At 70.8% G+C, this 56,429-nt stretch carries 57 protein-coding genes (2 of these 57 running past the window's edge); 43 read left to right on the top strand and 14 right to left on the bottom strand.

Annotation, left to right across the window (positions count from 1 at the left end):
- The 5 genes from ACIPVB_RS01570 to rpsN all read left to right on the top strand — a co-directional run.
- On the top strand, nt 1-884 hold the 3' portion of the coding sequence (locus tag ACIPVB_RS01570; protein ID WP_400366370.1) for a hypothetical protein. It extends 523 nt beyond the left edge of the window; 884 of the gene's 1,407 nt are visible here — the last part of the coding sequence; its start codon lies beyond the left edge, outside the window; the stop codon is at nt 882-884.
- Complete coding sequence (locus tag ACIPVB_RS01565) at nt 881-1,672, top strand: DNA-3-methyladenine glycosylase (protein ID WP_400368171.1); 792 nt, start codon at nt 881-883, stop codon at nt 1,670-1,672. The genes ACIPVB_RS01570 and ACIPVB_RS01565 overlap by 4 nt, the downstream gene beginning before the upstream one ends.
- A 143-nt stretch (nt 1,673-1,815) precedes the next feature.
- Nucleotides 1,816-2,052, top strand: a complete 237-nt coding sequence (gene rpmB, locus ACIPVB_RS01560) for a 50S ribosomal protein L28 (protein ID WP_055832508.1) — start codon at nt 1,816-1,818, stop codon at nt 2,050-2,052.
- Nucleotides 2,052-2,222, top strand: a complete 171-nt coding sequence (gene rpmG, locus ACIPVB_RS01555) for a 50S ribosomal protein L33 (RefSeq protein ID WP_013584775.1) — start codon at nt 2,052-2,054, stop codon at nt 2,220-2,222. The genes rpmB and rpmG overlap by 1 nt, the downstream gene beginning before the upstream one ends.
- A gap of 4 nt (nt 2,223-2,226) precedes the next feature.
- Nucleotides 2,227-2,532, top strand: a complete 306-nt coding sequence (gene rpsN, locus ACIPVB_RS01550) for a 30S ribosomal protein S14 (protein ID WP_022878196.1) — start codon at nt 2,227-2,229, stop codon at nt 2,530-2,532.
- 61 nt (nt 2,533-2,593) lie between these two features.
- On the opposite strand, the gene ACIPVB_RS01545 is transcribed toward rpsN, so the two are convergent.
- Entirely contained in the window at nt 2,594-4,120 is a 1,527-nt protein-coding gene (locus ACIPVB_RS01545; protein WP_400366367.1) for a LuxR C-terminal-related transcriptional regulator, read from the bottom strand.
- Complete coding sequence (locus tag ACIPVB_RS01540; protein ID WP_400366365.1) at nt 4,117-5,577, bottom strand: helix-turn-helix transcriptional regulator; 1,461 nt, start codon at nt 5,575-5,577, stop codon at nt 4,117-4,119. Before ACIPVB_RS01540 ends, ACIPVB_RS01545 begins: the two co-directional genes overlap by 4 nt.
- A 361-nt stretch (nt 5,578-5,938) precedes the next feature.
- On the opposite strand from ACIPVB_RS01540, the gene ACIPVB_RS01535 reads away from it, so the two are divergent.
- Together ACIPVB_RS01535 and ACIPVB_RS01530 are read left to right on the top strand one after the other, a co-directional pair.
- Complete coding sequence (locus tag ACIPVB_RS01535; RefSeq protein WP_013584778.1) at nt 5,939-6,226, top strand: HU family DNA-binding protein; 288 nt, start codon at nt 5,939-5,941, stop codon at nt 6,224-6,226.
- 76 nt (nt 6,227-6,302) lie between these two features.
- Nucleotides 6,303-8,285, top strand: coding sequence for a cytochrome c oxidase assembly protein (locus ACIPVB_RS01530; protein WP_400366363.1), 1,983 nt, complete (start codon nt 6,303-6,305; stop codon nt 8,283-8,285).
- A gap of 285 nt (nt 8,286-8,570) precedes the next feature.
- Here the strand turns inward: ACIPVB_RS01530 and ACIPVB_RS01525 are convergent, their stop codons facing one another.
- A complete protein-coding gene (locus tag ACIPVB_RS01525; RefSeq protein WP_400366362.1) occupies nt 8,571-9,650 on the bottom strand; it encodes a hypothetical protein in 1,080 nt (359 codons plus the stop codon).
- A gap of 41 nt (nt 9,651-9,691) precedes the next feature.
- On the bottom strand, nt 9,692-10,525 hold the full coding sequence (locus ACIPVB_RS01520; protein WP_400366360.1) for an NAD(P)/FAD-dependent oxidoreductase: 834 nt from the start codon (nt 10,523-10,525) through the stop codon (nt 9,692-9,694).
- A 50-nt stretch (nt 10,526-10,575) separates the two neighbouring features.
- Between ACIPVB_RS01520 and ACIPVB_RS01515 the strand changes: the two genes are divergently transcribed.
- Both ACIPVB_RS01515 and ACIPVB_RS01510 read left to right on the top strand, forming a co-directional pair.
- A complete protein-coding gene (locus tag ACIPVB_RS01515) occupies nt 10,576-11,061 on the top strand; it encodes a MerR family transcriptional regulator (protein ID WP_400366358.1) in 486 nt (161 codons plus the stop codon).
- Nucleotides 11,062-11,070: 9 nt separating this feature from the next.
- Nucleotides 11,071-12,450 carry an ATP-dependent RecD-like DNA helicase gene (locus ACIPVB_RS01510; RefSeq protein WP_400366356.1) on the top strand — a complete coding sequence of 460 codons (1,380 nt, stop codon included), beginning with the start codon at nt 11,071-11,073 and terminating at the stop codon, nt 12,448-12,450.
- Between the two features lie 15 nt (nt 12,451-12,465).
- Here ACIPVB_RS01510 and ACIPVB_RS01505 read toward each other — a convergent pair whose 3' ends face one another.
- Nucleotides 12,466-13,119: a heme oxygenase (biliverdin-producing) gene (locus tag ACIPVB_RS01505; RefSeq protein ID WP_400366354.1), complete on the bottom strand. Its 654-nt coding sequence runs from the start codon at nt 13,117-13,119 to the stop codon at nt 12,466-12,468.
- Between the two features lie 185 nt (nt 13,120-13,304).
- Here ACIPVB_RS01505 and ACIPVB_RS01500 point away from each other — a divergent pair, with 185 nt between their 5' ends.
- The 5 genes from ACIPVB_RS01500 (at nt 13,305) to ACIPVB_RS01480 (ending at nt 18,551) form a co-directional block, all read left to right on the top strand.
- Nucleotides 13,305-14,576 (top strand): serine hydrolase domain-containing protein, encoded by a 1,272-nt coding sequence (locus ACIPVB_RS01500; RefSeq protein WP_400366352.1) that lies wholly within the window; start codon nt 13,305-13,307, stop codon nt 14,574-14,576.
- A gap of 7 nt (nt 14,577-14,583) precedes the next feature.
- Nucleotides 14,584-15,492, top strand: coding sequence for an EamA family transporter (locus ACIPVB_RS01495; RefSeq protein WP_400366350.1), 909 nt, complete (start codon nt 14,584-14,586; stop codon nt 15,490-15,492).
- Nucleotides 15,493-15,572: 80 nt separating this feature from the next.
- Nucleotides 15,573-15,899 carry a DUF3140 domain-containing protein gene (locus tag ACIPVB_RS01490; protein WP_400366348.1) on the top strand — a complete coding sequence of 109 codons (327 nt, stop codon included), beginning with the start codon at nt 15,573-15,575 and terminating at the stop codon, nt 15,897-15,899.
- A gap of 63 nt (nt 15,900-15,962) precedes the next feature.
- Nucleotides 15,963-16,961 (top strand): magnesium/cobalt transporter CorA, encoded by a 999-nt coding sequence (corA, locus tag ACIPVB_RS01485; protein WP_400366346.1) that lies wholly within the window; start codon nt 15,963-15,965, stop codon nt 16,959-16,961.
- Between the two features lie 138 nt (nt 16,962-17,099).
- Nucleotides 17,100-18,551, top strand: a complete 1,452-nt coding sequence (locus tag ACIPVB_RS01480) for an amino acid permease (protein ID WP_400368169.1) — start codon at nt 17,100-17,102, stop codon at nt 18,549-18,551.
- A 468-nt stretch (nt 18,552-19,019) separates the two neighbouring features.
- Here ACIPVB_RS01480 and ACIPVB_RS01475 read toward each other — a convergent pair whose 3' ends face one another.
- Both ACIPVB_RS01475 and ACIPVB_RS01470 read right to left on the bottom strand, forming a co-directional pair.
- Nucleotides 19,020-20,201: a 4-hydroxybenzoate 3-monooxygenase gene (locus ACIPVB_RS01475; RefSeq protein ID WP_400366345.1), complete on the bottom strand. Its 1,182-nt coding sequence runs from the start codon at nt 20,199-20,201 to the stop codon at nt 19,020-19,022.
- 520 nt (nt 20,202-20,721) lie between these two features.
- On the bottom strand, nt 20,722-21,474 hold the full coding sequence (locus tag ACIPVB_RS01470; RefSeq protein ID WP_400366344.1) for an IclR family transcriptional regulator: 753 nt from the start codon (nt 21,472-21,474) through the stop codon (nt 20,722-20,724).
- 90 nt (nt 21,475-21,564) lie between these two features.
- Here ACIPVB_RS01470 and pcaH point away from each other — a divergent pair, with 90 nt between their 5' ends.
- The 10 genes from pcaH (at nt 21,565) to ACIPVB_RS01420 (ending at nt 30,944) form a co-directional block, all read left to right on the top strand.
- The gene (gene pcaH / locus ACIPVB_RS01465) at nt 21,565-22,374 is read left to right on the top strand and encodes a protocatechuate 3,4-dioxygenase subunit beta (RefSeq protein ID WP_400366342.1); all 810 of its coding nucleotides are present in this window, start codon (nt 21,565-21,567) and stop codon (nt 22,372-22,374) included.
- Between the two features lies 1 nt (nt 22,375).
- Nucleotides 22,376-22,987, top strand: coding sequence for a protocatechuate 3,4-dioxygenase subunit alpha (pcaG, locus tag ACIPVB_RS01460; protein WP_400366341.1), 612 nt, complete (start codon nt 22,376-22,378; stop codon nt 22,985-22,987).
- The gene (locus tag ACIPVB_RS01455; protein WP_400366340.1) at nt 22,977-24,365 is read left to right on the top strand and encodes a lyase family protein; all 1,389 of its coding nucleotides are present in this window, start codon (nt 22,977-22,979) and stop codon (nt 24,363-24,365) included. Before pcaG ends, ACIPVB_RS01455 begins: the two co-directional genes overlap by 11 nt.
- A complete protein-coding gene (locus ACIPVB_RS01450) occupies nt 24,362-25,144 on the top strand; it encodes an alpha/beta fold hydrolase (RefSeq protein WP_400366338.1) in 783 nt (260 codons plus the stop codon). Before ACIPVB_RS01455 ends, ACIPVB_RS01450 begins: the two co-directional genes overlap by 4 nt.
- A complete protein-coding gene (gene pcaC, locus ACIPVB_RS01445; protein ID WP_400366336.1) occupies nt 25,144-25,530 on the top strand; it encodes a 4-carboxymuconolactone decarboxylase in 387 nt (128 codons plus the stop codon). Before ACIPVB_RS01450 ends, pcaC begins: the two co-directional genes overlap by 1 nt.
- Nucleotides 25,527-26,270: a 3-oxoacid CoA-transferase subunit A gene (locus tag ACIPVB_RS01440; RefSeq protein ID WP_400366334.1), complete on the top strand. Its 744-nt coding sequence runs from the start codon at nt 25,527-25,529 to the stop codon at nt 26,268-26,270. The genes pcaC and ACIPVB_RS01440 overlap by 4 nt, the downstream gene beginning before the upstream one ends.
- Nucleotides 26,267-26,905, top strand: coding sequence for a 3-oxoacid CoA-transferase subunit B (locus ACIPVB_RS01435; RefSeq protein WP_400366332.1), 639 nt, complete (start codon nt 26,267-26,269; stop codon nt 26,903-26,905). Before ACIPVB_RS01440 ends, ACIPVB_RS01435 begins: the two co-directional genes overlap by 4 nt.
- A gap of 3 nt (nt 26,906-26,908) precedes the next feature.
- A complete protein-coding gene (locus ACIPVB_RS01430; protein ID WP_400366330.1) occupies nt 26,909-28,075 on the top strand; it encodes a thiolase family protein in 1,167 nt (388 codons plus the stop codon).
- A gap of 81 nt (nt 28,076-28,156) precedes the next feature.
- Nucleotides 28,157-29,458 carry a DUF6379 domain-containing protein gene (locus ACIPVB_RS01425; protein WP_400366328.1) on the top strand — a complete coding sequence of 434 codons (1,302 nt, stop codon included), beginning with the start codon at nt 28,157-28,159 and terminating at the stop codon, nt 29,456-29,458.
- Between the two features lie 10 nt (nt 29,459-29,468).
- Entirely contained in the window at nt 29,469-30,944 is a 1,476-nt protein-coding gene (locus ACIPVB_RS01420) for a DUF6379 domain-containing protein (RefSeq protein WP_400366326.1), read from the top strand.
- A gap of 96 nt (nt 30,945-31,040) precedes the next feature.
- Here ACIPVB_RS01420 and ACIPVB_RS01415 read toward each other — a convergent pair whose 3' ends face one another.
- From ACIPVB_RS01415 to ACIPVB_RS01400, 4 genes are all read right to left on the bottom strand, one after another.
- A complete protein-coding gene (locus ACIPVB_RS01415) occupies nt 31,041-31,664 on the bottom strand; it encodes a TetR/AcrR family transcriptional regulator (protein ID WP_400366324.1) in 624 nt (207 codons plus the stop codon).
- A 50-nt stretch (nt 31,665-31,714) separates the two neighbouring features.
- The gene (locus ACIPVB_RS01410; protein WP_400366323.1) at nt 31,715-33,151 is read right to left on the bottom strand and encodes a hypothetical protein; all 1,437 of its coding nucleotides are present in this window, start codon (nt 33,149-33,151) and stop codon (nt 31,715-31,717) included.
- 18 nt (nt 33,152-33,169) lie between these two features.
- The gene (locus ACIPVB_RS01405; RefSeq protein ID WP_400366322.1) at nt 33,170-34,333 is read right to left on the bottom strand and encodes an FAD-dependent monooxygenase; all 1,164 of its coding nucleotides are present in this window, start codon (nt 34,331-34,333) and stop codon (nt 33,170-33,172) included.
- A gap of 175 nt (nt 34,334-34,508) precedes the next feature.
- A complete protein-coding gene (locus ACIPVB_RS01400) occupies nt 34,509-35,447 on the bottom strand; it encodes a LysR family transcriptional regulator (protein ID WP_400368168.1) in 939 nt (312 codons plus the stop codon).
- 224 nt (nt 35,448-35,671) lie between these two features.
- On the opposite strand from ACIPVB_RS01400, the gene ACIPVB_RS01395 reads away from it, so the two are divergent.
- The 13 genes from ACIPVB_RS01395 to ACIPVB_RS01335 all read left to right on the top strand — a co-directional run bounded on the left by ACIPVB_RS01395 (nt 35,672) and on the right by ACIPVB_RS01335 (nt 48,252).
- Nucleotides 35,672-36,964: an ABC transporter substrate-binding protein gene (locus ACIPVB_RS01395; RefSeq protein ID WP_400366320.1), complete on the top strand. Its 1,293-nt coding sequence runs from the start codon at nt 35,672-35,674 to the stop codon at nt 36,962-36,964.
- A gap of 69 nt (nt 36,965-37,033) precedes the next feature.
- A complete protein-coding gene (locus ACIPVB_RS01390) occupies nt 37,034-38,005 on the top strand; it encodes a carbohydrate ABC transporter permease (protein ID WP_400366318.1) in 972 nt (323 codons plus the stop codon).
- Nucleotide 38,006: 1 nt separating this feature from the next.
- The gene (locus tag ACIPVB_RS01385) at nt 38,007-38,843 is read left to right on the top strand and encodes a carbohydrate ABC transporter permease (RefSeq protein ID WP_400366316.1); all 837 of its coding nucleotides are present in this window, start codon (nt 38,007-38,009) and stop codon (nt 38,841-38,843) included.
- A 73-nt stretch (nt 38,844-38,916) separates the two neighbouring features.
- Nucleotides 38,917-39,711, top strand: a complete 795-nt coding sequence (locus tag ACIPVB_RS01380; protein WP_400366314.1) for a TIM barrel protein — start codon at nt 38,917-38,919, stop codon at nt 39,709-39,711.
- Nucleotides 39,708-41,255 (top strand): GMC oxidoreductase, encoded by a 1,548-nt coding sequence (locus ACIPVB_RS01375; protein WP_400366312.1) that lies wholly within the window; start codon nt 39,708-39,710, stop codon nt 41,253-41,255. Before ACIPVB_RS01380 ends, ACIPVB_RS01375 begins: the two co-directional genes overlap by 4 nt.
- Nucleotides 41,256-41,344: 89 nt before the next feature.
- Nucleotides 41,345-41,752, top strand: a complete 408-nt coding sequence (locus ACIPVB_RS01370; RefSeq protein WP_400366311.1) for a DUF6379 domain-containing protein — start codon at nt 41,345-41,347, stop codon at nt 41,750-41,752.
- A complete protein-coding gene (locus ACIPVB_RS01365; protein ID WP_400366309.1) occupies nt 41,749-42,858 on the top strand; it encodes a sugar phosphate isomerase/epimerase family protein in 1,110 nt (369 codons plus the stop codon). Before ACIPVB_RS01370 ends, ACIPVB_RS01365 begins: the two co-directional genes overlap by 4 nt.
- 13 nt (nt 42,859-42,871) lie before the next feature.
- A complete protein-coding gene (locus ACIPVB_RS01360) occupies nt 42,872-43,906 on the top strand; it encodes a sugar phosphate isomerase/epimerase family protein (protein WP_400366307.1) in 1,035 nt (344 codons plus the stop codon).
- 25 nt (nt 43,907-43,931) lie between these two features.
- Nucleotides 43,932-44,714, top strand: coding sequence for a nuclear transport factor 2 family protein (locus ACIPVB_RS01355; protein ID WP_400366305.1), 783 nt, complete (start codon nt 43,932-43,934; stop codon nt 44,712-44,714).
- A gap of 8 nt (nt 44,715-44,722) precedes the next feature.
- Nucleotides 44,723-45,139, top strand: a complete 417-nt coding sequence (locus ACIPVB_RS01350; RefSeq protein WP_400366303.1) for a DUF6379 domain-containing protein — start codon at nt 44,723-44,725, stop codon at nt 45,137-45,139.
- A gap of 20 nt (nt 45,140-45,159) precedes the next feature.
- Complete coding sequence (locus ACIPVB_RS01345; RefSeq protein ID WP_400368167.1) at nt 45,160-46,320, top strand: Gfo/Idh/MocA family protein; 1,161 nt, start codon at nt 45,160-45,162, stop codon at nt 46,318-46,320.
- A 51-nt stretch (nt 46,321-46,371) separates the two neighbouring features.
- A complete protein-coding gene (locus tag ACIPVB_RS01340) occupies nt 46,372-47,376 on the top strand; it encodes a sugar phosphate isomerase/epimerase family protein (RefSeq protein ID WP_400366301.1) in 1,005 nt (334 codons plus the stop codon).
- Nucleotides 47,377-47,379: 3 nt separating this feature from the next.
- Nucleotides 47,380-48,252, top strand: a complete 873-nt coding sequence (locus ACIPVB_RS01335) for a ThuA domain-containing protein (protein ID WP_400366299.1) — start codon at nt 47,380-47,382, stop codon at nt 48,250-48,252.
- 127 nt (nt 48,253-48,379) lie between these two features.
- Here ACIPVB_RS01335 and ACIPVB_RS01330 read toward each other — a convergent pair whose 3' ends face one another.
- From ACIPVB_RS01330 to ACIPVB_RS01320, 3 genes are all read right to left on the bottom strand, one after another.
- The gene (locus tag ACIPVB_RS01330; protein WP_400366297.1) at nt 48,380-49,357 is read right to left on the bottom strand and encodes a restriction endonuclease subunit R; all 978 of its coding nucleotides are present in this window, start codon (nt 49,355-49,357) and stop codon (nt 48,380-48,382) included.
- Nucleotides 49,354-49,767: a hypothetical protein gene (locus ACIPVB_RS01325; protein WP_400366294.1), complete on the bottom strand. Its 414-nt coding sequence runs from the start codon at nt 49,765-49,767 to the stop codon at nt 49,354-49,356. The genes ACIPVB_RS01330 and ACIPVB_RS01325 overlap by 4 nt, the downstream gene beginning before the upstream one ends.
- Nucleotides 49,768-49,850: 83 nt before the next feature.
- Nucleotides 49,851-51,119 (bottom strand): ROK family protein, encoded by a 1,269-nt coding sequence (locus tag ACIPVB_RS01320; protein WP_400366291.1) that lies wholly within the window; start codon nt 51,117-51,119, stop codon nt 49,851-49,853.
- 109 nt (nt 51,120-51,228) lie between these two features.
- On the opposite strand from ACIPVB_RS01320, the gene ACIPVB_RS01315 reads away from it, so the two are divergent.
- The 6 genes from ACIPVB_RS01315 to ACIPVB_RS01290 form a co-directional block, all read left to right on the top strand.
- A complete protein-coding gene (locus ACIPVB_RS01315) occupies nt 51,229-52,272 on the top strand; it encodes a Gfo/Idh/MocA family protein (protein ID WP_400366288.1) in 1,044 nt (347 codons plus the stop codon).
- Between the two features lie 8 nt (nt 52,273-52,280).
- The gene (locus ACIPVB_RS01310) at nt 52,281-52,997 is read left to right on the top strand and encodes a hypothetical protein (protein WP_400366286.1); all 717 of its coding nucleotides are present in this window, start codon (nt 52,281-52,283) and stop codon (nt 52,995-52,997) included.
- A 253-nt stretch (nt 52,998-53,250) separates the two neighbouring features.
- A complete protein-coding gene (locus ACIPVB_RS01305) occupies nt 53,251-54,267 on the top strand; it encodes a VOC family protein (protein WP_400366283.1) in 1,017 nt (338 codons plus the stop codon).
- Nucleotides 54,268-54,271: 4 nt separating this feature from the next.
- Nucleotides 54,272-55,216 carry a fumarylacetoacetate hydrolase family protein gene (locus ACIPVB_RS01300; RefSeq protein ID WP_400366281.1) on the top strand — a complete coding sequence of 315 codons (945 nt, stop codon included), beginning with the start codon at nt 54,272-54,274 and terminating at the stop codon, nt 55,214-55,216.
- Nucleotides 55,213-56,262 (top strand): cyclase family protein, encoded by a 1,050-nt coding sequence (locus ACIPVB_RS01295; protein WP_400366279.1) that lies wholly within the window; start codon nt 55,213-55,215, stop codon nt 56,260-56,262. Before ACIPVB_RS01300 ends, ACIPVB_RS01295 begins: the two co-directional genes overlap by 4 nt.
- A gap of 29 nt (nt 56,263-56,291) precedes the next feature.
- Nucleotides 56,292-56,429, top strand: partial view of an FAD-dependent monooxygenase gene (locus ACIPVB_RS01290; protein ID WP_400366278.1) — the 5' portion only. 996 nt of this gene lie beyond the right edge of the window; 138 of the gene's 1,134 nt are visible here — the first part of the coding sequence; it begins with the start codon at nt 56,292-56,294; its stop codon lies beyond the right edge, outside the window.

Genomic DNA, 56,429 nt, shown 5'->3' with positions numbered 1-56,429 from the left:
ACTACCGGGCGACCGCGAACCACCTGGTCGTCTCGGTGCGCGACGGCGACACCGCGCGCGTCATCGTGGCCGACCCCGATGGCACCGATCAGCGCGACATCGCCCTTCCCGGGCCGGGCTACGTCACCAATCTGCAGTCGGCCGACCGCGGGGAGCGCATCGGCTTCACCTTCTCGGATGCCGACCTCGGAGCCGCGGGCGGGCGCGAGAGCCGCCTGTTCACGGCGTCGGCCGCCGACGACGCGCCCCCGACCGAGGTCGGGCTCAACGGCGGCGACGTGCGCATCGCCGACTACCGCTTTGTGCCCGACACCGACAGCATGCTCGTGCTGACTTTCGACTCGCGCCTGCTGCTCACCGACGCGCAGGGCGGCAACGCCGCGCCGCTGGGCAGTGCCGTCTCGATCGACGGCATCGCGCGCGGCTCGTCGGTGGCGGTCGTGGAGCGTCTCGAGGGCATTCGCGAGATCGATCTCACCGACGGCTCCGAGCAGGAGCTGGTGCGACCGGTCGACCCGCCGGGCCTTGCGGGACGGGCCACCCCGGTGCCCGGAGCGGGCGCCGGGACCATCCGCTCGTTCGCGGACATCAGCGCCGACGGTGTCTCGCGCTCGACGGTGATCGCGCACGTCGACACGGCGGGGGCGGTGCGTCCGCTGCTCGAGGTGCCCGGCGCCGACACCGCGCTGCAGACCTGCGTCTCGCCGAGCGGACGCTACGCCGCGGTGCTCGTGGCGCCGCGCGCGATCGACAACCCCTTCGACCGCTACCAGCTGCCCCTTCCCGAACGGTTGCTGACCCACCTGGTCGAGATCGACACCGGGCAGGAGATCGCCGCGCTGCAGGGCTTCAACCTGTCGTGGTGTCAGGTCCCGCCGCAGTGACGCGCGCCGCGACCCGCACGGACCTCGTCGCGCTCCCCGTCGAGGTGGCGCCGACGCTGCTGGGCGGGCTGCTCGAGACGATCGTCGCCGCAGAGCGCGTGGTCGTCCGCCTCACCGAGGTCGAGGCGTATCACGGGCGGGGCACCGGCGACCGACCCGACCCCGGATCGCACGCCCGCATGGGGCCCACGGCGCGCAACGCGACGATGTGGGGCGAACCCGGTCATCTGTACGTGTACCTGAGTCACGGCATCCATTCGTGCGTGAACGTGGTCTGCGGCCCCGACGGCGTCGCCGGGGGTGTGCTCCTGCGCGGCGGCGAGGTGGTCGAGGGCGCCGACGTCGCCGAGCGGCGCCGACTCGCGCGTCGCGGTGTCGTGCGCGCGGCCCGAGACCTCGCCCGGGGCCCCGGACGACTCGGCGACGCGGTGGGGCTGCGGCATCCCGTGCACGACGGCATCGACGCGGTCACGGGTGCGGAACGGGCGGGTGCGCGCGCTCGGCTGCTGCTGCCGACCGAGCCGATCGCGCACGTGGCGACCGGACCGCGCGTGGGTGTCGCGGGCGTCGCGGGAACGGCGGCGTTCCCGTGGCGGTTCTGGATCGAGGGGGATGCCACGGTCTCGCCGTTCCGGTGGGGCCGCGGGGCCGCGGAGGCGTCCGCGGGGGGGCGGCTGAGCGCGTCGGATCCCCCGGCGGTGGCCGTGGGGGCGGGACCTCGCGGGCTCGGGGACCTCGCGGCCGGGGCGGGCGCTCCGCGGCGGGGTCAAGGCGACACGCCGTGCTAGACTGACCCCTTGTCTGCGCGCACTCCAGCACGCAGTTCGCATCCCACATCCCGATCCCGGCCTCGCGCCGCGCTCGGACGGGGTGCAGACAAGGGATCTTGGGTGGCACCGTCCGGTGTCACGGTACAGAAGGAGACATCACCATGGCAGCAGTGTGCCAGGTGACTGGAGCGGTTCCCGGCTTCGGTCACAACATCTCGCACTCGCACCGCCGGACGAAGCGCCGCTTCGACCCGAACGTGCAGAAGAAGACCTACTTCGTTCCGTCGCTGGGTCGCAACATCAAGCTCAACGTTTCGGCGAAGGGCATCAAGGTCATCGACGCACGCGGCATCGAGTCCGTCGTGCGTGACCTGCAGGCGAAGGGCGTGAAGCTGTAATGGCGAAGAAGGCTCAGGACGTCCGTCCGATCATCAAGCTGCGGTCGACCGCCGGCACGGGGTACACCTACGTGACGCGCAAGAACCGCCGCAACAACCCCGACCGCATCGTGCTCAAGAAGTACGACCCCGTGGTCCGCAAGCACGTCGACTTCCGAGAGGAGCGCTAAGCACATGGCTAAGAAGAGCAAGATCGCGCGCAACGAGCAGCGCAAGGTCGTCGTCGAGCGCTACGCCGCGAAGCGCGCCGAGCTGAAGAAGACCCTGGTCGACCCCAACGCGACCGACGAGGCCCGCGAGGCCGCGCGCGTGGGTCTGCAGAAGCTGCCCCGCAACGCGTCGCCCGCGCGCGTGCGCAGCCGCGACGTCATCGACGGTCGCCCCCGTGGTGTCCTCACGAAGTTCGGCGTCTCGCGCGTCCGCTTCCGTGACATGGCCCACCGTGGCGAGCTGCCCGGTGTGACCAAGTCGTCCTGGTAAGCACCAGAGACCCGTTCGAAGGGCGGGGGTTCCGACAGGAGCCCCCGCCCTTCGCCGTTCGTCAGTCGTCGATCTCGTCGAGTCGTCGCACCGCCTCGACGCGCGAGGCGACCTCCAGCTTGCGATAGATCGAGCGCAGTTGACTCTTGACCGTGTTCGACGACACCCCGCGCTCGCGGGCGATCTCGGCGGTCGTCAACCGGGAGGGCAGCAGCCTCGCGAGCTCTCGCTCCGTCGGCGTCAGCACGACACGGGACGGCGCGCGCACGTCTCCCGCGGTGACGAGATGCAGCATCTGGCGCACCGGGGCGAGGGGCTCCGCCAACTCGGGGTGCGAGCGGAGGGCGTGGTCGACGAGCGATGCGGTCTCGGAGCGCGGCAGCATCAGGAACGGGGCTGCCGACATGCCGTTGCGGGCCACGAGCAGCAGGGCCATGCGCATGCTCTCTCGCGCCCCCTTCTCATTGCCCGTGCGCAGAAGGGCGATCGCGCGGCGCGCCAGCACCGGGACGAGTGTGCGCAGGCAGTGGTCGAGGTCGGCGGACACGCATTCCTCGGTGCCGTCGAGCAGCTCCTGCTCACGTCCGAGAGCCAGCAGAGCCGCTGAGCGTTGCATCGCGAAGCACGCCCCGTGCCCGTCGGGGCTCTCGTACGGGCGCAGGAGATCGAGGGCTCCGAGATAGTCGCCGTGGGCGGTCAGCAGGTCGGACATCACGGAGACCACCAGATACCTCAGCATGCGGTGGCTGCTCCTGCGGCGACCGCTGAGCAGCAGGTTGCGTCCGGCAGCGAGCGCCGCGCTGAAATCGCGCGTGAACATCATCGCCCCGACCTCGAGAGCGTCCGCCGAGAACACGGCGTATGCGTCGCCGCCGTGCGTCCTCCGCAGCCGCGCGGCGACACGTGCCAGGTTCTCGACGTCCATTCGCGCGATCGCGATCGTCCCGCTCGCGATGATCTCGGCGTACCCGGCCTCCGATTCGTCCCAGCCGTTGTCGCGAAACAGCGTCGCCGCCTCTTCGACGGTGGTCTCGGCGGCGTGGATCTCCCCGTTCAGCGCGCGAGCCAGGGCCATCACCGTCAGAGCGCGATAGCGCAGAGCGGGTGTGTCGGCGAAGAGAAGCGCCTCCGCCCCGAACCGCGCCCCCATCTGCGGTCGCCCGGCCGCCGAGCAGTATTCGCCCGCGGCCGCGTACAGCTGGGATCGGGCCGCGGGCGACAGGTGTGCTGGGCGGATCAGACGGACGCCGTCGAAAGCGCGGCGGACGATGTCGGCACCGCCGGACAGGGCGTCGCGCCGGGCCCGGGCGGAGTAGCACGCGGCGGCCGTCACGGCCTCGGCGTCCGTCCAGATGCGAGGTGCGGTCGGCAGCGGGCACTCGGCGAGGACGGTCAGATGCCGAGCGAGCGGCACGCCCCTTCCGGGCACGAGGCGCGCAGACGTGGCGACGGCGGCGGCACGCAGAGCGGCTCCGAGTTGCGGCGACGCGTCAGCGGGGTCCCTCGGCCTGCCGGGGGCGTTGCGCCGCAGCTCGACCACCGGGGCCGGGTCGTGATCGTCGCCCCGCGGACGCGGCCAGGGGGTCATCGTCCGGTCGAGGGAGAGGAGGTGAGCAGACGGACGGCCTCGGCGCGTCCGTTGACACCGAGCTTGACGTAGATGGACCGCACCTGACTGCGGACGGTGTTGACCGAGACTCCCCGTTCGCGAGCGATCTCGGCGAGACTCGACGGGCTCTGCAGCGCCGACGCGAGGGCGCGCTCGGTCGGCGTGAGACCGAGGGCCAGGGCGTTCTCGAACCCGTCGGCGACCGCCGGGACGGCGTGGTCGAGAAGGCTCAGGATCTCGTCGACGACGGGGCGTGCCGACGCACGCTCCGCCGTGACGGCGTCGAGAAGAAGCCGCACCTCGTCCAGCGGAAGGGAGAGGAAGGGGACAGCGGACGCTCCGATGCGCTCGGTCAGCAGGATGACCGCCTCCATGCACCGCAGGGCGCGTCGATGTGCTCCGAGACGCTGGAACGCGAGGGCGCGGCGAACCAGCAGGGGGGTGAGCGTGCGGGGATTGTGCCCCGCTTCGTCGGCGGCGCAGAGGTCGGTCTCGGCGATGAGTTCCCGATCGCGGCGCAGATGCAGGAGCACGGTGGCCCGGTGGGTCGGGAAGCAGACCCCGTGCCCCTCGGGGCTCTGCCAGGGCGCGAGCAGGGCCAGTGCCTCGTCGAGCCGTCCGCAGGCGACGAGCAGATCGGCGTGCATGCAGACGACGTGCAATCGGCATCCGCGCCAACTGCTGTGGATGCCGCTGCTGTGCAGCAGGTGGGCGCTCCCGGCGAGGGCGCTGGTGATGTCACCGCGGAAGAGTCGCGCGATGACGTCCGCCATCCCCGCGGTGAAGTCCCAGAACCCGTCGCCGGGCTGGGTCGCGCGCAGATCGATCGCGATCTGTTCGAGTGCCGCGGCGTCGGTGCGAGCGGCCGCGACGGTGATCCGAGCGAAGAAGGTGACCAGCATGCGTTCGGTCGGCGGCCACCCCTGCGCGCGGAACAGCTCGTCGGCTCGACGCAGCAGTTCTTCGGTCTTGTCGACATCCCCGTCCAAGCCCGCCGCGAAGGCACCGGTCGCCAGCGCGCGGTACCGCAGCCCTGCCGTGTCGGCGAAGAGCATCGCCTCGTCCGCGAACCGCGACGCGACGTCGGCCAACGCAAGACTGCAGGTGTACTCGGCGACGCTGGAGTACAGCAGAGAGCGGGCGCCGGCCGACATCGACGCCGGCCGAGTCAGACGCACGTCGTCGAAGAAGCGGTCGACGAGTCCCGACCCGAGGGCGAGGGCGTCCTGACGTGCCCGCGCGGTCAGCTGGGCGGCGAGCACGTGGGCGGCGGCGTCGTTCCACACGGGCGGGGCGCTCAACGGTTCGCACTCCGCCAGCAGGGCGAGGTCCCGAGGATGCGGCAGTCCGTTCCCCGGTGCGAGTCGCGCCGCCGTGCGGGCGGCGGCGGCGCGCAGGTCGCCCACCACCTCGAAGGTGTCCAGGGCCGATGTCATGACGGGTCTCCGTTCGTGCCGGGAGCTCCTCGTCCACGGTGGAGGATTCGCGTGGCGGACATTCTAGTGCGCACCCCGGGGCTCGCTCGCGCGCGGGCAACGACGGGTCCGCGCCGGCCTTTGCGGAGGGCCGCCGCCGCCCGACGGGAGGACGCTCGTCTCCTTCGGTCGGCGGCTCCGCGCTCCGGCGATGTTCGTCTCGCGCACGACACGCCGTGGCGAAACCGGTCAAATCGGCCAGAATCCGCGTAATTCCGCGGTTCGGTTGATACTGTCGAGGCGGTCTCCCGACCACCGAGGAGAATTCCTCCTCGTCCGCGTAACGAGAGGCGACGCGCGTCGTCGCCTGGAGGACAACCACATGGCCGACAAGTCCATCACCAAGACCGAGCTCGTCGCGAGCATCGCCAGCGCGACCGGGCAGAGCCAGTCCGCCGTGTCGGGCGTGCTCGACTCCCTCTTCTCCACCGTCTCCGAGGCGGTCGCCAAGGGCAGCAAGGTCTCGATCCCCGGCTGGATCGCCTTCGAGCAGGTCGCGACGTCGGCTCGTACGGGCCGCAACCCGCAGACGGGTGAGGAGATCTCCATCCCCGCCGGCAAGCGCGTCAAGGTCACCGCGGGCTCCAAGCTCAAGGCCGCCGTCAAGTAATTCGACCGCGAACCTTCGAGGGGGGATGCCACCGGCATCCCCCCTCCGTCGTTCGTCGGCGACGTAGGCTGTGGGGGTGAATCCCCGACTTCTCCGCGTCGCGGGACCCGTCATCCTGGTCGTGGTCTCGTTGGTCGCCGTCGTCGCGGGCCTGGCCTACGGAGGAGGGGCCGCCGAGGCGCAGCTCGCCGACCCCGGACCCTTCGTGCGCTGGGGTCTGCCGATCGCCACGGTCGTGGTCAACCTGTCGGCCGCCACCATGGTCGGATCCCTCGTGCTCGCACTGTTCGCCCTGCGCGCGGGCGAGCGGTCCTTCGAGATCGCGCTGGACACGGCATCCATCGGCGCAGCGGTCTTCACCGTCTCGGCCGCGGTGACGGGCTTCCTCACCTTCCTCAACGTCATCCCCGCCTCTCCCACCCTCGACGCCGTGTTCGGACAGCAGCTCGGGCGCTTCCTGGTCGAGAGCGAGGTCGGGCCCGCCTGGCTGATCACCACGATCGCCGGAGCGGTGCTGACCGTGCTGACCTTCGCCGTGCGCTCGTGGGTGCCCACCCTGATCGTGGCGATCCTCGCGCTGGCGTCGCTGATCCCGATGGGCACGCAGGGGCACGCGGGCGACGAGGCGAGCCACAACGCCGCCGTCACCGCACTCGTGCTGCACATCATCGCCGCGGCGGTGTGGCTCGGCGGTCTCGTCCTGCTGGTCGTCGTGCGGCCCGCGATGTCGCGGACCGACCTGCAGAAGACGCTGCTGCGCTACTCCTCCATCGCGCTCGTCGCCTTCATCGTCGTCGCGGTCTCGGGGACGGTGCGGGCCTCGATCGGTCTCGTCGGCCTGCAGAACATCTGGTCGGCGTACGGCATCCTCGTGCTGGTCAAGGTCGCCGCGCTGCTCGCGATGGGCGTCCTGGGCGCCTGGTACCGCCGTCGTCTGATCTCGCGCATGGCCGACGAGCCCGGCTCGCGCCGCTTCTGGGGCGTCATCTCTCTCGAGCTGGTGTTCATGGGCGTCGCCAGCGGCGTCGCCGCCGCCCTCGCCCGCACGCCCCCGCCCGTCGAGGCGCCGCTGGTCGGACGCACCCCCGCCGAGGTGCTGACGGGTGCGCCGTTGCCCCCCGATCTGACCTTCGAGCGCTGGTTCACCGCGTGGGAGATCGATCTGCTGTGGACGCTCGTCGTGGCGTTCGGCGTGTTCTTCTACCTCGCGGGCGCCTGGCGTCTCCTGCGTCGCGGCGATTCGTGGCCGATCGCCCGCACCGTGCTGTGGGTCCTGGGCATGCTCGGGGTGTTCTGGGTCACGTCGGGACCGATCAACGTCTACCAGGACTACCTGTTCAGCATGCACATGATCGGGCACATGCTGCTGTCGATGGCGATCCCGCTCATGCTCGTGGCCGGCGCCCCGGTGTCGCTCGCGGCGCGGGCGATCCGCAAGCGCGACGACGGCACGCGCGGAGGTCGCGAGTGGATCCTGTGGGCCGTGCACAACCCGGTCGCCAAAGTGCTGACCAACCCGTACGTCGCGGCGGGGCTGTTCATCGGCTCGCTGTGGGCGTTCTACTACACCGACCTGTTCCGCTGGTCGCTCTACGACCACGTCGGGCACATCTGGATGGTCGCGCACTTCCTCGTCACGGGGTACCTGTTCGTGCTGAGTCTCATCGGCATCGACCCCGTGCCCTACCGCCTGCCCTACCCGCTGCGCCTGCTGGTGCTCATCGCGGTCATGGCGATGCACGCCTTCTTCGGCATCGCGATCATGATGAACTCCGGCCTGATGGTGGCCGAGTGGTTCGGCGCGATGGGGCGCACCTGGGGCGCGACGCCGCTGCAGGACCAGTACGTCGGCGGCGGTGTCGCCTGGTCGGTGGGCGAGATCCCGACCCTCATCCTCGCGATCGCGGTGGCGATCCAGTGGAGCCGCAGCGACGAACGGCAGCAGAAGCGTCGCGACCGCCACGTCGACCGCGTCGGCGACCTGGAACTCGACGCCTACAACGAAGAGCTCGCCCGGCTCGCCGCGCGCGACGCCCGCCTCGCGGAGCGCCGCGGCTGATCCGGGCTCCCGAGGCGCCGTGCACTAGGGCGGGGGTTCGGGCGACACGCCGGGGGTGGATGCCTCGCACAACGGCGGGAGTTCGGGCGACACGCCGAGGGTGGATGCCGCGCACAACGGCGGGGGTTCGGGCGACACGCCGGGGGCGGGAGGCCGCGCGGCGGCGCGTCGGTGAAAGGGCCTGCCGTTGTGTCCAGGGGGCGGGAGGCCGTGCGGCGGCGCGTCGGTGAAAGGGCCTGCCGTTGTGTCCAGGGGGCGGGCGGCCGGACGGCGGCGGGCGGGCGATCAGTCGGCCGAGCCGCCGATGAGGATGGAGGCCGACCCGTCGGGCAGCACCGAGATCCGGCCGTCGACGGTGAAGGCCACGTCCTCTTCGACGGTGCGGACGCTGCCGTCGAAGATCGAGCGGATGTCGACCTCGATGCGCGCGACCGCCGGGGCGTCGGGGATGCGCCATCCCGCTCCGTCGGGCACGACGCTCACCTGCGGCTGCTCGACGATGGACCACGAGGGGGCGTCGTCGATGCGGTTGCGCACGGTGAAGCCGAACGGGCACCCGGTGGGCTGCAGCACCTTCTGCTCGGCGCACGAGCTCAGGAACTCCTCGACCCGCTGCTGCACGATACCGATGAACTCGGTCGTGGGCTCGGCCTGCACGTCGACCGGGATGCCGGCCATCGGCGCATCCGCCAGTACGGCCACGCCCGGGGTCGCCGAGATGGCGGTGTCGACGGCGACCGAGTACAGCCCGGGCGAGAACACCAGCAGGGGCAGGTCGGCGGAGGGATCGGCATCCGCTCCGTCGATCGAGACCTGACGCTTGTCGACCTCGAATCCGTTCACGGCGAAGCGCATCGATCCCTCGACCGAGAGCTCCATCACCGCGAGGGGGCTGCGGGCGAAGCGCCACCGCGGCAGCAGGCCGCCCGCGATGTCGGGCCGGACGTCGAATGTGGTCCGACCGGCGTACCCGCCCGCGGTGTACGACACCGTGACGCGCGTGAGGTCGCCCTCGGTGGTCTCGTCGACGACCGCGGCATCGGTCAGGGCGACGATCGACTCGGGGCGCAGCAGCGCCTCGGACGCCGTCGCGGGCAGCCCCGCCGCTTCGAGCTCCGCCGAGTCGACGGCGACGCCGGGCACCGCCAGCGCTTCCGCGGTGCGGCGGTCCTGCAGCAGCTCGAGGTAGTGCAGCACGAAGGCGCGCGGACTGTAGAACTCCCGGTAGAGAGAGGCCGCGCCCGCGCCGAGCGCCGCGATCAGCAGCGCTCCGATGAGGGCGATGACCACGAGGGCGCGCCCCGGGCGCGCGGACGCAGCCGCGACCCCCCTGGGCGTCGCGGGGCCCCCGCCGGCAATGTCCACGCACCCAGTCTAGGAACTGGCGCCTGTGCGGTGCCCGCGGGTCAGTCCATGACGAGCGACTGCACCACCGCGACGGCCGCGAGCTGCCCGCCGGCGAGGGCGGCGGCGAGCGAGAACAGGGGACCGGGAAGATGGTCGGGCTGCGCGATGTCGCCCACCGCGTACACGCCCTCGACGCTCGTGCGCCCGAAGGCGTCGGTGCGCAGGGCCCCGCTGTCCTGCCGCAGCAGGTCCAGGCGGTCCAGGAACGCCGCCCGCACGCGCCACGTCGGTGCCGCGAACGCCCCGGCGACCTCGACGGCCGAGCCGTCGTGCAGGTGCAGGCGCAACCCGTCGTCCCTGCCGACGACCTCGCGCACCGCGGCCGGGTCGATCACGAGAACCTCGGATGCCACGGGCTCGAGCATGCGCGCGAGGACGGCGGCGTGCGGTGAGGCGTTCAGGACGGCGACGGGGCGACCCGCGAACTCGTGGCCGTGGCAGAACGGGCAGTTGGCCACCGTGTCGCCCCAGTGCGCGGCGAGTCCGGGGATGGGCGGGAGCTCGTCGGCCACCCCCGTGGCGAGGATGACCGCGTGAGTGCGCAGCGCCTCACCGCCGGCGTCGACCCGGAGGGCGTTGTCCTCTCGCTCGACGCCGGTGACGGCGGCATCCCTGATCTCGACCGTGTCGTAGGCGGCGATCTCGGCGCGGGCGATCCGGCGGATCTCGGCGGGGTCGCGTCCGTCGTTGGTGAGCAGGTTGTGCGCGTGCCGCACGGTGGCGTTGCGGTATTCGCCCGAGTCCAGCAGCAGGGTGCGCCGGTGCATGCGCCCCAGCGTGAGGGCCGCCTGCAGGCCGGCGGGGCCGCCGCCGATGATGATCGCGTCGTACACGTTGGGTCCTTCCGCTTGTGTTCTCGTCCATCGTGTGACTTCATGTCGACATGAAGTCAAGCGGGATCGAGATGGACGAGTCGATCGGTGAGGCGGCCGCGCGGTTCGGTCTGGACACCCACGTCCTGCGGCACTGGGAGGCCGAGGGGCTGCTGCACCCCGGGCGCGATGCCGCCGGACGCCGACGTTACGGCCACGGCGCTGCCGTGCGCATCGCGGTGATCCTGCGCAACAAAGCCGCGGGGCTGTCGCTCGAACAGATCCGGGTGCTGCTGGACGAGGACGCCCCCGACCGCCACCGCGTGCTCGAAGCCCACATCGCCGAACTCGATCGCCGCGCCGCCGAGATCGCCCAGGCCCGCGCGATGACCGAACACGCGTTGCGCTGCCGGGCGCACGACATTACCGCCTGCCCGCGGTTCCGCGGCCACGTCGACGACGTGCTCTCGGGCGAGGCGCACTGGCTGCTCGACCGCACCCATCCGATGGGCGGCCCCGTCCCCACCTCGCCGCCCGCGACGACGCGCGCGAACTAGCATGAACCGGTGACCACGCCGCCCCTCTCCGCCGAACAGCAGGCGCTGTTCCGGCTGATCGAGGACACGCGTGAGCACGTCTTCGTCACCGGCCGCGCGGGAACGGGCAAGTCGACCCTGTTGCAGCACCTCGCCTGGAACACCAAGAAGCAGATCGCGGTGTGCGCGCCCACGGGCGTGGCGGCCCTGAACGTCGAGGGGCAGACGATCCACTCGCTGTTCCGCCTGCCGATCGGTCTCATCGCCAACGGCGACATCGACCAGAACGACGCCACCCGCAAGATCCTGAACGCGATCGACACCCTCGTGATCGACGAGATCTCGATGGTCAACGCCGACCTGATGGATGCCATCGACCGCTCGCTGCGCCAGGCGCGCGGCCGGCGCGCGGAGCCGTTCGGCGGGACCCAGATCGTCATGTTCGGCGACCCGTATCAGCTCGCCCCCGTCCCGCCCCGCGGCGACGAGATGCGCTACATCCGCGACCACTACCGCTCGTTCTGGTTCTTCGACGCGAAGGTGTGGTCGGGCGAGGCCGCTGCCGACGGACTCATCGACATCGGCCGCCACGGGGCCGACCTGCACGTGAACGAGCTCGTCGAGATCCACCGGCAGTCCGACCCGGGGTTCAAGCAGCTGCTGAACGCGGTGCGCTACGGACGCGTGACGGCCGAGATGGCGAGTGTGCTCAACGCCGCGGGGGCGCGGACGCCGCCGCACCCCGCCGACGGCGAGCACCCGATCATCACCCTGGCCACGCGCAACGACCGGGTCAACACCATCAACCGCCGCCACCTCGACGAGCTCGTCGGTCGCACGCAGACCGCCAACGCCGAGATCTCGGGCGACTTCGGCCGTGGCGAGGCGAATTACCCGGCCGAGATGGAGCTCACTCTCAAGGTGGGGGCGCAGGTGATGTTCCTGCGTAACGACAGCGCGCAGTTCGGCGAGGCGCCGCGCTGGGTCAACGGCACGATCGGCACGGTGACACGCATCGCGGGCGACAGCGTGCGCGTCGAGGTGGACGGCATCGCGCACGATGTCGAACCGGCGGTGTGGGAGAGATACCGCTACGCGTACGACCCGGGCACCAAGAACCTCTCGCGCGAGATCGTGGCGGAATTCACGCAGTTCCCCCTGCGTCTGGCCTGGGCGGTCACGATCCACAAGTCGCAGGGCAAGACGTACGACCGCGCGGTGGTGGACCTGGGGGCCGGAGCCTTCGCCCCGGGGCAGACCTACGTCGCCCTCAGTCGGTTGACCTCGCTCGACGGCCTGTATCTGACGCGGCCCCTCCGCCCGGCCGACATCCGCGTCGACGAGGACGTGCGGCGCTTCATGAAGCAGGCGTGGCTGGCGCGCCAGGACGCCGCGGCGCGGCAGGCCTGACCCGCGAGCGACCGCTCAGGCGACGCGGGCGGCCTTGGCTCGGGTGAGGTCGGCGAACAGCTCGGTGGTGAAGCGGTAGGCCACGAGCACCTCGGCGATCACTCGCTCCTTCTCGTCGTCGTCCCACGGGGCGGCGTCGAGCTGCTCGCGATAGACGCTCTTGAAGGCTTTGGGATCGGCGATGTCGCCGAACAACAGGAAGCCGATGCCGTTGGTCTCGAAACCGAAGCGTCGCTGCATCAGTCGCCCGATCGAGGGGCCACCGGACAAATCGCCCACGAAGCGGGTGTAGTGGTGGGCGACGAATCCGCCCGGCCAGGTGGCGGCGACGCGGCGGATGCGCGAGACGTAGGCCTGCGTCGTGGGCAGCGGGTGGATGCGGTCGCGCCATTCGGGACCGAGCAGGAACGCGAGGTCGGCCTCGAGCGCGGGCAGACGCGAGTGGTGATCGCGGACGAACACGGATGCCACCGGATCGGTGCGCATGAGGAGCGCGGCGTCTTCGAGCGCGGCGTAGAGGAACCAGTGCTGGGCGATCAGGGCGATGTAGTCGTCGCGCGTACCCGCACCGGAGAGCAGGTCGGTCATGAACCCGTCGCACTCGCGCGCGGAGTGCGCGGCGCTGGAGCGTTCGCGCAGAGCCGTGGAGAACGGGGCGACGGCGTTCATGCGGCCATCATACGCACAAACTTAGGCTGACCTAACCCCTGATTCGGCCCGCGGATCGGTAGGCGCACCCCGTCGTGACGCAGACGTGACGGCCGAGGGACGCAAGGGGCGGGTTCGCTCAGGTGCCGTGTGTTTGAATCTTTCGAGAGCGGACTTCGTCGCGCTCGGAAATGCGGGGGGTACACATGCGCGGATGGCGTCGTTCCGCGGCCATCGCGATCGCGGGCGCGGGCGTGCTCGCCGTCGTCCTGAGCGGCTGCACGGCCGAGGGGCCGGTCGCGGTGAACGTCCCGACCCAGGTGGACGGCCCCCTTCCCGAGGCGACGGTCGCCGAGATGCGCGACGCGGTCACCGCGGCGATCACCGCCACGGGGTCCACCGGCGCGATCGTCGGCGTCTGGGCGCCCTGGAGCGGCACCTGGGTGTCGGGCGTGGGCACGCAGTCGCCCGGCGGAGCAGAAGTGACCCCCGATCTGACCTTCCGCGCGGGCGAGGTCACCGGCGCGATGACGTGCGATGCGCTGTACATCCTCGACGCCGACGGCACGCTGTCGATGGACGATCCCGTCACCACGTGGGTGAGCGGCCTGCCCGGCTACGAGGCCATCACGCTGCGGCAGCTGTGCGACGGCACCTCGGGTCTGGGCTCGTACACGACGATCCTCGACGGCATGGTGCTGCAGAACCCCGACCGCGTGTGGAATGCCCGCGAGCTCGTCGCCTACGGCATCTCGCAGCCCCGACGCAACGCGCCGGGTGAGGCGTTCTCGGCGTCGGCCACGAACGCCGACCTCGCCGGTCTGGCCGTCGAACGGGCGACCGGCGAGTCGCTGAGCACCGTCATCGCCGAGCGGGTCACCGGGCCCCTCGGGCTGGCGGCCACCGGCATCCCCGCCCCCGCCGCGGCCACCCCCGGCCCGTCGTCACTGACCGGCCACTGGTCGCAGCCCAACGGCGAGGGTGCGTTCGACTGCGCGGCACCGCTCGAATTCAGCACGATGTCCTCCAGCTACGGCGGGGCGTCCGCCGGGGCCGTCACCGACATCGACGACCTCGGTCGCTACGCGCAGGCGCTCGCGACGGGGGCTCTGCTTCCCGCCGAGAACGACCGCTTCGCCGCCCCGGTGCCCGTCGGCGGCGACCAGCCCACGTGGTTCACCGCGGCCGGTGGGGCCTACCAGGCCGGCTCCCTCATCGGGAAGTTCGGGTGGACCCCCGGCTACCTCGTCGGCGCGTTCGCCGACCCCCAGACGGGGATGTCGGTGGCCGTGGTCCTGAACAACTCCGCGGGCGACAAGAACACCGGCGCCTGGCTCGCCTGGCAGCTCGCGGCCATCGCCTCCAAGGCCCCCGCCGCGGCCGGACAGACCATGCCCGAGGCCGGCCTGCCCTGGACCGCCGAGCAGATGCGCGACACCATCGCCGGCGCCGCGATCTGCGCCCCACCCGCCGGATGACGACGCGGTGACCGGGCGGGGCGGCCCCGGCTCGGCCGCATCCCTCGTCCTGGTGGGGCTCATCTGCCAGGAGGTCGGCGCGTCGTTCGCCGTCATGCTGTTCCCGCAGACGGGTCCGCTCGGCATCGTCATGCTCCGGCTGCTCTTCTCGGCGCTGCTGCTGCTGGCCATCGCCCGGCCGCGGCTCGCGGGGCACTCGGGCTCCGCCTGGCGGGCGGTCGTGGGGTTCGGGCTGGTGCTGGCATCCATGAACGGGCTGTTCTACCTGGCCCTCGAACGCCTCCCCCTCGGGGTGACCGTCACCATCGAGGTGCTCGGCCCCCTCACCCTGTCGATCCTGACCGCGACCGGGCTCGCGCGCTGGCTCTGGGCCGGTCTCGCCCTCGCCGGAGTCGTCGCGCTGGGCGCGGGCGGATGGGACCGTCTCGACCCCCTCGGGGTGCTGTTCGCGCTGGGCGCGGCGGTCAGCTGGGCGCTGTACATCCTGGCCTCCGCCCGCGTGGGTCGGGAGTTCCCCCGCCTCGACGGCCTCGCCCTGGCGATGGCCGTGGGAGCGGTCATCGCGCTGCCGTTCGGGATCTGGCAGGCGGGTCCGGCGCTCCTGCGCCTCGACATCCTCGCGCTGGGCGCCGCGGTCGCGTTGCTGTCGTCGACGATCCCGTACGCCCTCGAGCTGGTGGCGCTGCGCCGGCTCGCGGCATCCGCCTTCGCGATCCTGATGAGCCTCGGCCCCGCGACCGCGTCGATCGCCGGGTTCCTGCTCCTCGGGCAGCGCCTGTCGTGGCTCGAGATCATCGGGATCGGCCTCGTGATCGCCGCGAGCATCGGTGCCGTGCTCGCCGCCGCCCGTCGCACCGCCGGCGGGCGGCATCCCGGGCCCGACGCCGAGGAACCCCTCAGCGAGCCCGTCGGCTGACGAGGCGAACGCGGGATGCCATCGCCCGCCGCGGACGCAAGGGGGCCGTGGCGCGGGGCCGCGTTGGCGAGGATGACGGTATGAGCGACGACGACCAGACCCGCGCGGACTTCGACGAGGCGGTCAACATGACCGCGAGCGAACTGAAGAAATGGCTCGACACCGACGAGTCGAAATCCGTCGGCCAGAAGAAGGACGGCGGGGAGTCGACCGGCCACGAGAGCGGGCGGCACATCGTGCGGATCCTCGAGAAGAAGAAGGCCGACCTCACCGACGACGACTACGCGCACATGCGGAAAGTCGTGGGCTACGTCAAGCGCCACAGCGCCCAACGCCCGAAAGGCGACGTGACGGACACCGACTGGCGGTACTCGCTGATGAATTGGGGCAACGACCCGCAGAAGTGACCGGCGTCAGGATGTCGTGAGGATTGCGCTCGCGTCATAGCCGCGCACGGTACAACGGAGGACATGCCCATCATCGACAGCGCCGTGTACGTCGACGGCCGACGCATCGAGAACCCGGCGAGCCTGGACCAGACCTTCGAGTACATGGAGGCGCACGGGGGCATGGCCTGGATCGGGCTGCTGCGCCCCTCGCCCGATGAACTCGAGCGGGTCGCCGCCGAATTCTCGCTTCACCCCCTCGCGGTCGAGGACGCCCTGACCGGACACCAGCGTGCCAAGCTCGAGCGCTACGGCAGCAACCTCTTCGCCGTGCTGCGCCCGGCGCGCTACATCGACGCCACCGAGACGGTGGAGTTCGGCGAGCTGCACGTGTTCATCGGGCCGGACTTCGTCGTCACGGTACGCCACGCCGAGGTGCCCGACCTGTCCGAGGTGAGACGACGTCTCGAGAAGAACCCCGAGCTGCTGTCCCGTGGTCCCGAGGCGGTGCTCTACGCGATCCTCGACGAGGTCGTCGACCAGTACGACCCCGTCGCGCGAGGGATCCAGAACGACGTCGACGAGATCGAAGACCAGCTGTTCAGCTCCGAGGGCGCCGAGCTGACCCAGCGCATCTACGAGCTCGCCCGCGAGGTCATCCACTTCCAGCGCGCGGCCGAACCGCTGCGCGACATGCTCGGGGCCCTGCTGCGCGGGGCCGACAAGTACGGCGTCGACATCGAACTGCAGCGCTCGCTGCGCGACGTGCTCGACCACGTCCTGCGTCAGTGCGAGAAGCTGACGGCCCTGCGCGCGATCCTCGACAACGCCCTCACGGTCAACGCCACGCTCGTCACGCAGCGGCAGACCGAGACCTCGCTCGAACAGAACGAACAGGTGAAGAAGATCTCGGGATGGGCGGCGATCCTGTTCGGTCCGTCCCTCGTCGGGGCGATCTACGGGATGAACTTCAAGAACATGCCCGAGCTCGACTGGACGTTCGGATACCCGATGGCGCTGGGCCTGATGGCGGCCACGTCGTACGGTTTGTGGCTGACGTTCCGGCGCAAGCACTGGCTCTGATCCCGGCGTCGCGACCGCTCTTCCCGTGCCCTCCGCGCTTGTCGGACGGGCGTTGCGCGAACCGAGTGGTTCGATGGGGGCATGACCGAGATCCCCTCGCGCCCCGGCGACGCCGTCGAGTCGCCCGTCACCTCGACGATGCAGCTGGAGGACAGCGGGTACCACAAGCGCCTGTCGGCGCGGCAGGTGCAGATGATCGCGATCGGCGGCGCGATCGGAACCGGCCTGTTCCTCGGCGCCGGTGGTCGTCTGGCCCAAGCGGGCCCCGCCATCGTCATCTCGTACGCCGTGTGCGGGCTCTTCGCGTTCTTCATCCTGCGCGCGCTCGGCGAGTTGGTTCTGCACCGGCCCACATCGGGGTCCTTCGTGTCGTATGCGCGGGAGTTCTTCGGCGAGAAGGCGGCGTTCGTCTCGGGCTGGTTCTACTGGCTCAACTGGGCCACCACGACGATGGTCGACATCACGGCGGCCGCCCTCTACATGAACTTCTTCGGCACGTACGTGCCGTGGATCGCCGCCGTCCCGCAGTGGGTGTGGGCGCTCGCCGCCCTCGTGACCGTTCTGGCGGTCAACCTCGCCTCGGTCAAGGTGTTCGGGGAGCTGGAGTTCTGGTTCGCGCTCATCAAGGTCGCCGCCCTCGTGGCGTTCCTGCTCGTGGGCATCTTCTTCGTCGTGTTCGGAACGCCCACCGGAGCCCCCACCGGCTTCTCATTGATCGCCGACAACGGCGGATTCTTCCCCAACGGCATCCTGCCCGCCATCATCCTCATGCAGGGCGTGGTGTTCGCCTACGCGTCGATCGAACTGATCGGCACCGCCGCGGGCGAGACGAAGAACCCCGAGAAGATCATGCCGCGGGCCATCAACTCGGTGATCTTCCGCGTCGCGGTCTTCTACGTCGGCTCGGTCCTGCTGCTGTCGCTGCTGCTGCCGTTCACCGCCTACTCCGCGGACGAGAGCCCCTTCGTGACGTTCTTCGCCTCGATCGGGGTCCCCGGCGTCGACGTCATCATGAACCTCGTCGTCCTGACCGCCGCCCTGTCCTCGCTGAACGCCGGGCTCTACTCCACGGGTCGCATCCTGCGCTCGATGGCCGTCGCCGGATCGGCGCCGAGGTTCGCGGCACGCATGAACAAAGCCGGCGTGCCCTACGGCGGGATCGCGATCACGGCCGTGGTGGCGCTGCTGGGCGTGGTGATCAACTACGTCAACCCGTCCGACGCCTTCGAGACCGTGCTCAACGTCGCCGCCGTCGGCATCCTTGTCACCTGGGCGACCATCATCGTGTGCCAGATGCGTCTGAAGCAGCTCGCCGATCGCGGTGAGCTCGTCCGTCCCTCGTTCCGGCTGTTCTGGGCGCCCTACACCAGCTACCTCACCCTCGCCTTCCTGCTCGTGGTGCTCGTGCTCGTCTTCGTCGACTCGCCGTCGACGCTGATCGTGGCGATCGTGGCGAGCCTGCTCATCACTGCCGGGTGGTTCGCGTGCCGCACGCGCATCGCCGCGCTCGCCGCGGAGCGCGAGGGGTACACGGGCACGGTGCCGGTGGTGCCGAGCCCGTTCCCGCAGTCGCGCGGCCCGAAGGACTGAGCCCGCGGGCTCCGCGCTCGCGCTCCGGCTTCGGCGGGGGCGCCGCACGTGCACCCGTGCTCCTGCGTCGAGTGTCCAGAACACGCCGCGGGAGCTCGTGCCGTGCGGCGTGTCTTGGACACTCGACAGGGCGGTGGGGCGCCGCGCACCCGTGCTCCCGCGTCGAGTGTCCAGAACACGCCGCTGGGGGCCCACGCCATGCGGCGTGTCTCGGACACTCAACAGGGGCCGTGGGCGCCGCACGTGCACCTGTGCTCCCGCGTCGAGTGTCCAGAACACGCCGCGGGGGCTCGTGATGTGCGGCGTGTCTTGGACACTCGACAGGGCCGTGGGGCGCCGCGCACCCGTGCTCCCGCGTCGAGTGTCCAGAACACGCCGCAGGGGCTCGTGACGTGCGGCGCGTCTTGGACACTCGAGAGTGGCGGGGGCGGGGGCGGGGCGGGCCGGGGCGGGGCGGGGCGGGGGCGGTCAGTCGGGGAAGGGCCAGCCGCAGTAGGCCTCGGAGAGATAGGCGCGGGCGTGCTCGGACTCCACGACGGTGCGCAGTTCGCCGAGCTGGCGGCGACGGTCGAAGTCGGTGGCATCCGGAGCCGCGTGCAACAGGCTCGTCATCCACCACGAGAAATGCTGGGCCTTCCAGATGCGCCGTGAGGCGGCGTCGGGGTAGGCGTCGAGGCCGCGCTCGTCGTCCTCGAGCAGCAGGCGCCGCAGGGCCTCGGCGAGCAGGCGCACGTCGGCGATCGCGAGGTTCATCCCCTTCGCGCCCGTCGGTGGAACCGTGTGCGCGGCGTCGCCCACGAGGGCCACACGTCCACGACGCAGCGCGTGCGCCACGAAGCTGCGGAAGCGCAAGACGTCGCGTTGGAAGATCGGGCCCTGCTTCAGCGTCGTCCCGGGGACGCGCTTCTGCAGTTCGTCCCACAGCTCGTCTTCGCTCGAGGCCGCGGTGTCGGTGTCGGGGGCGCACTGGAAGTACATCCGCTGCACGGTGTCGGATCGCTGGCTGACCAGGGCGAAGCCGTCGGGGGAGTTGCTGTAGATCAGCTCCTCGCTGCTGGGCGGCGCCTCGCACAGGATGCCGAACCAGGCGAAGGGGTACTCGCGGAAGTACCCGCCCTGGCTCGACCCGGTGACGGTGGCCCGGGCGACGCTCCGGGAGCCGTCGGAGCCCACGACGAACTCGGCCTCGATCTCGAACGGTCGACCGTCGGCGTCGTGGGCGCGCACGCGGGGGTGCGCGGTCTCGGCATCCGCGATGCCCTCGGCGGTGACGCCGAAACGCAGATCCTGCCCGGCCGCGAGGCGCGCGGCGATGAGGTCCTTCAACACCTCGTGCTGGGGATACAGCCACACGGCACGACCGACGGATGCCGCGAAGTCGATGCGATGACCCTCTCCCTCGAAGCGCAGTTCGATGCCGTCGTGGCGGTGGCCCACGGTGCGGGCGCGGGAGTGCGGGCCGAGGGTGTCCAGCAGCTCGACGGTGCCCTGCTCGAGGATGCCGGCGCGGATGGTGCTCTCGATCTCGTCCCGCGAGCGCTGATCGACGACGACGGAGGCGATGCCCGCCGCGTCGAGCAGGTGCGAGAGCAGGAGCCCCGCGGGTCCCGCGCCGATGATGGCGACGCGGGTGCGGACGGTGGTGGTCATGGCGTCTCCTTCGACGGCGGCTGTGGTCGATGGTGCGCGCGCCGCACGCCGTGCGGGCGTGCATTCTCATTGATCGGGATGCCGTGCGGCATCCGTCGCGCTCACGCGCCCCCCGTCGAACGTCCACGAAACACCGTCACGTCGCGCGGTGTGCGGCGTGTCCTGGACCCTCGACGCAGCGGTGGGCGCGGGCCGCGGGCGGAGAGGCGGGGCCGGGGCGGGGCCGGGCGGGGCCGGGCGGGGCCGGGGCGGGGCCGGGCGGGGCGGGCCGGGGCTGTCGAGTGTCCACGAAACGCCGCGACGGGTCGTGCGGTTGCGGCGTGTTGTGGACACTCAACGGAGGGCGGGGCCGGGGCGGGGCCGGGCGGGGCCGGGGCGGGGCCGGGCGGGGCCGGGGCGGGGCCGGGCGGGGCGGGCCGGAGCTGTCGAGTGTCCACGAAATGCCGCGACGGGTCGTGCGGTTGCGGCGTGTTGTGGACACTCAACGGAGAGACGGGTGGGGAGGGGGGGGAGGGGGGGGTCAGCGGCGGTAGCCGAGGGCGCGCTCGGTGTCGCGGGCGGCGCGGTGCAGCTCGACCAGGGCGAACTGCGTCTCGGCGTCGCGCGGGAGCACGACCGAGAGGGCGGCGATCACCGCCCCGGTCTCGTCGCGCACGGGCACCGCGACGCCGGTGGAGACCTCGTCGACGTATCCCGGCGCGATCACGCGGCCGAGCGTGCGGATCTCGGCGAGGGTGCGGCGCAGCTCCGTCGGGTCGACGATCGTGTCGGCCGTGACCCGCTGGAGGGGGCCCGCGAACACGCGCTCCTGCAGATCGTGCGGGGCGAAGGCGAGCAGCACGAGTCCCGACGACGAGGCGTGCAGGGGCAGGCGCCCGGCGACCCGCGTGATGTTGGCGCCCGATTCGGGGGCGCTCAAGCGCTCGAGGAACAGTGCCTCGTCCTGCTCGAGGATCGCCAGCTGGGTGTGCTCGCGCACGCGCTGCTGTACGCGTTCCATGTACGGCAGCGCGGCCTGGCGCAGGCGCAGGGCGTGGGACGACCTGGTGGCCAGTTCCCATAGCCGCATGCCGACGCGGACGCGGCGTTCCTCGTCGCGCTCGAGGAGGCCGGCATCCACCAACTCGTTCACGATGCGGTGCGCGGACGAGCTGGGCAGGCGCGCCCGGCGGCCGATATCGGCGGTGGTCTGCGCGGTGCGCGTGGGCGTGAAGGTCTCGAGGATGCGCACGAGTCGGTCGGTCACCGAGTCGCCCGAGGGGGAGTTCGCCACGGACCCAGGATGCCATGACTCCCATTCAGCGGGAACGATCGGCCGCGCCGCGCGGTGATGTCCGACGATGGAGGGGTCGAAGGAGACCCCATGACGAACGCCCCCGCCGCCGCCCCGGAATCGCTGCTCGCCGCGCCCGACCAGGCGACGCAGGCCGAGATCGTCCGCGAGATCCGCGCCCGCCACGACGAGCTCGAACGGGCCGAGGCCGCCGGGGAGCGGGTGGCGGCGACCGCCCACGACTTCCCCGCCTACCGGTCGAGCGTGCTGCGGCATCCGACGAAGAATCCGAAGCTCGTCGACCCCGAGACCATCGAGCTGTTCTCGCCCGCGTTCGGCCAGCGCGACGTCGCGGCGATCGAGTCGGACCTCACCCTGCAGCACGCCGGGGAGCCCCTGGGCGAACGGATGACGGTCCAGGGCCGACTGCTCGACTCGTGGGGGCGTCCGGTGGCGAACCAGCTGATCGAGATCTGGCAGGCGAACTCGGCCGGCCGTTACATCCACCAGCGCGACCAGCATCCCGCGCCCCTCGACCCGAACTTCACCGGGGCCGGACGCGCGATCACGAACGGCCGGGGCGAGTACCGCTTCACCACCATCAAGCCCGGCCCCTACCCCTGGAAGAACCATCGCAATGCCTGGCGTCCGGCGCACATCCACTTCTCGGTGTTCGGCTCGTCGTTCACGCAGCGCCTCGTGACGCAGATGTACTTTCCGGGCGACCCGCTGTTCGCACTCGACCCGATCTACAACTCCATCCCCCGGCAGAAGGACCGCGACGCCCTCGTCGGCGTCTACGACCATGACCTGACCGCGCCCGAGTGGGCGACGGGGTACCGCTTCGACATCGTGGTCGACGGGCCGGACCAGACGTATTTCGAGGCGCAGGACGAGTGAGATGACGACGACATCGACCGGCGACGCGGACGTCGCACCCGCCGGAGGGCGACACCCGGTCCCCGCCAAGATTCACCGCGCCACCCCCGGGCAGACGGTCGGCCCGTTCTTCGCCTACGGCCTGCGGTACCCGAGACAGCACGAGGTCGTCTCTCCGCATTCCCCGGGCGCGATCGTGCTGTCGGGCACGGTGTACGACGGCGCGGGAGCGCCGATCCCGGACGCCCTGGTCGAGATCTTCGGGGCGGATGCCGATGGCTCGGTGCCCCGTTCCCGCGGGGCGTTCCGCCGCGACGACCACACCTTCACCGGCTTCGGGCGCGCCTTCACCGACGACGAGGGACACTACTCGTTCTGGACGCGGGAGCCGGGCGGCATCCGGGGGCGAGCGGGGTTCTTCGCGGCGATCGTGTTCGCGCGCGGACTGCCCGACAAGCTGCACACGCGCATCTACCCGCCCATCGACGGTGACGCCCTCGCCGACGATCCGCTGTTGTCCACGCTGACGGCGAAGGAGCGTGCGAGTCTCGTCGCGGCCCGGACGCCCGACGGGTACCTGTCGCACGACATCCGGCTGCAGGGCGAGAATGAGACGGTGTTCCTTGCGTTCTGAACCTCTGCCGCGCATCGATCTCGGGCTGCTCTCGCCGGTGAGCGTGGGCCACGACGCCCTGGTGTCCGACGCCGTCGTGCTGGGCGCGCTCGTGCGCGCGGAGTGCGCGCTGGTGACGGCGTACGTCGAGGTCGGCGCCGCCCCGGAGCGCTCGCGCGTCGACGTCGAGCGCGCGCTCGGCCTCGACGACCCGGACGGCGACCCGGCCGCCGGACTCGACATCGATCGCCTGGTCGAAGCGTCGGTGAACGGAGGAAACCCCGTGATCCCCCTGGTCGGGATGCTGACGCAGCTGGTGCCGGCCGCGCAGCGCGCCTGGATCCACCGGGGGGCGACGAGCCAGGACATCCTCGACACGGCGCTGATGATGCTCGCGCGGCGCGCGGTGGTTCAGGTGCGCTCGTCGCTCGCGCGTGCCGGCCGCCGAGCCCGCCGGCTCGCCGTCGCTCACGCCGACGACGTCGCGGCCGCCCGTACCCTGACCCAGCACGCCGTGCCGACGACGATCGGCGCCCGCGCCGCGACCTGGGCGCGCGGCATCGAGCGCGCCGTGCAGCGCATCGATGCCCTCGCATTCCCCGCGCAGCTCGGCGGAGCCGGGGGGACGTTGGCGTCGTTCGTCGAGATCACCGGTTCGACGGATGCCGCAGCGGCCCTTCCCGCGGCGTTCGCCCGGGCGGCGGGACTCGATGCGCCCGACGGGCCGTGGCACGTCACGCGCTGGCCCATCACCGAACTCGCCGACGCGCTCACGCAGGCGATCGACGCGCTCGGCAAGGTGGCCGCCGACGTCGCGACGCTGAGTCGGACCGAGATCGCCGAGGTGGCCGAGGGGGTCGGCGGCGGCTCGTCGGCCATGCCCCAGAAGCAGAACCCCACCGAGGCCGTGCTCGTGCGCTCCGCCGCCCTGCGAGCGCCGCAGCTCGCGGCGACGCTGCACCTGGCATCCGCCCTCGCGGTCGACGAACGCCCGGACGGGGCGTGGCACGCCGAGTGGCCGACGCTGCGCGACCTGCTCCGACTCGCCCTCGGCGCGTCGGAGCACGGCGCCGCCCTGCTGACGCACCTGAGGATCGACCCGGTGGCGGCCGAGCGCACCCTCGGCGCCTCGGCGGGACGCGTCGTGAGCGAACGTCTTCGCGGGGTGCTCGTCCCCCGCATCGGAACCGCGCGCTTCGCCGCGCTGCTCGCCGGTGACGACGAGATCGAGGCGCGAGTGCGAGGCATGCCCGAGGCCGCCGATCTCGACGTCGACGCCCTGCTCGACCCCCGCGGGTACCTCGGCCTGGCCCCGCGTCTGGCGCGCGGCGCAGCCACGGCACCCGATCGCCGGGACCCCGCGGGATCGCGCCTCGACACCGACGGGGGAGACGAATGAGCACGGGGCCGCTCGTCACCCTCACCGCACCGGTCGGTCCCGCCGACGCGCCCCTCGTCGTCCTCGGGCCCTCGCTCGGCACCTCCACGATCCTGTGGGAGGACGTCGTCCCCCTGCTCGCCGACGACTACCGCGTCGCCGCCTGGGACCTCCCCGGGCACGGGGCGGGGCCGCTCGTGCGCGAGGCGTTCACCGTCGCCGATCTCGCGGATGCCGTGGCCGCCGCCGTCGCCGACGACACCTTCTCGTACGCCGGCGTCTCGCTCGGCGGGGCCACCGGACTCGAGCTCGCGCGCCGTCACGGGGGTCGCCTGCGCGGGGTGGCGGTCGTGGCATCCGGAGCCGTTCTCGGCGACCCCGGGTCGTGGGCCGAACGCGCGGCGCAGGCGCGCACGCAGAGCACGTCGAGCCTGATCGTCGGGTCTGCCCAGCGCTGGTTCGCGCCCGCGTCGATGGCGCGCCGCCCCGCACTGAGCGGGCGCCTGCTGCACGCGCTGCAGGACGCCGACGACGAGGGCTACGCCCGGTGCTGCGACGCGCTCGCCGCCTTCGACGTACGCGCGACGCTGGGCGAGATCACCGTGCCGGTGCTCGCCGCCTGGGGCGCGTTCGACGCCGTCGCCCCCGAGGCCACGTCCGTCGAGATCGCCGCGGGCGTCGCCGACGGCCGCGTCGCCCGCATCGATGACGCCGGCCACCTCCCTCCCGCCGAGCAGCCCGAGGCCGTCGCGGTCCTGTTGCGCTCGTTCTTCGCCTCCCTCCCGGGAAAGGACGCCTGATGCCCACCGATCGGGAACGCCACGACCAGGGCATGGCCGTGCGCCGCGCCGTGCTGGGCGACGCGCACGTCGACCGCGCCGTCGCCGCGACCACCGGCCTCACCGCGGACTGGCAGGACTTCCTCACGCGCGTCGCGTGGGGGGACGTCTGGTCGCGCCCCGGCCTGGACCGCCGCTCGCGCTCGATCGCGGTGCTCAGCTCGCTCATCGCGCACGGCCACCACGAGGAGCTCGCGATGCACCTGCGCGCCGCGATCCGCAACGGGCTGACGATCGACGAGATCCGCGAGGTCATCCTGCAGGCCGCCGTCTACTCGGGGGTGCCTGCGGCCAACACGGCGTTCCGCATCGCCGCGCAGGTCTTCGCCGAGAGGGACGAGCGGTGATCGACAAGACCGTCCCCGACGTCGCGGCGGCCGTCGCCGGCATCCGCGATGGATCGACCGTCATGATCGGCGGATTCGGACGCGCGGGTCAGCCGGTCGAACTCATCGACGCCCTCATCGCGCACGGGGCCTCGGGCCTCACCATCGTCAACAACAACGCCGGCAACGGCGACACCGGGCTCGCCGCACTCCTGGCCGCCGGGCAGGTGCGCAAGATGATCTGTTCGTTCCCACGCCAGAGCGACTCGTGGGTCTTCGACCGGCTCTACCGCGCGGGCCGGGTCGAGCTCGAACTCGTGCCCCAGGGCAACCTCGCCGAGCGCATCCGCGCCGCGGGCGCGGGGATCGGCGGGTTCTTCACCCCCACCGGTTTCGGCACGCAGCTGGCCGAGGGCAAAGAGACGCGTCGCATCGACGGGCGCGACTACGTGCTCGAGTATCCGATCCACGCCGACGTGGCGCTCGTCAGCGCGCGCGCCGCCGACCGGTGGGGCAACCTCGTCTACCGCGAGACCGCCCGCAACTTCGGACCCCTCATGGCCGCCGCGGCCACCACCACCGTGGTGCAGGTGGACGAGATCGTCGAGCTCGGCGCGCTCGACCCCGAGGCCGTCGTGACCCCGGGACTCTACGTCGACCGTGTCGTCGCGGTCGGCGAGCGCGCGTGGCTGCGCGAGGGCGTCTTCGTCGGCGGCGTCGACATCGAGGGCCGTGCGCTGACCGAGGAGGCAGAACAGTGACCACCCGCATCCCCCGCGCGCACCTGGCCGCCCGCGTGGCATCCGACATCCCCGAGGGCGCGGTGGTGAACCTCGGCATCGGCGCCCCGACGCTGGTGGCCGACTACCTGCCCGCGGGGCTCGAGATCGTGCTGCACACCGAGAACGGCATGCTCGGCATGGGCCCCGCCCCCGCGCGCGGACGGGTCGACCCCGACCTCATCAACGCCGGTAAGCAGCCCGTCACCGCGCTCGCCGGAGCCGCCTACTTCCACCACGCAGACTCGTTCGCGATGATGCGCGGCGGCCACCTCGACGTGTGCGTGCTGGGGGCGTTCCAGGTGTCGGCCGGGGGCGACCTCGCCAACTGGTCGACCGGCGAGCCCGGCGCGATCCCCGCCGTCGGCGGGGCGATGGACCTCGCGATCGGTGCGAAGGACGTCTACGTCATGACCGATCTGCTCACCAAGGGCGGCGAGCCCAAGCTCGTCGCCGCGTGCACCTACCCGCTGACCGGGGTCGGGTGCGTCTCCCGCGTCTACACCGACCACGGCGTCTTCGACGTCACCGCCGACGGCTTCCGCGTGCGCGAGCTGTTCGGCGACAACACCCACGCCGAGATCGAGCAGCTCCTCGGCATCGATCTGGAGGCCTGAGACATGCCGTCCTCTTACGTGTACGACGCCGTCCGCACCCCCTTCGCCCGGCACGGCAAGGCGTTCGCCGATGTGCGGCCGGACGATCTCGCGGCCACCGTCATGGCATCCGTCGTCGAACGCACCGGGATCGACCCGGCCCGGATCGATGACGTGGTCTTCGGCGACGCCAACCAGGCCGGTGAAGACAATCGCAACGTGGCCCGCTTCGGCGCGCTGCTCGCGGGCTTGCCGTCGTCGGTGCCCGGCACCACGATCAACCGCCTCTGCGGATCGTCTCTGGATGCCGTGATCCAGGGCTCGCGCGCGATCGAGGCAGGGGATGCCGACGTGATCCTCGCGGGCGGCGTCGAATCGATGACGCGGGCCCCGTTCGTGGTCGAGAAGAGCCCCCGGCCGTTCCCGGCGGCGAATCAGACGATGTGGAACACCTCGATCGGGTGGCGCATGACCAACCCGCGGCTGCGCACGGACTGGACGATCTCGAACGGCGAGAGCGCAGAGAAGCTCGCCGAGATCTACGGCATCTCGCGCGAGGAGCAGGACGCCTTCGCCGCCCGCAGCCACCGCCTGGCCGCCGCCGCGTGGGCCGCGGGGCGTTTCGCCGACGAGATCGTGCAGGTCGAGGGTCACGCCCTCGCGCGCGACGAGGGCATCCGCGACGACTCCACCGCCGAAGTGCTGGCGGGGCTGCGCCCGGCGTTCCGTGCCGGCGGTACCGTCACGGCCGGCAACTCGTCGCCGATCAACGACGGGGCCTCGGCGGTGCTGCTGGGGGCCGAGGGAGCCCTGGATGTCGAGCCCCTGGCCCGCATCGCGGGTCGCGCCGCGTTCGGAACCGACCCCGACGTGTTCGGCATCGCCCCCGTCGAGGCGGCGAACCGCGCGCTCGCCCGCGCCGGTCGGTCGTGGGGCGATGTGAGCTTCGTCGAACTCAACGAGGCGTTCGCATCGCAGACGCTCGCCTGCGCGAAGCTGTGGACCGAGCTCGACCCCGAACTGCTCAACCAGAACGGCGGCGCGATCGCCACCGGCCACCCCCTGGGCGCCTCGGGCGGACGCATCGTCGCCCGCGCGGCGCACGAGCTCAAGCGTCGCGGCGGCGGGGTCGCCGTGACGGCGATCTGCATCGGTGTGGGGCAGGGGCTCGCGGTGGTGCTCGAGCGCTGATGCGCGGCATCACAACCCCTTATGTCTCATTCATGCATAAGCCCGGTAGCGTGGAGGAGACCCCAGAGAGAGTGAGCGACGATGCTTCTCGAGAGAGACCTCATCCAGTCCGTCGGATTCCGCAACGTCCGCGAGGGCGGTGAGATCACCGGCTTTCAGTTCCGGGTGCGGATGCCGTCGTACCGCGGCATGGCGGCCTCGCTGATCGACGGCATCGGGGTCGGCATCCCCGGGCTGGTCGACGTCGCTCCCGACGTGCCGCTGTGGACCCTGCAGGGGCGGCAGTACACGCTCGCCGAGCTCTGGGACGGCGACGGCGTGCGGTGGCCCCTCGAGGACGCCGCGGTCGTCTTCGTCCCCCTGCCCGGCGGTCTGCCCGACGGCGTGCACGAGCTGTCCATCGAGTTGCGCCTGCGCATGTCCTACATCCCGCGGGAGCACCAGCCGAGCACCTACCGCGTCACCAAGAGCGTCACGCTCGCGCCCGAGGCATCCGGTGCCCCCTTCCGCTACGGCGTCTCGCTCTACAGCTACATGACCGACTTCGGCACCGTGATGGATCTCGAGACCGCCATGGCCTCGATCGCCGACCTCGGCGCGACCGGGCTCGAGATCCTCGGCGAGGCGCACGTGCCGAACTACCCGAACCCGTCCGACGAGTGGGTCGCGCAGTGGTTCGATCTTCTCGAGAAGTACGGCCTCGAGCCGACCAACATGGGCTCGTGGATCGACACGCGTCTGCATTCCAGCGGGCCGAACGGCCGCGACATGACGGTCGAAGAGGGCACCGCCGCCCTCCAGCGCGACCTGCGTCTCGCGAAGCGTCTCGGGTTCCGCTTCGTGCGGCCCAAGATCGGCGTCGTCTCGAGCGACCTCATCCCGCACCCCATCTGGACCGAGGTGGTCGAGGCGTCCCTCCCGCTGGCCGAAGAGCTCGACGTCGTCATCTGCCCCGAGATCCACTCGCCGACCCCGATCAAGCACGAGGTCGTCGACGACTACATCGCCCTCATCCGCCGCACCGGCACGAAGCACTTCGGCCTGCTGCTGGACACCGGGATCTTCCAGGACCGCCCCATCCCGCTCAAGCCCGGCGAACTGCCCGGGCACCGTCCGGCGTTCCTCGACGGCATCCACGTCGACCCGAACGACGTCTTCGACGTCATCGAGAACGTCGTGTTCATCCAGGCGAAGTTCCACGACATCGACGAAGAGCTCCACGACGCGCAGATCCCCTGGGAGCCCGTGCTCACCGCACTGAAGAACGCGGGCTACACCGGGTACCTGTCCAGTGAGTACGAGGGGGAGCGCGAGCCCTGGCGCTCGATCGAGCAGGTGCGCCGTCAGCATTCGCTGATGCGCCAGATCGCCGACCGGATCTGAGGAGGACGACATGCCCAACGGACTCATCCACGACGACAGCCTGCGCACGCACCCCGACGGGCTCGCGATACGCCTCACCATCCCCTGGTACCGGAGCCTCTGGCTGTCGTCGGTGACGACGCTCGCGCTCACCGTCGACGGGGAGGAAGTGGATGCCGACGACCTCCGCGTCGTGTTCGGTGACACCTCGTACGGCCTCGACGAACTGCCCGCGCAGAGCGAGCGCCTGTGGTTCCTGCAGGAGCACCCGCTGCTGGTCGCCCGTCGCGCGGAGCCGGTCGCCCTCGGCGAGACGCACGACGTCGTGCTGCACGGCGAGCTGCGTCTGCCCTACATGCAGATAGCGCCGGGGGCCGACGGAGGTCCGGGGATGTACGTGCCCAACGTCGTGCACGACGTCAGAACCCTCGCCGTGGTCGACGCGGACGCGCCGATCCCGGCGCTCGTGTCGGATGTCACGCCCCCGCCGCCCGCGGTCGAGGGCGACCCCTTCCGATTGGGCCTGACGTTGTACTCCGCCAGCGCGGAGTTCCGGGCCGGACACTTCGATTTCGACGGGCTGCTCGACCGGGTCGCGGAGCTGGGGATCGGCCCCGGCATCGAGATCGTGGCATCCCAGATGGTGCCGACCTACCCCGTCGTCGGCGACGACTTCGTGCGCACCTGGCGCGCGGCCTTCGACCGTCACGGGTTCGTCGCGAGCTCATTCGGAGCGAACCTCGACATGGGCCGTCGACGCGACCGCGACATGACCCCCGACGAGGAGTTCGCGTTCTCGACCCTCATGTTCGAGGGGGCGAAGAAGCTCGGCTTCCCCCTCGTGCGGATCCAGAGCGCCAAGCCCGAGCTGCTGCGCCGCCTGCTGCCGATCGCCGAGGACCTCGAGCTGAAGCTCGCGTACGAGATCCACGCGCCGATGGGGCCGAACGCCGAGCCGATCCTGCGCGTGCGCGAGACCTACGCCGAGCTCGACTCCCCGTTGCTCGGCTTCGTGGCCGACTTCTCCTCGACCATGCGCGCGATGTCGCCGACCCTGCTGCGCGCCGTCCGCCGCGCGGGCCTGGACGACGAGGCCGTCCGACGCCTGCAGGACATCTGGGCGACGGATGCCACGATGCCGGCGCGTCAGCAGGAGTTCCTCGGCTACCTGCGCGGACGCGACTTCGACCCCGGCCGTCTGGGGGCGTTCGCCCACCTCGCCTTCAACATGCACGGCCACGTCGATCCGCGCGAGTGGGCCGACATCATGCCGCAGATCCTGCACGTGCACGCGAAGTTCTACGACATCGACGACAGCGGGCAGGAGCCGGCCATCGACTACCCCGCGCTCGTGCGGGTGTTCGTCGAGGGCGGGTACCGCGGCTTCTGGTCGAGCGAGTGGGAGGGGCACGCCTTCGCCGAGCTCGGCGAGGTCGACCCGCTGCTGCTCGTGCGGCGCCAGCACGACCTCATCCGCGCGTCGATGCGGGCGATGCCGGTGGGCTGACCCGCCCGTCGAGGGCGTGCACGGGGCGCGCGCGTCCGGTTCGACCGGATGCGCACGCCCCTGTGCCCGCGGCGCGCCGACCGGCTGCCGAGGCCGTCAGGGAGCCGACAGCGTCAGGGACACCGTGCGCGTCAGCCGCTCGAGGAGCTCCGACCAGCGGTAGGCGTCGTCCGGCGTCGCCGTCGAGGTCACACCGAGGCCGAGGTAGCGCACGCACAGGCTGTAGAACACCTCGAACGCCCACACGGCGTCGTCGCTGGACAGCGTGACGCCGTGTGCGGCGGCCGCGGCCAGAACGGCGCGGACGAACACGGCCTGCCCGGCATCGCCCGAGCGTCGACCGCGCGCGAGGATCTCGGCATCGTCCACCCCCATCGCGAAGAACGGCGAGAGCAGGTCGCGGTTCTCGCGCAGGATGCCGCCGTACGCCGCGACGATCGCGGCGGTCGCCGTCTCGAAGTCCCTCGCGCCGATCCCGGCGGCCGCGACGCGTTCGGCGGTGTCCAGGTCGAGGCGGTCGAACTCCTGCGCCTGGATCACGCGCAGCAACTCCGCCTTGCTCGAGACCCGGCCGTAGATCGACCCGATCGAGACCCCGGCGCGCCCGCTGACCTCGGCCAGCGAGAACTGGCCGGTACCGCGCTCGTGCAGCAGCGCGAGGACGGCGGCGCGCACTTTCGCGAACGAGTCGCGACTGCGCTGCTGCTGGGGCTCGGACACGCCGCTCGCGCCTTCCCTCGTCCCCATCGCCGTCCTCCCCCCGCCCGGGCTCAGGCCGTCAGCTCGACGAGGAACACGGACTGCGGCTCCAGGGCGAAGGAGATCTCGACACTCCCCTCCGCCGACACCGCGACCGGGTTGGGCCCCTCGACCTCGCCGGACAGCGACGTGCGGGTGGCTTGCAGCGTGGCACCCGCCCAGGGGAGGTCGCGCAGCTCGAGGTGTACCCGTTCCACCCCGGCGGAGGCCAGGTCGGGCCGCTGCGGCGGGAGCGTCAGCCCCAGCTCGATGCGCTGCTCGCCGATGGGGATGCGGAAGGTGAAACGATCCTCCGCGCGCGGGGCGAGGGCGCTGTCGGGGGCGACGTAGTTGGTCACGAGGACGCGGACGGTGTCGCCGTCGCGCCCGGCGGCGACCGCGAGACCCGACTCGTCGCCGCCGGTGGCGTCCAGACGCCGTCCGCTCAGTGCCCGACCGGCCAGGACGAGCGCACGAGAGCGCTCGTCGGGCCGCCCGTCGACGTCGCCGACCCCGCCCGGGTCGATGAACCCGTAGTGGGGATCGCGGCCGGTGTCGGCGCGGAAGAAGAACGCGTGGTCGATCACCGTGTCCTGCAGGGCGATCGCCGTGGCGGCCATGAACGCGCCCTTCTCCGGCGCCGGCGCGGTGCTGCTGGGCACCGCGAGGTAGTTCCAATAGCTCAGGGTCAGTTCGGTGTCGGTGAACCCGTGGCGATCGAGCACCGCGCGTAGCTCACGGGAGACGTGGCGGTAGTCCATCGGGTCGCGACTGCCGTCGGTGAACCAGAGGAAGGAGAAGAAGTGCAGCGGCAGGTCGTTCTCGCGCACGAACTCCAGGAAGCCCTCGCGGTAGGGGGAATCGGTCTCGAGCGAGAAGGCGACCGAGGGGCCGCCGACGGTCAGGGTCGCATCGACGCGGTGCACCGCCTCGCAGAATGCGCGATACATCGCGAAGAACTCCTCCGGTCGCCCGGCGAAGTGCAGCGGCCCGAAGTCGGGCTGATCGCCGAACTCGTAGACGCGCACGGGCCGGGAGGAGCCGCCCGCCCAGCCCCGGGAGTAGTGCCGCACGATGTGCTCGACGACACGGCCGTACACCTCGACGTCGTCGGCGGGCAGTTTGTTGCTCGGGATCGAGCTGGCCACGGTGAACATGACCTCGGCGCCGATGGCGTGCACCGCGTCGACCCATTGGTCGGTCGCGGTGAAGTTGTAGCTCGCCGGATCGTCGGGGTCGGCGCTCCAATCGGGGAAGAGGCTCGTCGGGTTGTCGCGGGTGTCGAGGCGCGACATCCAGTCGAACGAGCGCACGAGAGTCACCCCCGCCTCGCGCCACAGCGGCGTCATGTCGGGGAAGTCCCGGTAGCCCTCGACGGGGCCAGGGACACCCCCGACGCCGTTCAGGGGGCGGAAGGCGCTCTCGCGGGCGGCGTCCACGACGAGCGTGCGGGCAGGGGGGTGCGACACGGGAGTCTCCTCGGGGTCTCAGTAGGGCATCCGCAGGAGGCGGTTGGCGTATTCGTTGGCGAGGGGTTCGTCGTGGCGCAGGTGGGCGATGCGCGCGAGATAGGTCTCTTCGGTGACGGAATCGAACTCTTCGCGCATCGACTCGATCGAGCGCTCGTGCACGGCGCGGACGCGCGGGAGCCGGCGCTTCATGAACTCGAGCTGCGCGTCGAGGAGCGGCTGGCCTTTCGCGAGCTCCTGCGCGAGCACGACACCGTCCTCAATGCTCATCGCCGCTCCCGACCCGAGGTACGGAGTCATCGTGTGCGCCGCATCGCCCATGATCATCACGCGGCCGCGGAACCACGGGTACGGCACCCACACCGTGGAGTAGGGGGTGTAGGCGACGTTCTCGGCTGCGCGGACGTCCTCGAGGGCATCGGCCAAGAACGTCGACCCGCGCGTGAGGTCGGCCGCGCGGTCGTGCATGATCTCGGCCATCCTGCTCGTGTCGTAGCGCGGGCGGCCCTCTTCGGCCACGGTGAGCACCATGTACATCGTGTCCTGCGACAGGGGCGTGAGCATGATCTTGCCGCCGTAGCCCTGGCAGATGATCGGCTGCATGATCTTGCGGCGGTTGGGCAGACCCGCGCGCCAGGCGACCCCGCCGACCGGGCGCGGTGCGAACTTCTCGCCGAAGTACACGCGGCGGATCTGGGAGTTCAGGCCGTCGAAGCCGAGCACCAGATCGTAGTCGGCACCGTCGCCGGTGCTGAAGGTCACGGCCGCGGTCCCGGCATCCTGGGCGATGTCGGCGACGGTCGTGCTCATGCGGAACGTGGCGCCGTTGGCGCGGGCGTGGCGCGACGCCATCTCGAGGAACGCCATGCGCGACATCGTCACGCATCCCGGCAGGCCCTCATCGCGCGTGCCGTAGCTCATGGTGCTCAGCAGCGTGCCGTCGGCGTCGTAGTTGTCGATGCCCGGGGCGGGGTGGCCGATCTCGAGCACGTCGTCGAGCATTCCGATCTCGCGCACCGCGCGCAGGCCGTTGATGCGGAGCCCGAACCCGACGCCGGCGACGCTGATCTCGGGCTTGTCGTCGATGACGTCGACCTGCGCGCCGATGCGGGCGAGGGCGGATGCCGTGGTCAGGCCGCCGATGCCGGCGCCGACGATCAGGATCCTCAACGGGTTCGCCATGTGTGCTCCTCCTCGAGCGGACAGCCGGGCACCCGAGGGGTGTGCTCCGCACCGAATCAGAACACTGATTCGGATTTCAGAGTAGGGACGGGCTCGGCGCGCGCACAACGAGGGCACCCCGACCCCCGTGGATGCCGTCCATCACGATCGGTGATGCGGCCGGCATCCACCCGTCTCAGTGGGGGGCGTGCCCCGCGGCGATCACGCGGCCGGCCTCGGCGAAGAGACCGCGCATCCACTCGTGCTCAGGATCGCGGTTGTGCGAGGGGTGCCACCACAGGGCGCTGACGATCGGGGTCGCCGCGAACGGCAGCGGCACCACGCGGATGCCGCCGATGCGCAGAAGGTGGGGGGCGAGAGCGGACTGCACGAGTCCCACCCGCCGCGTACCGCTGACGAAGTGTCCCACCGAGAGGAAGCTCTCGAGCACGACCTCGATGCGCGGCTCCACGCCCAGCTGCTGGATCTGTCGAGCGGCCGAGGTGAACGCCGAGCGCGATTGGAAGGTGAGCACCCACGGCATGTCGGCGAGATTCTGCATCGTGAGCGCTTCGCCGACGTCGTCGTTGTCGTCGGCCACCACGGCCAGCCAGTCGTCCTGCCACAGATCGAGGTAGGGCAGCTCCGACACCGGGCCGTGCGGAATGACCATGGCGTCGGCCGAGCGCAGGCGGTTCGCGGCGTCCTCGACGATGCCCGGGTTGTGCAGCATGTAGCGGAACCGCACCCCGGGCGCCCGCTCCGACGCGAGCTGCGAGACGACGGTGCCCACGGTGACGAAGCCGTAGTCGGAGCCGTAGATCGAGAACTCCCGGGTCGACTCGGCGGGGGACCACGACGCCTGGCTCTCGAAGACACGGCGCGCGGCCTCGAGGGCGGTGCTGGTGTGGTCGGTCAGTCGCACCGCGAACGGCGTGAGCTCGTAGGTGTTGCCGCGGCGCGCGAGGATCTGGTCGTTGAAGTGCGTGCGCAGGCGGGCGAGGGACGCACTGAGGGCGGGCTGGCTGAGGTGCAGCCTCTCGGCGGCCCGCGTGACACTGCGCTCGGTGAGCAACGCGTCCAGCGCCACGAGGAGGTTCAGATCGAGGCGTGAAAGTGTCACATGGTCGGTCACCACGTCGTGGTCCTTCGTCCGGAGGGTCGAGCGACCAATGTATCAACCGCGTCGATGCGGTGGCTATGGCGTATCCGCAAGAGCGATGCGAGGAGCGCCACCGCCTTATGTGCTGTATCGCGAAGACTTATGTGCTTTTTCGGCACATCGCACGGATACTGAGTCACACAGCACAGGCGCTCCCACCGAAGGGCTCGCCGACAACGTCGTCAGAAAGGCTGGCCATGACTCAGCAACGCCGTGTCACCCGGATCGCAGGTCTTCTCGCACTTCCCGCCACCGCAGCCCTCGTCCTCGCCGGATGCTCCGGCGGTGGCACGGGGGGAGCCGCCGAGGGCGACTCCGAATCCTTCACCTTCACCTTCGCCACCTCGAACAACCTCGAGAGCCCGTACGAGACGCTCGCCAAGGAATACATGGCGACCAACCCGGGCGTCACCATCACCACGAACCCGACGCCCAACGACAAGTACGGCGAGACCATCAGAACGCAGTTCCAGGCGGGCAACGCCTCGGACGTCGTGCAGACCACCCCCGGCTCGGGGGACGCCCGCGGTCTGATCCCCCTGGCTGAGGCGGGGTTCCTCGAGCCCCTCGGCGACACCGCGACGTCGCTCGTTCCCACCGGCAGCGAGACGCTGTTCGAGATCGACGGGAACACCTACGGACAGCCCCTGGACTTCACCATCGGTGCCGTCGTGGCCAGCATGGGCACCGCCGCGCAGAACGGCATCACCGAGTGGCCGACCACCATGGACGCCTTCTACTCCGAGTGCGAGGCGCTGGCGGGTCAGGGCAAGTCCATGATCGCTCTCGCCGGGGCCGCCGGCCCCAACGCCGGCCTCACCGCGCAGGGCATCGCCGCCACGCGCGTGTACGCGTCGGACCCCGAGTTCAACACCGAGCGCGCCGCCGGTGAGACCACCTTCGCCGAGAGCGAGGGGTGGGCCGACACGCTGCAGACCATCGTGGACCTCAAGGACCGCGGCTGCTTCCAGCCGGGCGCAGAAGGCGGCGGCTTCGACGCCATCACCAACGGCCTCGCGCAGGGGACGTCCGTCGGCAGCTTCATCCCCTCGGGTTCGGCCGTCGAGATCGCTGCGGCCGCCCCGCCGGAGGCCGACTTCAAGGTGCAGCCGTTCCCGGCGGCCGACGGCGGCGAGCCGTACGTCCTGGCGAGCTCGAACTACACCATCTCGATCAATGCGAAGTCGACGAAGAAGGATGCCGCGACGAAGTTCGTCGAGTGGCTGGCGACGCCCGACGCCCAGCAGAAGTACTACGAGGCATCCGGGCTGCTCCCCATCTCGGAGTACAAGAACCTCGATTTGAGCGACACCATCTACTCGGAGGTCGTCACCGACATCTCCAACGGGTCCTACGCGACCCTGCCGAACAACGTCTGGCCCAACCCGGCCGTCTACGAGGCGCTGCAGGTGGGCGTCCAGGGGCTGCTGACCGGACAAACCAGCATCGACCAGGTGCTCCAGAACATGGACGCGGCCTGGGGCAACTGAGAGATTCCGCCGCCCGGGCCCCTGGACCCGGGCGGCGGAGCCGCACTCATCGAGGATGACGAGGACGTGATGAGCACCACCTTCCGCGCCGGCGAAGTCGCCGCCACCGAGACCGAACGCGTGGTCCTGCCCCGCCGCGGCCGCCACCGCTCGACGCCACGCCCCCGTCGCAAGGGACTGCTGCAGTTCGGCCATTGGTGGTGGGCCCTGCCCGGGGTTCTCTTCGTCATCGGCATCCACTACGTCGCCACCAGCATCGGCGGCTTCTTCTCCTTCACGAACTGGACCGGTATCGGCGCCTTCGAGATCGTGGGCGTGGACAACTTCGTCCGCATCTTCCAGGACCCGACCAAGATCGGCGCCCTGTGGAACACCCTGTTCCTGGCATTCGGATCCGTCATCCTGAGCAACGTCCTCGGCCTCGGCGTCGCGCTGGGCCTGAACCGCGGGCTGAAAAGCCGCTACATCCTCCGCACGCTCTTCTTCATGCCGGTGGTGCTGAGTCCGCTCGCCACCTCGTACATCTGGAAGTTCATCTTCGACTTCAACGGGCCGCTCAACCTCGTGCTGCGCGGCGTGGGCCTGGACTCCGTGGCGCGGGCATGGATCGCGGATCCCACCTGGGCGATCTGGACCATCCTCGTCGTGCTCGTCTGGCAGAACATCGGTTTCGCGATGGTGATCTACATGGCGGGACTGGCCGCCGTGCCGGTCGAGATCGAAGAAGCCGCCGCGATCGACGGAGCCAACCTGTGGCAGCGGTTCTGGCATGTGACCCTGCCCTCCATCCGCCCCGCCGTCGCGATCGCGACGACCCTGGGTCTGGTCAACGGTCTGCGTGTGTTCGACCAGATCATGGCGCTGACCGGAGGCGGCCCGGCGGCGGCGACCGAGACGCTCGCGACGCAGGTCTACAAGCAGTCCTTCGCCCTGGGCAATTTCGGTTACGGCGCCGCGTTGGCGCTGCTGCTCACCCTCATCATCCTGGCCTTCGCCGTCGTGCAGCAGCGTGTGACCGCGGGCCGCTCGGAGGAGAACTGACATGTTCCGCTACACCAAGCTGACGGGTCTGAGAGAGGTCCTGTTCTGGATCGCGGCCCTGGCCTTCCTGCTGCCGTTCTACTTCCTCGTCACCACGGCGCTGAAGTCCGATCGCGAGGTGATCACGTCGTCGACCCTCGCGCCCCCGACCGCCCCCGATCTCAGCAACTTCGTCCAGGTGCTGACGGCGACCGGCAACTCCAACGTCGTCATGGGTCTGGTCAACAGCGTCGTCATCACCGCCGGCAGCATCGTGCTCATGGTCCTGCTCGGCTCGCTCACCGGCTACGTCATCGCGCGCAGCACGCGCCGGTGGAGTCGCGCGGTCTACTACCTGTTCCTCGTCGCCATCGTGCTGCCGACGCAGTTGGGCACGGTTCCGCTCTACATCGGCGCCCGGTCGTTGGGTCTGACCGGTTCGGCGTGGGGGATGATCATCCTCTACACCGGAATGCTCCTGCCGCTGGCGATCTTCCTCTACGCCGGCTTCTTCCGGGGCTTGGGCACCGAGTACGAGGAAGCGGCGACCATCGACGGAGCCAGCCGGACGCAGATCTTCTTCCGTGTCGTCCTCCCGCTGATGTCCCCCGCCACCGGAACCGTGGCGATCCTCGCCGGACTCATCGTGTGGAACGACTTCTTCACCTCGCTCATCTTCCTCGGCGGCTCCGCGAATCAGACCCTGCCGGTCGCCATGTACTACTACATCGGCTCGCTGGTCTCGGCCTGGAACCAGATCTTCGCGATCGTCATCGTCTCGATGATCCCGATCCTCGCCTTCTACCTCTTCGCCCAGAAGCGCTTCATCCAGGGCTTCGCGGGCGGCCTCAAGGGCTGAGCCTGCCCAGACGGATGCCGCGGAGCGCGGCATCCGTCGATCGCCGCGCCCCGCAGTCGAAAGGACACACCCCATGTACCGACTCGCCCCCAACATCGAGCTCCTCTTCAGCGAGGCCGGCGACTACCACGACCGCGTGCGCGCGGCGGCGGCCGCGGGCTTCGACGCGGTCGAGATGTGGGGTCCGACCGGGGTCGACGCCCCGGCGGCCCCCAAGGACCTGCCGGCGCTCAGGGCCGCGCTCGAGGAGACCGGCGTGCAGCTCACCGCGCAGCTGGCCGAGCCTCGGACGCAGTTCATGATCCCGCCGTGGGACCACTCGGAGTTCTTCCGCAAGCTCGACGAGGGCGTCGCGATCGCGCGCGACCTGGGCTGCCCGCGCATCGTCGTCGGCAGCGGCACGGGTTTCGGGGGCTGGAAGCGCCAGGTGCAGCTCGACAAGCTGGTCGAGATCTACCGCAAGGCGATCGCGCAGATCGAGGGGTCCGGCGTCGGCCTGGTGCTCGAGCCCGTCAACGTGCGCGTGGACCACCCCGGATCGCTCCTCGACCGCACCGCCGAGGGGGTCTACGTCGCCCGCGGCGTCGACTCGCCGCACTTCGGCGTGCTCTACGACATCTACCACTCGGCTGTCGAGGGCGAGGACATGGAGGCCGAACTCGCGAACGCGGGCGGCCTGATCCACTACGTCCAGCTCGCCGATGCTCCCGGTCGCGGGGAGCCCGGAACGGGCTCCCTCGACTGGGCCGAACGCTTCCGCCTGCTCCGCGACAGCGGCTACGACGGCCCCGTCGGCCTGGAGTACTACCCGACCACCGCGTCGGAGGCCTCGGTCGCCCACGTCGTCGAGATCGCGCGGGCGGCATGAACGCCCGCCAGTATCCGGTGCAGGTCGATGTCGCCATCGTCGGCAGCGGGCCGACCGGTTCGGCGTACGCGCGCATCCTCTCCGAGAGGGTGCGCGGGGCGACGATCGCGATGTTCGAGGTGGGACCGACGGTGTCCAACCCTCCCGGCGCGCACGTCAAGAACATCGCCGACACCTCCGAGCGCGCCCGCGCGCAGGCGGCGTCGGAGGGTCCGGGGGAGCGCGGCGAGAAGGTCGTCAACCCGGGAGCGGCCAAGGCCGGCGTGCGCGGTGCGCGTCCCGGCACCTTCCTGCTCGATGACGGCTACGCGTTCGACGGCGAGGACGGCATGCCCGTCGCCGCGATGTCGAGCAACGTCGGCGGCATGGCGGCTCACTGGACGGGCGCGTGTCCCCGGCCGGGCGGCAGCGAACGCATCGCCTTCGTCGACGACCTCGACGAGCTCCTCGACGAGGGCGATCGCCTTCTGGGCGTGACCCGGAACGCGTTCGACTCGGCGCCGTTCGGGCGGATCGTGCGCGAGCGCCTCGCGGCCGCGGTCGACGCGGGTCGCGTCGACCGGACGAAGGTGCAGCGGATGCCGCTCGCCGTGCACCGCCGCGGCGACGGCCGTCTGGTGTGGTCGGGATCGGACGTCGTGCTCGGCGAGGCCACGCGCGAGAACCCCGGCTTCTCATTGTTCGACGAATCCCTCGTGACGCGCGTCGTCGTCGAGGGCGGTCGCGCGGCCGGTGTCGTGGTCCGTGATCTGCGTTCCGGTGGGGAGCATCGGGTCGCGGCCCGTTTCGTCGTGGTCGCGGCGGATGCGCTGCGCACGCCGCAGCTGCTGTGGGCGTCGGGGGTGCGTCCCGAGGCGCTCGGGCGCTATCTGAACGACCAGGCCCAGGTCGTCTTCGCCTCGCGGTTGCGCGACATGCCGCCGCTCGCCGAGGATGCCCCGACGACGGGACTGGCGGAGTACAGCGGCGTCAGCTGGGTGCCGTTCACCGACGACGTGCCTTTCCACGGCCAGATCATGCAGCTCGACGCCTCGCCCATCGCCCTGGCCGAGGACGACCCGGTCGTGCCGGGCTCGATCGTGGGTCTCGGGCTGTTCTGCGCGAAGGACCTGCGGGCGGACGACCGCGTCGTCTTCGACGACGAGCACGTCGATGGCTACGGGATGCCGGCCCCTCGCATCCACTACCGCCTCACCGAACGCGACCACGCGGTCGTCGAGCGTGCCCGCCATGAGATCGTGCGTCTTGCCGAGGCCGTCGGAGACCCGGTCGGCGATCGACCGTTCACGCTTCCGCTCGGTTCGTCGTTGCACTATCAGGGGTCGACGCGGATGGGCGTCGCCGATGACGGCACGAGCGTGTGCGACGTCGACAGCGAGGTGTGGGGCGTTCCGGATCTGTTCGTCGCCGGCAACGGCGTCATCCCGACCGCGACGGCCTGCAACCCCACGGTGACCTCGGTCGCTCTGGCGGTGCGCGGGGCGCGCAAGATCGCGTCGGTGCTCTCGCGCGAGCGGGCCGCCGAGGTCTCGGCATCCATTTGATTCCTTGCTTATGCAGGAATCAGACATTAGAGTGTAGGAATCAAGACAAAGAGGTCTGCGACCGCGGTCGCACCGACGAGGAGGTCACCGTGATCCCGGATCGCATCATCGAGCAGGGCACGCTTCGCGCCCACGACGGGCGGGTCGCGGTGGAGGTGCGCCTGCCCTGGTACCGCGCGCTGCCGGCGTCCTGCATCTCGGGAGCCAAGCTCACCGTCGACGGTATCGAGGCGCCGACCGCCTCGCTGCGCTGGCGGATGAACGGCGAGGAGTTCACCTTCGCCGAGATGAAGACGAACACCGAGCAGTGGTGGTTCCCCACCGACTCGGCTGTGCTGTCGGGAGACATCGGAACGGATGCCGGAGAGCACGAGGTGCGCGTGGACCTGGAGCTCTACATCCCCTACATCATCATCGACGACGACAAGGTGCTGCACATCGAGGAGCACGACACCAAGACCATGACCGCCCGCCAGGTCGAGGAGGCCCGCGCATGACCGACTCCCCGGCGAAGGGAACGCCCATCCAGGGCGTCACCCTGTACAGCTTCACCCGCGCCTTCCACGGTCGTGAGTACGATCTCGACCAGCTCATTCGCAAGACCGCGGCCGAGGGCTTCGGCCCGGGGCTCGAGATCATCGGGTTCTCGAGCTTCCGCGGCTTCCCCGAGATCGACGACCACTTCGCCGGCCGCTTCTCGGACCTCATCGACGAGGTCGGGCTCGTGCGGACCTCGCTCGCGGTCAACGCCGACATCGGCCTGCGCCCCGACCGGCTCATGGACCAGGACGAGCTCGTCGCCTACATGCGCAGGCAGATCGCCGCGGCGGCGAAGCTCGGCTTCCCGATCGCGCGCGTGCAGATCTCGCTCACGCCCGACTCGATGGAGGCGCTCGCCCCCATCGCCGAGGAGTACGGCGTCACCCTCGCCCTCGAGGTGCACGCCGACCAGTACGCCTCGCACCCGCGCATCCTGGCCCTGCGCGACCGCTATGAGAAGGTCGGATCGCCGTTCCTCGGCTTCACGATGGACTGGGGCGCGACCGTGACCGGCTTCGCCCCCTCGCTCATCGAGGCCTATCGCCGGCGCGGCGCGTCGGAGGAGCTGCTGTCCGCCGTCGTCGCGCTGTGGGACGAGTACCACGAGCAGGGACCGCCCGCCGACCAGGCCGATCACGGGCAGCGCTTCGGACGCTTCATCGGCCTCGGTCATCAGTACGGCCGTCCCGATCTCGGCATCGACTTCGGCATCAACGGCACCGGGCTCTTCGGCCCCGCGCGCGTGGACGACTGGCTCGAGATCATGCCGTGGGTGACGCACGTGCACGGCAAGTTCTTCGGCATCGACGACAACGGGAACGAGCCCTCGGTGCCCGTCGCCGACCTCATCACCCTGCTGGTCGAGAACGGCTACGGCGGGGCCGTCTCGAGCGAGTACGAGGGATGGCACTGGAACCACTGGCAGAGCCCGTTCGAGATCATCCGCGGCGAGCAGGCCCTGCAGCGAACGGCGGCCGAGTCGGCCGGTTCCCGCATGATCACGGATGCCGCCGAGGCCCGCCGCGCCCTGGACGCCCACCTCGCGCACGCGGTGCGGGCCTGAAGGGACGAGGGCAATGACTGACGGCATCGCCGGAACCGGCATCACGCTCGGCACCACCCTGTACTCGATGACGAGCGAGTTCGCCGCCGGGCTGTACACCCCCGAGACGCTGATCCGCGAGGTGCACGACCAGGGCATCGGCCCCGGCGTCGAGTTCAACTTCGCGCAGCTGCTGCGCTCGTATCCCGATGTCGACGCCGACTTCGTCGCCCTGTGGTTCGACTCGCTCGAGAAGTACGGGCTCGAGGCCAGCGCCGTCGGGACCAACCTCGACATGGGGCGCCGCACAGACCGCGACATGACCGCCGACGAGGAGCACGAGTTCTTCGCGCGACAGCTGAAGTCCGCGCACACCCTCGGCTTCCGGACGGTCGTCATCCGCTCCGCGGGCAAAGAACTGCTGCGGAGCCTCCTGCCCCTCGCCGAGAAGTACGACCAGCGACTCGGCTACGAGATCCACGCCCCCTCGGGCCCGAACGACCCGAAGGTGCTCGAGATCCGCGAGGTCTACGACGAGCTGGGCAGCGACCGGCTGGGCTTCACCGCCGATTTCTCATCGACCATGCACTCCCTGTCGCCGACGCTGCTGCGCACCCTCGGGCAGATGGGCATGGACGAGAAGCACTTCGACGTCATGGACGAGATCTGGCACGAGCCGACCGCCATGCACGTGCGCAACCAGAAGTTCGAGGACTACCTCACGCGCGAGGGCGTCGACCCCAGGCGGTTCGGGCCGTTCACGCGTCTGGCGTTCAACATGCACGGTCTGGTGCCGCCGGAGGAGTGGCTCGACATCATGCCGCAGATCTTCCACGTGCACGCGAAGTTCTACGACATCGGCGCCGACGGCGAAGAGCCGGCCATGGACATCCCGCGGATCGTCGAGCAGTTCGTGATCGGCGGGTATCGGGGCTCCCTCTCCAGCGAGTGGGAGGGCCATGCCTTCAGCGACCTCGGCGAGAGCGACCCCATCGACCTCGTGAAGAAGCAGCACGCGCTCATGCGCCGGGCCATCGAAGACACCGTCGCGGCGCGCCAGCCCGCGTGAACCGAACCATCACGAAGGAGTGAGAATGTCGAACACCGCCGTCACGGCATCCGTCGAAGATCTCGTCGCCGAAGTCACGCGCCTGCGCGAGCAGGTCGAGGCCGCTCACGCCCTCGCGCAGCGCGCCGAGGACCGCGGCCGGGTCGAGAACCTCTTCAATCGCTACATGTACCTGCACAACGCCTTCGAGGACGAGCAGATCATCCCGCTGTGGGTGAAGGAGGGCACCGAGGGGATCCGCGCGCGCTACACCAACGCCGGTCAGTACACGACCTGGCAGAGCGTCACCGATTACCACCGCGGGCGTCCCCACCCCGAGGGCAAGCTCATCCTGCACGCCACCAACACCCCGGTGATCGAGGTCGCCGGTGACGGCAAGACCGCCACGGGCGTGTGGATGATGGCGGGCACCGAGTCGGGCCTCACCGACCCCCAGGTCGCCGAGGCCTTCCCCGACATGTACTCGCCGGAAGAGGTCCTCGGCAAGAAGGTCTGGGCCCACTGGGTGTGGTGCAAGTACGCGATCGACTTCCTCAAGCAGGACGGCGAGTGGAAGTTCTGGAAGTTCCGCTGCTACGAGCTCGCCCGTGCCCCGTTCGAGGAGAACTGGGTCGCCTTCGGTCTGAAGAACCAGGGCGCGTTCGATCTCGACCTCATGTACTTCGGCGACGACGGCAAGCCCGTCTTCATGCCCGAGGCGGACGAGCCGGTACCCTCCACCAACCACCCGTACAGTCCCGAGACCACGCAGAAGCTCGAGCCCGCGCCGCCGGTCGCGCACCAGACCTTCTCCGACAACTACGCCTGAGGGACACCATGGCCACCCACAACTCGCTCTTCGCCGAAAAGGACGTCCGCCGCACCGACGACGGTCTCGCGGTCTCGGTGCAGTTGCCCTGGTACCGCAGCCTGTGGCTGTCGGCCGTCGACGATGTCGCGGTCACCGTCGACGGCGCGGCGGTGCCGAAGGACGACCTGCGCTTCGCCCTCGAGGGGCGCGAGTACCGCGTCGACGAGCTGCCCGCGCAGTCCGACACGCTCTGGTTCGTCGCCGACCGCCCCGACGTGCTCATCCATCTCGACACCCCGCCCGCGGCGGGCGAGAAGATCACCGTCGAGGTCGTGCTGACGATGCGTCTGCTCTACATGCAGATCATGCCGGGGGTCGACGGCGGCCCCGGGCGCTACGTCACCAACCGGGTTCCGGTCGAGCGCGAGCTGGTGCTGTCGTGACGGCGCCGGTGCGCGTCGCGATGATCGGGTACGGCTTCATGGGGGCCGCGCACTCGGTGGGCTGGCGTCAGGCGCCGCGCATGTTCGACCTGCCGCGCGCGGTCGAGATGACCGTGGTGGTGGGCCGGAACGCGGATGCCGTGGCCTCCGCCGCCGAGAGATGGGGATGGGCCGAGTCGGCCACCGACTGGCGCGAGGTGATCGCCCGCGACGACATCGACATCGTCGACATCGTCACCCCGGGTGACTCGCACGCCGAGATCGCTATCGCGGCGCTGGAGGCGGGAAAGCACGTACTCTGCGAGAAGCCGCTGGCCAACACGGTGGCCGAGGCCGAGGCCATGGCCGAGACGGCCGCGCGAGCCCGGGCTCGTGGCATCCGGTCGATGGTGGGCTTCACGTACCGTCGGGTTCCCGCCGTCACGCTGCTGCGCGAGATGATCGCCGAGGGGGCGGTCGGCACGGTGCAGCAGGTGCGCGCGGCGTACCGGCAGGACTGGCTCGTCGACCCGCGGATGCCGCTCGCCTGGCGCCTGCAGAAGGAGCATGCGGGGTCGGGGGCCCTCGGCGACATCGGCGCGCACATCATCGACATGACCCAGTTCGTCACGGGTCTCGCCGTCGAGAGCGTCACCGGGACGCTCGAGACGATCGTGAAGCAGCGTCCGTTGCAGGTTGCCGGCTCGGGGCTCTCCGGCGCCGCCGGCGAGGGTGTGGGGGAGGTCACGGTCGACGACGCGGCGCTGTTCACCGGGCGCCTGTCGAACGGGGCGCTGGCGTCGTTCGAGGCGACGCGTTTCGCGACGGGCCGCAAGAACGCCCTCACCATCGAGGTGTCGGGCGACCGCGGGGCTCTCGCCTTCGACCTCGAAGACCTGAACAGCCTGCGCTTCTACGACCGCACCGCGCCCGAGGGGCGGCAGGGCTTCACGCAGATCCTGGTGACCGAGCCGCAGCATCCGTACGTGTCGGCGTGGTGGCCCGCGGGGCACATGCTCGGCTACGAGCACGGCTTCAGCCACCAGGTGGTCGACCTGGTCGGCGCGATCGACGCCGGCACCGACCCGCACCCCTCGTTCGACGAGGGGCTGAGCGTCCAGCGCGTGCTCGACGCCGTCGAGCGCAGTTCCTCCGCCGACGCGAGCTGGACTCGCGTCGAGGCCTCCGTCCCCGTCCGCTGACCTCCGCGGCGCGCCTTCGCGCCGGCTCGCACCTCCGAAAGGATCGCCGTCATGGCCCGCCCGATCACTCTGTTCACCGGCCAGTGGGCCGATCTGCCGTTCGAGGAGGTCGCGCGCCTCGCCGGGGAGTGGGGCTATGACGGCCTCGAGATCGCCTGCTGGGGCGACCACATCGACGTCTCGCGGTGGAACGACGCCGCCTACGTGCAGTCGCGCCGCGACATCCTCGAGCGCCACGGCCTGAAGGTGTGGACGATCTCCAATCATCTCGTCGGCCAGGCCGTGTGCGACGACCCGATCGATGAACGCCACCACGACATCGTGCCCCCGCGTGTCTGGGGGGACGGGGATGCCGAGGGCGTGCGCCGGCGCGCGGCCGAAGACCTCAAGGACACGGCGCGCTTCGCCGCGAGGCTCGGCGTGAAGACCGTCACCGGTTTCACCGGGTCGAGCATCTGGAAGTACGTCGCGATGTTCCCGCCGGCCTCCGACACCATGATCGAGCGCGGGTACGCGGACTTCGCCGAGCGGTGGCATCCGATCCTCGACGTGTTCGAAGAGGTCGGCGTGCGCTTCGCCCTCGAGGTGCACCCGTCCGAGATCGCGTACGACTACTGGACGGCGAAGAAGACACTCGAGGCCATCGGGCACCGCGAGAGCTTCGGATTCAACTTCGACCCCTCGCACTTCGTCTGGCAGCAGCTGGACGCGGTCGCGTTCGTGCTCGACTTCGCCGACCACATCTTCCACGTGCACTGCAAAGAGTCCACGACCAACCTCGACGGACGCAACGGCGTGCTCGGCTCGCACCTGTCGTGGGACAACCCCCGGCGCGGGTGGACGTTCGTCTCGACCGGTCACGGCGATGTGCCGTGGGAGCCGCTGTTCCGCGCCCTCAACGCGATCGGCTACGACGGCCCCACCAGCGTCGAGTGGGAGGACGCCGGCATGGACCGCCTCGTCGGCGGGCCCGAGGCCCTCGCCTTCGTGCGCAAGCTCGGCGAGATCACCCCACCCCACCAGCTCTTCGACGCCGCGTTCTCTCAGAAAGGCTGACCGTTGACCGACGTTCTGAACGTTCTCATCCTCTCGGGTCACATGACCATCGAGCACGACAACGCCCACCGCAGCTTCCGCCTGCACAACCAGTGGATCACGACGCTGCTGGAGGACACCGGGCGCTTCTCCGTCCGTGTCGTGGAGGACCCGCGGGGGCTGCCGGCGAGCGTGATCGACAAGTACGACGTACTCATCGTCATCTTCGAAGGGCGCGACGGCTACCACGACATGGCGACGGGGTTCGGGGCCGAGACGGATGCCGCGATCCTGCGCTTCGTGCACGACGAGGGCAAGGGCATCGTCTGGTTCCACGGCTCCGCCGCGCAAGAGGACCGCTGGGGCTACCCCGAGGAGTACAACGTCATGCGCGGAGCAAAGCTCAGCGCGTGGGAGACGGGCCTGCGCCCCCGTCCGTGGGGCGAAGCGCAGCTGCACACGGCCGAGCCGCGGCATCCGATCACCGAGGGCATCAACGCCGCCTGGACCGTCACCGGTGACGACATCCTCGTCGGCGTCGACATGTACGAGGGCGCGCAGGTGCTGTTGACGACCTTCGACGACCTCGAGGCGTACGAGAAGGCCCCGGTGTGGCCGATGTCGCACTACCCGGTGGACATCCCCGAGGGCGGGATCGCGGCGCTCAACGGCATCAACACCGAGCAGCCGCTCGCGTGGATCAACGAGTACGGCGCGGGCCGGTCGTTCACGATCACGATCGGGCACGATATCGACACGTTCCGCCGGATCGAGTTCATCCGCATGTTCCCGAGGGGCGTCGAGTGGGCGGCGACGGGCGAGGTCACGCTGACGGGCCCGGATCGCCGCGGTGACCGCCGCATCAACCCCTGGCCGTACTACAACGGCGAGGGGTGAGGTTCGGTCGCGGTGCAGCACGTGCCGTGCGGCCATCCGTGTCACGAAGACAGGGGGATGCCACCGGGACAGGCCGTCTGGCCGCAGATCTCCCTGTTCTCGTGGCGGAGCCTGTTCTCGTGACGAGTCAGCCGCCCGAGGCGAGGAGCGCGCCGGCCAGCGCCAGATGACGCGAGGTCATCTCCCACGGGTCGTCGTCGAGCCACTCGTGGCCGCCCCACTCGCTGCAGAGCGTGCCGGTGAATCCCTGGCGCCCGAGCGCCTCGCCGACGGCGCGGATCGGCTCCGACACACGTCCGTCGGCGTCGTCGAGGTCCCAGAACTTCAGGTGCACGGCACCGAGGAGGGGAAGGACGGATGCCAGGTCGGCGACCTGAGCGCGCCCGAAGCGCACGAGCAGGTTCATGTACAGGGTGTGCACGGGGCCGGGGACGCGTCCGTCGTGCAGCAGATCGACCACCGCGCCCTGGGTCGCCGGGTCGCGCCACTCGTCGCGCAGGCGCCGGACGAGATCGGCGGGGATGCCACCGCGTTCGAGGCGCTCGACGAAGGTCACCGGCAGGGCCGGCATGAGCATGCTGATGTCGAGCAGCAGCCGCACGTGCGGGGTGTCGAGAGCGGCGATGCGGTCGTAGTCGTCCGGGCGGGTCGCCGGGGTCTCGTGACCCTGCGCTTCTTCGTAGAGCACGAGGTCGAGGTCCTCGAGCAGCGGGACGAGGTCGCCCAGGAGCGCCCCGGCCTGACCGAGGGGCAGCCGCACCCCCGCGGCGCCGACGGCGGCGGCTGCGCGCAGCTGCGGGTCGAGGAACGCACGGCGCTCGGCATCCGTCCGCCGTCGTCCGCGGTCGAACTCGTCGATGCTGACGCCGACGATGCTCACGCGCCCGCCGGCGGCGGCGAGCCGGTCGCGGAATTCCTGGGTCTCGGATGCCGCAGGGGCGGGAAACCCGCGCCACATCTGCCCCAGCTCGATCTCGATGGCGGGCGCGATGCCGCGCTCGACCAGCGTGAGGGCCAGGTCGGGCGCGGTCCGCTCGGCGCGGATCACCTCCGGGGTGAGGTTGAAGGCGCTGGCCGACAGGGTCCGGTCGCGGGGGCGGGTCATGCGGCGCTCCCGACATCGAGCGAGACGCTTGCGACGACGGCATCCGCGTGCAGCTCACGCGTGAAGGCGAACGGCAGGCGCAGCGGGGCATCGGGCCCGCCCGCCAGATACGGGATCTCGAGACGGAACGACACCGACACCTCGTGGATGCCGGGGGCCACGGCATCCGGGATCTGCAGCACCACGCGATCCTGCAGGTACCACCAGCCGTCTTCGTCGCTCAGCGCCGCGACGGCCACGCGGCGATCGCCGCGCACGATCGCGGGCTCATGCCGACGGCCGTCGATGTGCACGACGGGCTCGAGCAGGCTCGCGAGGGGCAGTGAACGGATCCAGGGCAGCGACACCCGCACCTCGGTGCGGTCCCCGCGCACTCGGAGGGCATCGTCGCGGAGGGCGGAAAGGGGCATCGCGGGCACGTCCTCGTGTCGCGCACGCCGGATGACGTGCTTTCGCCCATAACCTAACGACTAAAGGAGAAAAACGGAAGAAGTCATCCCTGGGTGCCGTGCACGGCTGCCACCGTAGGGCGTCCCTCCGCGAACCACCGCGGCAGGCTCATCTCGAACAGCTGTTCTTTCGCGAGGTCCACTCCGCCGCGCAACGGCTCCCGCGAGTCGTTCTCGCTCGTCCTGATCGCCAGGTCCCGCGTCGCGAGGGGAAGTGACAGCTCGTAGACGCGCTGCCGCACCTCCGCGAGGAACAGTTCACCCGTCGACGCGACGGCCCCGCCCACCACGATCACCCCGGGGTTGAACATGTTCACCAGGGCGGCCACCGCCTCGCCGACCTGTCGGGCCGAGGCCTGCACGAGCGAGATGGCCAGTGCGTCACCGCGGCCCGCCGCCAGGGTGATCTTCTCGAGGGTCAGGGTGTCGCCCGATGCCACGGCCTCGGCGAGCGGTCCCGTGGCGCCCGCATCGATCGCCGCGCGCGCGTCGCGCACGAGGGCCCATCCGCCGGCGACGGCTTCGAGGCACCCGACCTTGCCGCACCTGCACACCTGCTCGGCGCCGGGGACGCGGACGTGACCCATGTCGCCCGCCGCGCCGTTCGCGCCGCGGTGCAGGCGTCCGTGCGAGACCAGGCCCGCACCGATGCCGGTGCCCACCTTGCAGTAGATGAGGTCGACCGCCTCGTCGCGGCGACGCGCGCGTTCGGCGGCGGCGAGGATGTTGACGTCGTTGTCGACCCAGACGGGGGCGTCGTAGCGCTGCTCGAAGACCGTGCGTACGTCGTGGTCGTTCCAGCCGGGCATGATCGGCGGGGCGACGGGGCGGCCGGTCTCGAAGTCGACGGGCCCGGGCAGGCCGACGACCATGCCCCACACCGGCGTGCCGTCCCCGCGCGTGAGCAGGTCGTCGACCATCGACGTCGCCGTGCGGAGAGTCTCTTCGGGGCCGCGGGCGATGTCCCACTCCCGGTGCGCCTCGTCGAGGATCTCGCCGTCGAGATCGGTGATGCCGACGTGGATGTGCTGGCCACCGAGGGCGCACACGACGATGCGCCCCCGCTCGGCTCGGAAGCGCAGGGTGCGCGGGGCGCGCCCGCCGGAGGAGGGGGCGTACTCGGCGTCCTCGAGGAAGCCCATCTTGACGGCGCGATCGACGCGCTGGGCGACGACTCCGCGGCCGAGGCCGGTGATGCGGCCGATCTCGGGACGGGTGACGGCGTCGCCGAGGCGGACCATGTTGACGATGCGCAACAGGCTGGTGACCTCGTCGGTCTGGGCGCCGAAGCGCAGGGTGGACACGTTCGCCATGCGTTGATCTTCACACAGGGGAGGCGCTCGACCGGTCGTATCCGGTCATCTATAGTTCGAGAACGGAGAACTTCGGCACTATTCGGGCTGAAGTGGGCGAGGGGGCCGCATGACGTGGGGCGTGGGCATCATCGGGTCGGGCCCGGGCGTGGCGGCGCTGCACGCGCCCACCCTCGCGCGCACCGGCGGCGACTTTCGTCTCGTGCACGTCAGCGACGCCGGCAGCGGGCGGGCCGCCGCCGTCGCGGACCGCTTCGACGCCCGTGCCTCCACGGGGATCGACGCGCTCCTCGCCGACCCCGATGTCGACGTCGTCGCCGTGTGCAGCCCGCCGTCGTGGCACGCGGAGCACGTGCGCGCCAGTCTGGCCGCCGGTCGCCGGGCGATCTTCTGCGAGAAGCCGCTCGCCCAGACCGCCGACGAGGCCGAGATGCTCGTCGCCGAGTGCGCGGCGGTCGGTGCCCTGCTCGTCGTGGGTACGAACCACCTCTTCGATCCCGCCTGGGTCCGGGCGACCCACCACCTCACCGCGCTCGACGGCCGGATCTCGGCGGTGACCGTGACGCTGTGCCTGTCGCCCAACGACCGGTACCACGCGCTCACGATGGGGGAGCCTCTGCCCGAGGGGCGCCCCGGGACGCGCCCGCCCCTCGACCTCGATGACCCCGATCAGAGCGCCGCCGTCGTGCGCACGCTCGTCGCGGGGCTCGGCGTGCACGACCTGCCGCTGGTCCGCGATCTCGTGCCGGCCACACCCGAGCTGGTGTGGGCGCGGCCGGTGGCGCCCATCGGGTTCGACCTCGCGCTGCGCGCGAACGGGGCCCTGGTGCGATTCACGACCGTGATGCTGCCCGAGGGGGCGGACTCGCTGTGGCGCGTCGACGTCGCCACCGCGGGGGCGCGGGTGCAGGTCGACTTCCCCCCGCCGTTCGTGCACATCGGAGGGGCGCGGACGACGGTGCGTGATGCGCAGGGTGTGCAGACCATCTATCCGATTGATCGGCGCGACGGCTACGAGGCGGAGTGGCTCGCGCTCGCCGCGCTCCTGCGCGGAGAGGCGGCGATGGAGTACGACGAGCTGCGCGCCGACGCGGCCTTCGTCGTGGCGATCGCCGACGCCGCTGCCGATGCCGTGCGGGCGGGGGCGGCATGAGTCGAGGTGTGCGGACCGCCCTCCCCGCGTACCGCGCGGCGGCGGCCGAACTCGCCCCGCTTCTGCGGCTCGGGGGTGACGGCTCGGTTCTCGCCATCGACGGCCGTGGCGCCTGGTGGGAGTGGCTCGACGGGGCCGCCGGCGTCGTCGTCGACGAGCCGGACCCGGCCCCGGCCCCGGTGCACGAGATGCTCCGGGCGATCGACGTGCCGGTCGTGGTGGTGCGTCGCCGGCTGCGCGCCGACATCGTCGCCGATGCGGCGCGAGAGCCCATCGACCCCCGTCACGTCGTCGTCGACGCGTGGGGAGGACGAACGGATGCGATGACGCTGCTGCGCGACGCGACGGGGTGGGCGCGGGTTCTGGCGGGTGGTGCGCTGTCGGTGATCGACCGGGCCGACACTCCCTCGGCATCGATGATCGCCCTGCGCGGGCCCGACGGGGTCGGCGTGAGCGTCACCCGGGCGATCGGCGGCGGGGTGGGCGGTGCTCTCGTGGCCACGGCCCTGGGCGCGCGCCGCGTGGAGGTTCGAGTGGACTCCGCGACGCCCCTGGTCGACGTCGTGTTCGACGACGAGGCCGGCCGGCGCGCGACGCCCCTCCGTCGGGAGTCGCCCGAGCGCCTCGGCCTCCGCCGGATTCTGCAGGCCCTCGAGTCGGGAACCGTGCCGAGCGACCTGGCCGAGTTGGCCGCCGACGATGAGGTCATCCGGCATCCACTTTGAGGCGCGCCTCCGCCCTCCGGTGGGCCGCGTCCGCCTTCTGGCGGGTTGGACGCCCGGCCGAGCGCTGCTTCCGGGACATGCACCGCCCTGCGTGCGCCGCCCGCCGCGCGCTCGCCGCCGGGCGACGTGCACGCGGCTGTCGAGATAACTCACGCCGATACCCGGCATCCACAGAATCGGATTCCCTGATACCGACTTCCGTCGGATAGTGGAAAAAGAGTCGGAACGACCCGATTCACCGAAAGGATCGAAGATGATCAAGCTGCTCTCTCATCTGTCGTTCGTCGCGATCACGACTCCTGATGTCGAGGCCTCGGTGGACTTCTACGTCAACCAGGTGGGCCTGACCGAGGTCGCCCGCGAAGACGACCGCGTCTACCTGCGCTGCTGGGGCGACTACTACGCCTACTCCGTGGTCGTCGCGAAGGGGGACGAGCCGTCGCTCGAGACCATGGCGTGGCGCACCTCGTCGGCGGAGGCGCTCGAAGAGGCCGCGAAGCGCGTGCAGGCCGCGGGTATCGAGGGCGAATGGTTCGAGGGTCGCGGCATCGGCCGTGCGTTCCGCTTCACGGGTCCGTTCGGGCACCACATGACCCTGCACTGGGACGTCGAGCGTCACCGCGCCGAGCCCCACACCGCGTCGATCTACCCCGACCGCCCCGAGAAGCGCAGCCCCGTCGCCGGTGCACCGCGTCAGCTCGACCACGTCACCGTCGCCACCCAGGACGTCGACGCGTTCGTGCAGTGGTACGTCGACACGCTCGGCTTCCGCTTCATGGCCCGCACCGTGCTGGATGAGGCGCCCATCTCGGTGTTCTCCGTGCTCACGACGAACGAGAAGTCGCACGACCTCGGTGTCGTGCTCGACGGCTCGAGCCGCGCCGGCCGCATCAACCATTACGCCTTCTGGGTCGACACCCGCGAAGAGCTGCTCATCGCCGCCGACACCCTCATGGAGAACGGCATCCCGATCGAGTACGGCCCCAACATCCACGGCATCGGCGAGCAGACCTTCCTCTACTACCGCGAGCCCTCGACCCTGCGCATCGAGCTCAACACCGGCGGATACCGCAATTACGTGCCCGACTGGGAGGCCAACACCTGGAAGCCCTCGCAGGGGTCGAACAACTTCTACCGCAACGGCCGCATGCCGATGTCGATGACGGAGTCGTTCCCGGCCGCCGACGGCCCCAGCGCCACCGAAGAGGGCGTGCCCGACGAGATCAAGGACGCCCTGCTGAACCCCTACGCCGTCCAGGGCCGGGGCTGACGCGATGACCGCCCCCTACGCTCTTGCCCGTTTCCGCGACGGGGATGCCGTTCGCGTCGGCCTCGTGGTCGGCGAGCGCATCCGTGCGCTGACCGCCGACGAGCTCGGGGGCGGTCTGAACGCCTTCCTCGCCACCTCCGCCTGGGATCGCATCGCCGCCCTGGTCGATGCCCCGGGGGAGTGGCATCCGCTCGCCGATGTGACCCTCACCGCGCCGGTCGAACCGCGGCAGGTGCTGCAGACGGGCGCCAACTACCGTGAGCACGTCATCGAGCTGGTGGCGGCGGGCCTGACGCAGAACACCGATCGCACGCCCGAGCAGGCGCGGGCGTTCGCCGCCGACATGATGGACGAGCGCGCCCGCAGCGGCGAGCCGTACTTCTTCATGGGCCTGAGCGCGTGCGTCGTCGGCGACGACGTGCCGCTCGTGCTGCCGGGGTACAGCGAGGTGCACGACTGGGAGCTCGAGCTGGCCGTCGTGATCGGTCGCGAGGCGTTCCGCGTCTCACGAGCGGACGCCCTCGACCACGTCGCCGGGTACACGATCGTCAATGACGTCACCACGCGCGACCTCGTCTTCCGCAAGGACATGAAAGAGATCGGCACCGACTGGTACCGGGCCAAGAACGCGCCCGGGTTCCTGCCGACCGGGCCGCTGCTGGTCCCCGCGCGCTTCGTCGACCCGGCCGACACCGCGGTGCGTCTGGAGCTGAACGGACAGGTGATGCAGGATGCCAACACCTCCGACCTGCTGTTCGACGTTCCGGCGCTCGTCTCGGCGGCGTCGCAGACGCACCCTCTGCTCCCCGGCGATCTGCTGCTGACGGGCAGCCCCGCCGGCAACGGGCAGCACTGGAAGAGGTTCCTGCGCGACGGCGACGTCATGACCGGCACCGTCGGCGCGCTCGGCACGCAGGTCGTGCGGTGCGTGGGCGAGGGGGCATCGTGACCCTCCGACAGACTCAGGGACCCGACGCGACCCCGGCGCCCGATGCGGCCCCGGGGACCCTCCCGTCGGAGAACCCCGCCGACCTCGACCGGCAGAATCCCGAGGCCGAGATCGCCGCGCGCGCCACGGCCCACCGCAATTGGGGGCGGTGGGGCGAGGACGACGTGCTCGGCACGCTCAATTTCATCGACGACGACATCCGTCGCGCGGCCGCGGGTCTCGTACGGGAGGGGCGCTCGATCTCGCTGTCGCAGCCGTTCGACACCGACGGCCCCCAGAGGGGCTGGCGACGGCGTACCAATCCCGTGCACACGATGACCGACACGGGAACGGATGCCGAGCGCGGCAGCCAGGGCTTCCCCCACGGCATCGGCGGGGCCGATGACGTCATCGCGATGCCCCTGCAGTGCTCGACGCAGTGGGACGGCCTCGGCCACATCTTCGACCACGGATTCGCCTGGAACGGTCGCCGTGCGGGCGACGTCGTCACCAGCGACGGCGACCTGGTCACCGGCATCGAGCACGCGGCATCCGTCATCGTCTCGCGCGGCGTCCTGCTCGATGTGGGCCGCCACCTCTCGCCCGAGACCGGGGAGCTCGCCGACGGCCACGCGATCACCGTCGTCGACCTCGAGGGGTGCGCCGAAGCCGAGGGTGTCGAGGTGCGCCGCGGCGACATCGTGCTCGTGCGCACCGGCCACTACACGCGGGCCCGCCGCGACGGATGGGGAGACTACGCGGGCGGTCCCGCCCCCGGTCTCTCACTCACCACCGCCGGCTGGTTGCATCGCACCGAGATCGCGGCGATAGCGACCGACACGTGGGGCTTCGAGGTGCGGCCGAACGAGTTCGACGTGCCCGCGTTCCAGCCGCTGCACCAGGTCGTCATCCCCAACATGGGCCTGACGATCGGCGAGATGTGGAACCTCGACGAGCTCGCCGCGGCCTGTGCCGATGCGCGACGCTGGGAGTTCCTGCTCGCGGCGCCGCCGTTGCCGATCACCGGGGCCGTCGGGTCGCCGGTGAACCCGCTCGCCCTGCTTTGACCCCCGTCCCGGAACAGAGAGGTTCTGACATGACCGCCGTTCAGAAAGTCGCGATCGCCGGAGCCGGCGTCGCGGGCCTGGCCACCGCCATCTTCCTCGCGAAGGCCGGTGTCGAGGTCGACCTCTACGATGCCCAGCCCGCGCTGTCCACGCGCGGCTCGGGCATC

Origin of the sequence: Microbacterium sp. NPDC090007 (assembly GCF_044748345.1) — a bacterium.
In the GTDB taxonomy this organism is placed as follows: Bacteria; Actinomycetota; Actinomycetes; order Actinomycetales; family Microbacteriaceae; genus Microbacterium.
This window is presented reverse-complemented; position numbering and strand designations above follow the sequence as displayed.

Coding starts and splice junctions, on each gene's coding strand:
- rpmB (WP_055832508.1), top strand. CDS start 1,816: ATGGCAGCAGTGTGCCAGGTGACTGGAGCGGTTCCCGGCTTCGGTCAC.
- rpmG (WP_013584775.1), top strand. CDS start 2,052: ATGGCGAAGAAGGCTCAGGACGTCCGTCCGATCATCAAGCTGCGGTCG.
- rpsN (WP_022878196.1), top strand. CDS start 2,227: ATGGCTAAGAAGAGCAAGATCGCGCGCAACGAGCAGCGCAAGGTCGTC.
- ACIPVB_RS01545 (WP_400366367.1), bottom strand. CDS start 4,120: ATGACCCCCTGGCCGCGTCCGCGGGGCGACGATCACGACCCGGCCCCG.
- ACIPVB_RS01540 (WP_400366365.1), bottom strand. CDS start 5,577: ATGACATCGGCCCTGGACACCTTCGAGGTGGTGGGCGACCTGCGCGCC.
- ACIPVB_RS01535 (WP_013584778.1), top strand. CDS start 5,939: ATGGCCGACAAGTCCATCACCAAGACCGAGCTCGTCGCGAGCATCGCC.
- ACIPVB_RS01515 (WP_400366358.1), top strand. CDS start 10,576: ATGAAGTCAAGCGGGATCGAGATGGACGAGTCGATCGGTGAGGCGGCC.
- ACIPVB_RS01505 (WP_400366354.1), bottom strand. CDS start 13,119: ATGAACGCCGTCGCCCCGTTCTCCACGGCTCTGCGCGAACGCTCCAGC.
- ACIPVB_RS01500 (WP_400366352.1), top strand. CDS start 13,305: ATGCGCGGATGGCGTCGTTCCGCGGCCATCGCGATCGCGGGCGCGGGC.
- ACIPVB_RS01490 (WP_400366348.1), top strand. CDS start 15,573: ATGAGCGACGACGACCAGACCCGCGCGGACTTCGACGAGGCGGTCAAC.
- corA (WP_400366346.1), top strand. CDS start 15,963: ATGCCCATCATCGACAGCGCCGTGTACGTCGACGGCCGACGCATCGAG.
- ACIPVB_RS01480 (WP_400368169.1), top strand. CDS start 17,100: ATGCAGCTGGAGGACAGCGGGTACCACAAGCGCCTGTCGGCGCGGCAG.
- ACIPVB_RS01475 (WP_400366345.1), bottom strand. CDS start 20,201: ATGACCACCACCGTCCGCACCCGCGTCGCCATCATCGGCGCGGGACCC.
- pcaH (WP_400366342.1), top strand. CDS start 21,565: ATGACGAACGCCCCCGCCGCCGCCCCGGAATCGCTGCTCGCCGCGCCC.
- pcaG (WP_400366341.1), top strand. CDS start 22,376: ATGACGACGACATCGACCGGCGACGCGGACGTCGCACCCGCCGGAGGG.
- ACIPVB_RS01450 (WP_400366338.1), top strand. CDS start 24,362: ATGAGCACGGGGCCGCTCGTCACCCTCACCGCACCGGTCGGTCCCGCC.
- pcaC (WP_400366336.1), top strand. CDS start 25,144: ATGCCCACCGATCGGGAACGCCACGACCAGGGCATGGCCGTGCGCCGC.
- ACIPVB_RS01430 (WP_400366330.1), top strand. CDS start 26,909: ATGCCGTCCTCTTACGTGTACGACGCCGTCCGCACCCCCTTCGCCCGG.
- ACIPVB_RS01425 (WP_400366328.1), top strand. CDS start 28,157: ATGCTTCTCGAGAGAGACCTCATCCAGTCCGTCGGATTCCGCAACGTC.
- ACIPVB_RS01420 (WP_400366326.1), top strand. CDS start 29,469: ATGCCCAACGGACTCATCCACGACGACAGCCTGCGCACGCACCCCGAC.
- ACIPVB_RS01405 (WP_400366322.1), bottom strand. CDS start 34,333: ATGGCGAACCCGTTGAGGATCCTGATCGTCGGCGCCGGCATCGGCGGC.
- ACIPVB_RS01395 (WP_400366320.1), top strand. CDS start 35,672: ATGACTCAGCAACGCCGTGTCACCCGGATCGCAGGTCTTCTCGCACTT.
- ACIPVB_RS01390 (WP_400366318.1), top strand. CDS start 37,034: ATGAGCACCACCTTCCGCGCCGGCGAAGTCGCCGCCACCGAGACCGAA.
- ACIPVB_RS01385 (WP_400366316.1), top strand. CDS start 38,007: ATGTTCCGCTACACCAAGCTGACGGGTCTGAGAGAGGTCCTGTTCTGG.
- ACIPVB_RS01380 (WP_400366314.1), top strand. CDS start 38,917: ATGTACCGACTCGCCCCCAACATCGAGCTCCTCTTCAGCGAGGCCGGC.
- ACIPVB_RS01375 (WP_400366312.1), top strand. CDS start 39,708: ATGAACGCCCGCCAGTATCCGGTGCAGGTCGATGTCGCCATCGTCGGC.
- ACIPVB_RS01365 (WP_400366309.1), top strand. CDS start 41,749: ATGACCGACTCCCCGGCGAAGGGAACGCCCATCCAGGGCGTCACCCTG.
- ACIPVB_RS01360 (WP_400366307.1), top strand. CDS start 42,872: ATGACTGACGGCATCGCCGGAACCGGCATCACGCTCGGCACCACCCTG.
- ACIPVB_RS01355 (WP_400366305.1), top strand. CDS start 43,932: ATGTCGAACACCGCCGTCACGGCATCCGTCGAAGATCTCGTCGCCGAA.
- ACIPVB_RS01350 (WP_400366303.1), top strand. CDS start 44,723: ATGGCCACCCACAACTCGCTCTTCGCCGAAAAGGACGTCCGCCGCACC.
- ACIPVB_RS01345 (WP_400368167.1), top strand. CDS start 45,160: ATGATCGGGTACGGCTTCATGGGGGCCGCGCACTCGGTGGGCTGGCGT.
- ACIPVB_RS01340 (WP_400366301.1), top strand. CDS start 46,372: ATGGCCCGCCCGATCACTCTGTTCACCGGCCAGTGGGCCGATCTGCCG.
- ACIPVB_RS01330 (WP_400366297.1), bottom strand. CDS start 49,357: ATGACCCGCCCCCGCGACCGGACCCTGTCGGCCAGCGCCTTCAACCTC.
- ACIPVB_RS01325 (WP_400366294.1), bottom strand. CDS start 49,767: ATGCCCCTTTCCGCCCTCCGCGACGATGCCCTCCGAGTGCGCGGGGAC.
- ACIPVB_RS01320 (WP_400366291.1), bottom strand. CDS start 51,119: ATGGCGAACGTGTCCACCCTGCGCTTCGGCGCCCAGACCGACGAGGTC.
- ACIPVB_RS01315 (WP_400366288.1), top strand. CDS start 51,229: ATGACGTGGGGCGTGGGCATCATCGGGTCGGGCCCGGGCGTGGCGGCG.
- ACIPVB_RS01305 (WP_400366283.1), top strand. CDS start 53,251: ATGATCAAGCTGCTCTCTCATCTGTCGTTCGTCGCGATCACGACTCCT.
- ACIPVB_RS01300 (WP_400366281.1), top strand. CDS start 54,272: ATGACCGCCCCCTACGCTCTTGCCCGTTTCCGCGACGGGGATGCCGTT.